The organism is Luteimonas granuli, assembly GCF_007795095.1.
GTDB classification, from domain to species: Bacteria; Pseudomonadota; Gammaproteobacteria; order Xanthomonadales; family Xanthomonadaceae; genus Luteimonas; species Luteimonas granuli.
Map to the genome: position 1 here is coordinate 1,640,270 of NZ_CP042218.1, position 56,266 is coordinate 1,696,535.

A 56,266-nucleotide genomic window follows, 5' to 3' on the forward strand; every position below is an offset into this window, starting at 1 on the left:
TGGCTGCAGGGCGTGCAGCGGGGCGACGCCGGGAAATGGCTGCAGGCCGGCGTGGCCCTCGGTGCGGCGCGCACCGGCATGCGCGCCGCAGGCAGGACGGCGCGGCGCCACCCGGTGGCGCTGACCGCGGCCGCGATCGGCATCGGCGTCGCGGTGTACGCGGTCGTGCGCTACCGTCGCAAAAAGGCCGAAGAGGCCGCGATGGAAGGCCGTTCCCAGCGGATCAGGGACGCCCTCGACAGCGTCGATGTCGACCCGCACGCCGCCGACCTCGGAGTCGGCGCCGATCACTGAGCCGGCTGGGCCTGCGCGGGGGCTTCCGGAAGTTCGACGACGAAGCAGGCGCCGCCGCCCTCGCGGTCCTCGTACCAGAGCTGGCCACCGGCGTTGCTGACGATCTGCTTCGCCAGCGACAGGCCGAGGCCGCTCGACGCGCCGGCCTGCGCCGGGCTGGTCTCGGCGATCCGGCTGAAGGGTGTGAACAGCTGGTGCTGGCGGTCGTGTGGAACGCCCGGACCGCGATCGGCCACCCAGAGCTGCCAGTAGCCCGGCAGGCCGGCTAGCGCGTAGATGTCCACGTCGCTTCCCGGAGCGTACTTCATCGCGTTGCTGATCAGGTTGCCCGCCACCTGCCGCAGCACCCGGCTGTCCATCGCCACCACGGCAGCTCCGATCGCACCCACGCGCAGCCTGCAACCGCTGTCCTCGAACTGGAGGCCGTAGCGTCCCACGATCCATTCCACCACGTCGGCCAGCGCGACCCGCGCATCGCGCGCGCTGGCGGCGCCGCGGGCGTTGGCCTGCGTTTCAAGGTAGCGGCGGATATAGCCCAGTCCATCTTCCGCGCTCTCGCGGATCACCTGCAGGTAGCGGGGCACCCGCTCCTCGCGCAGCGTGCCCGAGGCCAGGATGTCGCTGGCGAAGACCACGCTGGTCAGCGGGTTCTTGAGGTCGTGGGCGACCAGGTTGACCAGCTCCTGGCGTTCGCGTGCGACCTGCTCCAGGCGGTCGCGGGCGAGCTTCAGGCCGACATGGGCGTTCACCCGCGCCAGCAGTTCCTCGGGAATGAAGGGCTTGACCACGTAGTCGACCGCGCCGGCCTCGAAGGCGCGCAGCAGCAGGCTGCGTTCCTGGGCCGCGGTGAGGAAGACCACCGGAACCCGCGGCAGCAGGCGCAGGCGGATCTCCTCCATCACCCCGAAGCCGTCCATGCCCGGCATCATCATGTCCAGCAGCATCAGGTCCGGTGGCATGGCGTCCAGGGCCGCCAGGGCGGCTTCGCCATCGCCCGCGACGGCCACCTCGAAACCTTCGCGCTCGAGCAGCGCGCTGACCACGCGCAGATTGGCCGGCTGGTCGTCGACGACGAGCACCCTGCCCCGGATGTTGCCTGCCTTCATGGCGTTGTTCCGCGTCGGTACATGACTTGGGTCAGCCCGGTGAAGGTAACAGAAAGGCCAGGGACAGGACCGGGTCCGCCTTCCGCCTTCCGCGCTCCGGCGCGCATCGTGGCGGGGCCGTTCAGGAGAACGGCGCGCCGTGTGCGAGTGGGCACCACTGCCCCGGTGCCAGCGTTCCGAGCCCGGCGGCGCCGATCCCGATCCGCACCAGGCGCAGGGTCGGCAGGCCGACCGCGGCGGTCATCCGCCGCACCTGGCGGTTGCGGCCTTCGCGGATCACGAGTTCGAGCCAGGCATCGGGCACAGTCCTGCGAACGCGTACGGGCGGCTCGCGCGGCCACAGCGGCGGCGGTGCGTCGAGCATGCGGGCCTGCGCCGGGCGCGTCCGTCCATCGCGCAGGTCGACGCCGGTGCGCAACCGCGCCAGCTGCTCGTCCGAAGGTTCGCCCTCCACCTGCACCAGGTAGGTCTTGGCCAGCTTGTGCCGCGGATCGGTGATGCGGTGCGCGAGCGCGCCGTCATCGGTCAGCAGCAGCAGGCCTTCGCTGTCGTGGTCGAGCCTGCCGGCCGGATACACGCCCGGCGGCAGGCCGAAACCCGCCAGCGTGGCCCGAGGAGGCGTGCTCCGGTCGGTGAACTGGCAGAGCACGCCGTGCGGTTTGTTGAACGCGACCAGCACTCAGGGTTTGACGAAGCGCAGGGTCATCCGGTCGCTTTCGCCGATCGCCTGGTACTTCGCACGGTCCGCCTCGTCGTGGCGGTTGGTGGGAGGCAGCGTCCAGACGCCGTTGGGGTGGTCGCGGGTGTCGCGCGGGTTGGCGTTGATCTCGCTGGCTTCGTCCAGGCGGAAGCCGGCGGCGGTGGCCAGCGCGATCACCTGGTCCTGGCCCACGTAGCCGCTCCCGTCGTCGTCGGCCACCGCGGCGGCGGCCCGGTGCTCGACCACGCCCAGCACGCCGCCGGGCTTCAGCACGTCGAAGAAGCCCTTGAACATGCCCTCGGCCTGTCCCGACGAGCGCCAGTTGTGGACGTTGCGGAAGGTGAGCACGGCGTCGGCCGAGCCGGGCGGACCGAACACCGGCGCCGCAGGGTCGTAGGCGACCACGCGGGCCTGGCCGTAACGCTCCGGCGACGAGGCGAACAGCGTTTCCAGCGTCGCCTTCGAGCGCGCGTAGTAGTCGCGGCGGCCCTCGGGCAGCGCCTGCGGATCGACGATCGCGGCGACGTAGCCGGCGCCCAGCCACGGCACCAGTATTTCGGCATACCAGCCGCCACCGGGGGTGATCTCGACCACGGTCCGGCCGGGCGCGATGCCGAAGAAGGCGAGCGTCTCGCGCGGATGGCGGTACGGGTCCCGGGCCATGTTCTCCGGCGTGCGCCAGGCACCGGCCAGGACCTGGTCGAGCGACGGGTCGGGAGTGTCCGCGGCGGTGGCGGACGCGGGGGCGGACTGTGCTCCGGCCGCCGCCGCCGCCGCGGAATCGGCGCCGCCGCCGGCGGGTGCGGCGCCGCAGGCGCAGAGCAGCAGCGGGAACAGGGCGAGCGGCAGGCATCGGGTCATGGCGGCGTTTCCTGTTGGCGGGGCCGTCAGCCTAACGGCAAACCGTTCAGGCCGCGTCGTCCGTGCGACCGGTGGCCGCGACGTGGGCCACGTGCTCGGCCGCCTGCTCACGAAGCCAGTCGCGGAAGGCGACGAAGCTGTGCAGGCCCTCGCTGCGCGGCGGGTGCACCAGGTAGTGCGCGTATCCCGCCTTGAGCCGCCGGGGTGACAGGGTCACCAGTTGGCCGGCATCGAGCAGCAGGCGCGCCCGCGTGATCCGACCGAGCGCCACGCCCACGCCGGCGAGCGCGGCACGGTGGTGCGATTCCGACTCGTCGAACACCGCCACGTACTGCGCCGGGGGCGCCATGCCCGCGAGCTCGAACCAGCGCAGCCATTCGCCGTCGGGATCGCCAAGCAGCGGCCACTGCGCCAGCGGCGGGTCGCCCTGCGCGCGCATCCGGTCCACCAGCGCCGGACTGGCCATCGGCACCAGCCATTCGTCGAACAGGTGCTCGGCGGTGACGCCGGGCCAGTGGCCACGGCCGATGCGCAGCGCGACGTCGGCCGCGTCGTGCGCGCCGAAGTCGACCAGGCGCTGGTCCGACTGCAGGTTGATCTCCAGCGCCGGATGCCCGGCCAGGAACGCACCCAGCCGCGGCACCAGCCAGGCCGACGCCATCGACGGCGTGGCGCTGATGGTCAGCACGTTGTCGCGGCGGGCCGCGAACGGCTGCAGCGCCTCGGTGATGGCGTCCAGGTGGGGGGCGATGCGGTCCAGCAGCTGGCGGCCCTCGGCGGTCGGCTGCACGCCGCGCGCGCCGCGCACCAGCAACGGATATCCCATCCGCTCCTCCAGCGCGCGCATCTGGTGGCTGAGTGCGCTGACGGTGAGGTGCAGTGATTCGGCGGCCCGCGAAAGATTGCCGTGGCGGGCCGCGGCGACGAAGCCGGGAAGGGCGTGGAGGGGCGCGCGGGATGCCATTGGGTTTGAATCTGATTCAAGACTGGCTTGCAGTATGCTCGCTTTTCACGACCGAGAATCGGGAATATTTTCGATTCCACTCAAGACAACGGAGTGGAACCATGCGTATCTTCCATGATCTCCTCACGCTGCATGGCTACGTGACCGAGCCACGCCTGCTTCGCGAGCTGGCCGGCGCGCCCGGGACCCACGCGCCCGGGACCGGAGCACCCGCCGCGACCGGCACCGACGTCGGCCCGGCGGAGCTTCGGCCTTTGGCCGCGCCCTCCGCGCAGGCCGGACAGCCTGGCGAAACCCGGCCCGCGGTCGCGGTCGCGGGCTTCGGCCGCGGCGTGGTCACGCTGTGCGCGACCGCGCTCTCGCTGTTCCGCTGAGGCCCGGCGCGCCCAGGCGCGCCGACTCGGGATAGGGTGGAACGTCCAGGTACCCGTCGTTGCGCAGGCGGGCCTGGATGCCGCGCCACCATCGCGCCTGGAAGACTCCCGGATGCGCGTCCAGCAGCGCCTGTCGCAGCGCCGGCGACAGGCCGAGGAAGTGCGTGAACAGCTCCGGGAAGACGTCTGCGGGGTGCGCGTACAGCCAGTCCTGCAGTGGTCGCGTTTCGTCCTCCCCATGCGCTTCGGGCACCTCGCGGAAGTTCACCTCCTCGAGCAGGCACAGTTCGTCGAAGTCGTAGAACAGCGCGCGCCCGTTGCGCGACACGCCGAAGTTCTTCAGCAGCAGGTCGCCGGGAAAGATGCCGCTGCGCGCGAGGTCGGTGACCGCCTGCCCATAGTCGATCACCGCGTGCCGCGCCGGTGCCTCCGGCATCTCGCGCGCGTACAGGTCCAGCGGCCGCAGCCGACGCTCGACGTAGCAGTGGCGGACGAGGACCATGTCGCGCTCGGCGGAGACGGTCTCGGCGCACTCGCCCAGCAGCTCGTCGAGCATGTCCGGCGCGAAGGCCGCGCGCGGGAAGCGCAGGCGGCGGAATTCCTGCGCCTCCACCAGCCGGCCGACGCGGTCGCGGCGTGCGACCAGCCGGTACTTGGCCTCGATGTCGGCGCGCACGCTGTCCTTGGGCTCGGCGAAACGGTCGCGGATGACCTTGAACACCACCGGCAGCGCGCGCGGGGTGAACACCGCCATCACCATGCCGCGCACGCCGTCCGCGCGCACCAGGCGTTCTTCCGGATGGGTGGCGAAGTGGCGCTGGATCTCGCGGTAGCGCTCGGTCTTGCCCTGCTTGCCGCGGCCGAGCACCGAGTACAGCTCCGACACCGGCTTGGCCGGCAGCAGCGCCTTCAGGAAGGCGACCGCGTCGCCCACGCGCCGCAGGTCGGCGTGGAACCAGCTGCGGGCATGGCCGAACAGCATCGATACCTGCGCGTGCTCGGTCAGCAGCGCGTCGGCGCGCACGCCGTCGGCGTCGTTCACCAGCGCGACCACCAGCGGTCGCGGTCCGTCGGCGGCGTCGATGCGCCCGACCAGGTAGGCGCGGCGCTCGCGGTAGAAGACCGTGTCGAGCAGGCCGACGCCCGGGTCGCGGCCGCCGACCCGGGCGGCGATCGCCTCGGCGATGGCGCGCGCATCGGCGTCCAGGTCGCGATGCGCGAACCCGCGCGCGCCCAGCGCGGCTCGCCAGCGGGTGAAGGCCTCGGCTCCGTCAGGCAGCGGTCGCAGTTCGCCCGGGCACTCCGGATCGCCCGCCGCGCCCTCGCCCGGGTCGTGGAATTCCAGCGACGGAGCGACGCCCTCGGTGAGGAAGAACCGCCGCGACATCGAATTGAACAGCGTCCGCGCCAGCGCGGCATCGGGCCGCCCCCCGGTGAGGGCACCGTAGGCATCGCGCACCGCCGCCCAGAACGACCGCGACCGCATCCGCTCGCCGGCCAGCGCCTCGAAGCGCCCCAGCGCCTCGCCCAGGAAGGCGTCGGCCAGGTCGATGCGCGCCACCGCGTCGCGCTGCGCCCCCACCCAGTCGCGGCGCACGAACCGTCGCCGTGCGCGCCGCGTCAGGTCTCCGAAGCGCGCCTCGTAGTCCTCGAACGCATCCAGCACCAGCGCGGCCGCGCGCGCGACAAGCGGATCGTCCGACAGGCCGGGCATCGCCCGAGTATTCATGGCGCGGGTGGTGGCCGGATGAAGGGATGCCGAGTGGAAGGCGGAAAACGACAATGCCCGCGATTCGCATCGCGGGCATTGCGGTCACTGCGGTCGAACGGCCGGAGCCGCGGCGGGATCAGAGGTGCTTGATGATGCCGTCCGCGAACTCGCTGCACTTCACCTCGGTCGCGCCGTCCATCAGGCGGGCGAAGTCGTAGGTGACGCGCTTGCTGCCGATCGCGCCGTCCATCGCCTTGATGATGGCGTCGGCGGCCTCGGTCCAGCCCATGTAGCGCAGCATCATCTCGCCCGACAGGATCACCGAACCCGGGTTCACCTTGTCCTGGCCCGCGTACTTCGGCGCCGTGCCGTGCGTGGCCTCGAACACGGCGTGGCCGGTGACGTAGTTGATGTTGGCGCCCGGCGCGATGCCGATGCCGCCGACCTGCGCGGCCAGGGCGTCGGACAGGTAGTCGCCGTTGAGGTTGAGCGTGGCCGAGACGTCGTACTCGCGCGGACGCAGCAGGATCTGCTGCAGGAAGGCGTCGGCGATCGCGTCCTTGATGATGATGCCGGCGCCGGGCCTGCCCTCGGGGATGACGTGCCATGGGCCGCCATCGAGCTCGACCGCGCCGAACTGCTCGCGCGCGACCCTGTAGCCGAAGTCGCGGAACGCGCCTTCGGTGAACTTCATGATGTTGCCCTTGTGCACCAGGGTCACCGACTTGCGGCGGTTGGCGATCGCGTACTCGATCGCCGACTTCACCAGGCGCTCGGTGCCCTGCCAGCTGACCGGCTTGATGCCGATGCCGACGTTGACGGTGGCATCGGTGGCCGGCTGGCCGACGGCGGACAGCTGGTCGTTCCAGCCCTTCGCCTTTTCGGCGGTGCCGAAGCGGATCTTGTCGAAGCCCTTCGGGAACTCCTTCTGCAGGAAGTCGAGCACCTTCTGCGCGTCGGCCGAGCCCGGCTCGAACTCGATGCCGGCGTAGATGTCCTCGGTGTTCTCGCGGAAGATCACCATGTCGACGTCGCCGGGCTTCTTCACCGGCGAGGGCACGCCCTCGAACCAGCGCACCGGGCGCAGGCAGACGTAGAGGTCGAGCATCTGGCGCAGGGCGACGTTGAGCGAGCGGATGCCGCCCCCGACCGGCGTGGTCAGCGGGCCCTTGATGCTCACCAGGTAGTCGCGACAGGCCTGGACGGTGGATTCCGGCAGCCATTCGCCGGTCTGGTTGAAGGCCTTCTCGCCGGCCAGGACTTCCATCCACTCCAGCTTGCGCTTGCCGCCATAGGCCTTCTCGACCGCGGCGTCGAGCACGCGCACGCTGGCGCGCCAGATGTCGGGACCGGTGCCATCGCCCTCGATGAAGGGGATGATCGGGCGGTCGGGGACGCTGAGTCCCTGCGCGGTCTTGGTGATCGGGCTGCCGCCAGCGGGCACGGCCGGGGTGAAGTCTGCCATCGGGTTCCTCCAGGGGTGCCGCGGCGCCGTGGCGCGCGGCGGATGTGGACCGCCATTGTCGCGCTTCGCGCCGGCGCGGGCAAAGGCGGAAGCCGTGTCGGGACCATGGACACGCAAAGGCGCGGCCCCGGACGGGACCGCGCCTTCGGACATGCCGCGCGGGTCAGCGCACTTCGAAATCGCGGGTCTGCACCACCTCGCCGTCGTGGAGGATCTCCACCCGGTACCTGCCGGTGGGCCAGCCGTCCGGCTTGCTGACCTGGAAGGCCGTGGTACCCGTGCCGGTGAAGGCGAAGTCGCGGCTGGTCTCGTCCACCAGCTGGCCGTCCTCGTAGGTCCAGCGCGCGGTGAGGCGGCCGGTCTGCGGCGCGGGGTCGGACGAGGACGTGGTCACCGAGGCGTGGATGGTGTCGGTGCTGGCGAACGTGGTGCTGGGCATGGTGACGCGGTTGCCGGCATCGACGGCGTTGCCGAGGTCCACCGAGGTCACGGTCACCGCGGGCGCGGGCGTCGCTGCCGGGGGCGCCGGCGCGGGAGCAGGAGCGGGAGCAGCGGCGGGCGGCGGCGGTGCGGGTTCTTCCTTCCTGCAACCCGCGAGGGCGAGCGTGCCCAGCAGCGCCGCGGTCAATGCGGGAGTGATGGCGTTGCGCGTCATGGCCTGTCTCCGTGGGGGCTGGTCTTGGTGCGGTCGTCTTCTCGGGGGGCGGCAGGGATCTTCAGGACCTGGCCGGGCCGGATCCGGTCGGGATCGTCCAGCTGGTCGCGGTTGGCGTCGAAGATGCGCCGCCACTGGCTGGCCCTGCCGTAGTGGGCCTGGGCGATGTGCGAGAGAGTGTCGCCCTGCTTCACCGTGTACTCGCTGGCGCCGGCGATCTCCTCGGTCGAGGTCACCGAGGACTGCACGTTGCCGAAGTCGGACCCGGGTCCGGGTGCACCCTCGGTGCTGCGGACCCCGCTGCGGACGTTGCCGAAGTCCGGCTTTCCGCCCTTGGCCACGGATGCCTTGGTGGGCTCGAGGGAGAGCGAGCCGGGGTCGTCGGGGTTCTGGGGTCTGGTCATTCCGGCCTCCTGCGGGACGCGTGACGGCCACAGGAAAGCACCGGCTCCGTTAAGGGAGCATCGCGGCGGCGGGCGCTCGCCCGGCGCCGACGCGGGCGGGACTACTGCCGGGGATCGCGCGCCGGGGTCGGCGCGGCCAGCCCTGGCGTGGCCCGCCAGGGGTTGATGTCGAGCCCGCCTCGACGGGTGTAGCGTGCCTCGACCGACAGCTCCTCCGGCCGGCAGCACGCGAGCAGGTCGACGAAGATCCGCTCCACGCACTGCTCGTGGAACTCCGCGTGCTCGCGGAACGACACCAGGTAGCGCAGCAGGCCTGCGCGGTCGATGCGCGGGCCGCGGTAGGCGATGCGCACGCTGGCCCAGTCGGGCTGGCCGGTGACCGGGCAGTTGGACTTGAGCAGGTCCGAGTGCAGCAGTTCGTGCGCCCGGTCGTGGGCGTCCGCGGACAGCAGCGAGGGGTTGGGTGCGTCATATTCGTCGCAGGCCACGTCGAGTCCGTCGATGGAGATGGGCGCAGGGCTGGCGTCGCCCTCGAGTTCCCGCGTCACGCAGGGATTGCGCTCGGCGCCGCGGCGGTCGCCGCCTTCGACCGGCGGCAGGCCGAACACGACCGCGACCGCGCCGCCGGCGGCCGCCGACAGGTCGGCCGCGATCCGGGCCCGGACGTCGTCCACGCCGGCGAAGCGCTCGGAATTCAGTGAGTTGAGGTAGAGCTTGAGCGACTTGGACTCGACCAGCCGCGGCGAATCGGCCGGCACGGTGAAGGTCGCGGTCGCGACCACCGGCTTGCCGCGGCGGTCCAGCCAGGACAGTTCGTAGGCGTGCCAGCGGTCGTGGCCGGTGAAGGGAAGCGCGTCGCCGGCGATGCCGAGTGCATCGCGGCCCGCGTCGCGCGCGATCGGGAACAGCAGCGCCGGATCGTAGGCGCGCGGATAGGCGACGTCGCGGCCGAGGGGGAGTTCGCTGGTCATGCCGGCATTATCGCCCCTCCACACCGCGCTACCCCCTCCACCCGCGCCACACACATTGCCCGCGGGGGCTCAGGGCGCGGCGCCGTGCAGGTAGTCCAGGGACAGCTGCAGCATCGCCCGCAGGCCGACGTCGAGGGCGGACTCGTCGAGGAAGAACTCCGGCGAGTGGTTGCTCGGCGCCTTCGCCGGATCCTGGCCCGCGGGCGTGGCACCAACGAAGAAGAACAGCCCCGGCACCTCGCGCGCGTAATACGAGAAGTCCTCGGCGCCCATCGTCAGCGGCATGTCGATGAGCCCGCCCTCGCCCACCACCTTCTGCAGGCTCGGACGCATGCGTGCGGTCAGCGCCGGGTCGTTGGCGGTGACCGGCGTTCCCACGGTGTCGGGCACGTTCGCCACCACGGTGGCGCCGTGCGCGGCGGCGACCTTCTCGGCGACGTTCTTCAGGTCGGCGAACACCGCCTCGCGCATGCCTTCGTCGAAGGTGCGGATGGTGCCGACCAGTTCGACCTGGTCGGGGATGATGTTGAAGCGCACGCCGCCCTTGATCGCGCCGAAGCTCAGCACCACCGGCAGCCGGGAGATGTCCTGGCGGCGGCTGACCACGGTCTGCGCGGTGCCGATGACATCGGCCGCGGCCACGATCGGGTCGACCCCGCCCCAGGGCCGCGAGCCGTGCGTCTGCCGGCCCTTGACCACGATGTTGAAACGGTCCGAGGCCGCCATCGTGGGCCCGCTCCGCACGCCGATCCGGCCGGCGTTGAGGGTCGAGAACACGTGCAGGCCGAACACCGCCTCGGGCCGGAAGTCGTCGAAGACGCCCTGCGCCAGCATCACCTCGGCGCCGCCCTCCTCGCCGTCCGGCGGGCCTTCTTCGGCCGGCTGGAAGATGAAGAGCACTTCGCCCGGCAGCTCGTCGCGCATCTTCACCAGCGCCTCGGCCACGCCCATGAGGATGCTGGTGTGGGCGTCGTGGCCGCAGGCGTGCATCACGCCCACGGTCTCGCCGCGGAAGGTGCTGGTGGCCTTCGAGGCGAAGGGCAGCCCGGTGGCCTCGGTCACCGGCAGCGCGTCCATGTCGGCGCGCAGCGCGATGCGCGGACCCGGCTTCCCGCCCTTCAGCACGGCCGTCACGCCGGTGGTGGCGATCCCGGTCTTCGGCTCCAGTCCCAGCGCCCGCAGGTGGTCGGCGACCAGGGCGGCGGTCCGGGTCTCGCGGTTGCCGAGCTCGGGATGCCGGTGGATGTCGCGGCGCCAGGCCAGGACCTTGTCCTGCAAGGCCGCGCCCGCTGCGGCGACCTCAGGGCGCTGGGCGTCCTGTGCGTGCAGCGCGGCTGGCGCCAGCGCCGCGAGGGCAAGGGCGATGGACAGGACGCTGGTGCGTGCGGCGACGCTGGGCATGGATCGGCTCTCCCCGGGACGATCGGCCGAGCTTACCCCGCGCGCACTCCCGCAGGGAGCTGCGGGAGGCGGCGTCAGAGGTGGTGGCGGGCGAGGTAGTCCTTCGACTGCATCTCGATCAGCCGGGATGCGGTGCGCTCGAAGGCGCCCACCAGCCGCTCGCCGGTGTACAGCCCGTGCGCCGGCGCCTCGGCCGTGCAGACCAGCTTGACGTTGCGGTCGTAGGCCTCGTCGATGAAGGTGACGAAGCGGCGCGCGGCGTCGTCGCGCAACGCGTCCATCACCGGGATGCCGCCCAGCAGCACGGTGTGGAACTCGGTGGCGATCTCGATGTAATCCGACGACCCGCGCGGGCCTTCGCACAGCGCCGCGAAATCGAACCAGACCATGCCCGGGCAGCGCGCGCGGGTCGCGATGCGCCGGCCCTCGAGCTCGATGCTGCCGTCGCGGTGGGCGTCACCGCCGCCCAGCGCATGCCAGCGCGCCTCCAGCCAGGCGTCCGACCCGGCGTCCAGCGGCGCGCGGTACACCGGCGACCGGGTCAGCTCGCGCAGCCGGTAGTCGGTGTCGCTGATGATCTCCAGCACCTGGCAGTGCCGTTCCAGCAGCGAGATCGCCGGCAGGAAGCGCGCGCGTTGCAGGCCGTCGGCGTAAAGCCCCGAGGGCTGGATGTTGGACGTGGTCACCAGCACGATGCCTTCGGCGAACATGCGCTCCAGCAGCCGCGCCAGCAGCATCGCATCGCCGATATCGCTGACGAAGAACTCGTCGAGCACCAGCAGGCGCAGCGAACGCCGCCACTCGGCCACGATCGCGGCCAGCGGATCGCGCTCGCCGGCATGCGCGCGCAGGCGCTCGTGGACCACGCGCATGAAGCGGTGGAAGTGGGTGCGCCGCTTGCCGTTGCCGTCGCCGCCCTTTGCCTCCGGCTTCGCCACCGGCAGCGGCAGCCCGGCGTAGAACAGGTCGACCATGAAGGTCTTGCCGCGGCCGACGCCGCCCCAGAGGTAGAGGCCCTGGGGAGCGTCCATGCCGCTGCTGCCGCCGAAGCTGCGCGCAAGCCAGCCGCGGCGCGGCGGGGCCGCGAGCAGGGCATCGTGCACGCGGTCGAGCGCCGCCAGCGGCGCATGCTGGGCCGGGTCGTCGCTCCAGTCCCCTCGCGCCACGCCCTCGCGGTAGGCCTGCGACGGACGCGCTGCGTCCGTGGCTTCAGCCATGGGCGGCGGGCAGGTGGCGCCGCACGCCGCTCTTGATCGCGCCGCGCAGGTCGATGAGCTTGCGGTGGAAGAAGTGGCTGGTGTCGGGCATGCGCACCAGTTCCGGCTCTGCCTTGAGTCCGTCGAGCCAGTGATAGACCGCCTGCGGGTCGACGATCTCGTCGGCGTCCCCCTGCACGACCAGCCAGGGCATGGTCGGAGCGGTGATCGCGTCGAAGTCCCAGCCGCGGCCGGCCGGCGGTGCGATCGAAATGAGCAGGGAAGGCTGCAGCTCGGCCGCCATCGCCAGGCTGACCCAGGCGCCGAAGCTGAAACCGGCCAGCCAGAGCTGGTCATCGGGCCGCGTGCCGCGCACCCATTCGGCGACGGCCCGCAGGTCGCCGCGCTCGCCGTCGCCCGAGTCGAATTCGCCCTCGGAGGCGCCGGTGCCGCGGAAGTTGAAGCGCACCGTGGCCACGCCCAGCTCGCGCAGCGCGCGCGCGGCCATGGTCACGACCTTGTTGTGCATGGTGCCGCCCTCGGTGGGCAGCGGGTGGCAGACGACGGCGACCACGGGGACGCGGGCGACCTCGCCCCCCGGCAGGTCGACGGCGACTTCCAGCCGGCCGGCGGGGCCGGGCAGCTCGAGCGTGCCGGAAGCGTCGGGGAAGGGGGGGGCGGCTGGTCATGGCGCTCATGATAATCGGTGCACCTGCGGGGCACCCCCGGCCTTACAGCGGAGTGCGCAGGCGGAGGCCGACGATGACCGGGTCGTGGTCGGACGCGCGCCACGGGCCGGTGGCCGGTTGGCCGTCGTTGCCGGGTTGATCGACGACGTTCGGGGCTTCATCGGCGTTGCTGTGCCAGATGCCCGCGTCCTGCAGCCGGCCGCCCAGGGCCGGGCTCAGCAGCACGTGGTCGAGGCGGCCGGCCTGGGCGTCGTAGACGTAGGTGTAGGGTCGACCGCCGTCGACTCCGGCCAGGGCATCGCGCCAGCCGGCGTCGATGAAGCCGCGCACCGGGTCCTCCATGGCGTACGCGTTGAGGTCGCCAAGCACCGCGACCAGGTCGCTGCCGCTGCGGGTCGGATCGCCGGCCAGCCACTCGCGCAAGGCATGGCTCGAGGTGCGTCGGGTGGCGTTGAAGCAGGCCTGGCCGTCGCCCTGGTCGAGGTCGGGCCCGGTCGCGTCACGGCAGCCCTTGGACTTGAAGTGGTTGGCCACCACCACGAAGGCCGGGCCGTTGCCGGCGCGGAAGGCCTGGGCCAGCGGGACGCGACTGAGCGGGCCGAAAGGGCCTGTCTCGAGCATGGCCGGCGCGCCCAGGGGCGTGACGCGGTCGGCGCGGTAGAGCAGGCCGACCCGGATCGGGTTGTCGCCCGGCCCGCGGCCGGCGTCGACGAAGCGCCAGCGCAGGCCCTCGGGATCGAGCGCCGCCACCAGCTGCGCGATGCTGGAGCGCGGGCCATAGCCGTCGTTCTCCAGTTCCAGGACGGCGACCACGTCGGCGTCGAGCGAGGACAGCGTGGCCACCAGGCGCGCGAGCTGCGCGGCGTACTCCTCCGGAGTGCGGGCGCCGCGCGCGGTCGGGAAGCCGCCACCCCGGCCATCGCCGTTGAACAGGTTCTGCAGGTTGAGCGCGGCCAGCCGGACTTCGCCGGACACCGTCGGTGCGGCCGGGCGCTGGGCCGGCTGCAGGGTTTCCACGTCGCGCAGCAGCAGGCGCGGCCCGTGTTCGCCGAGCTCCAGGTCGCCCTCCGCCGCTTCGAGCACGCCGCCGGCGCGCCAGGTCCGCGGGTTCGGGGCGGCCTGGTCCGGAAGCACCAGGGCGAGGCTGCGCGCGTGGTTGCCGGCGGCGACCGCGGCCGCGTCGGCACCCGGCCGCGCGGCTTCGGTCGGCGCCTGCGGGCGACTTCCAAACGCCACCACCACGCTGCCGTCGCGCTCGAGGCGATGGTTCCCCGACACCACCAGCGGCGCGGTGATCCGCACGCGCTTCCCGGCATACGCGCTCCAGTCGGCCGGCGGCGCCGCGAGCTCCACCGTGGATGGCGGTGGGGCGACCCCGCGCTCCGGGAACGCCGCACAGCCGGCCAGCGCCAGGGCCGCGGCGACGGCGAGTGCCGGCAGCGGAAATCGGACGGACGGGAAGGATGCGGAGCGGTTCATCGTGGCCTCGGGTGCGGGCGGAGGGCGAAAACGAAGACGCCGCCCGGTGGGCGGCGTCTGCGGGCCGGGCGGATCGCCAGCTTACTGGAGGTTTTCGACCATCCAGTCCACCGTGGCGATCACCTGCTCGTCGCTGAGCGCGGGGTTGCCGCCCTTGGCCGGCATGAAGCCGGTGGAGCCGGTATAGCCATCGATCGCATGCCGGTGCAGCGTGTCGGCGCCCTGCGCCAGGCGCGCGGTCCAGGCCGCGCGCTCGAGCTTCGGGGCGCCGGCCACGCCGGCGGTGTGGCAGCCGGCGCAGAGGTTGCCGTAGATCACCGAGCCGTCGAGCGTGCCGCCGTAGGCGACCTGGGACGCGGCCGATGCCGCGGCGGCCGCGGCGGCTGCGGCCTGGGCGGCGGCGCCCGTGTCGCCCGCATAGACCGCGCCCACCGGCGCGATGCGCTCGGCCACGCGTCTGGCGGCCGACGGATCGACCTCCGTGGGCAGCGCCCTGTGCACGAACCAGGACAGCGCGATGAGCCCGAGGGTCACCACGGTCAGGAAGCCGATCACCAGCGAGAAGCGCTTGAGGAAGTCGAGGTCGTAGTTGCGCACGGAACACCATTGGCGTGCGTGGCGGGCGGCCACAGCTGCGCCGGATTATAGAACATAGGAAGCGCGCCGAAGCATCGTCTGGGCGCGGGGCAGGATCGGACCCCGCGGGCGGCGGGGCGCCGAATCCAACCATCGTTCTCCGGTTGGATCGCAAGGGTGCGCGGCGCGGCTGGGCGGCGAAAAAATCGGCGTGTCCGACCGGGGTCATCGCGGGAGCTGTCTCGTTCATCGTCGCTCATCGGCAGAGTGTTGCCTCAGTAACGAACGAGCGAGGTGGATGTGACCGGGTCTCTTCCGGGCCAGTCGGGGGCGCGAGCTGCTTCCAGCCACCGGCACGCGCCTCAGGCGCTGATCGCGTCGTGGAAGCTTGTGCCCGGCGGCAAGGAGAGGACGAACAGGAGTCGTCCCGAAAGAATCCCGCGTGTGTCGGGCCGGCGGGCCAACCAGCCGCAGGCGGAGAGCGCTGCCGCCGCAAGTCCTTGAATCGAATGGCGCGCCTGGAGGGATTCGAACCCCCGACCAATGGCTTCGGAAGCCACTACTCTATCCGGCTGAGCTACAGGCGCGTGGCCGGACATTGTCCATGATCCCGGGACGGCCCGCTACATCACCTGCGAGAACCGGCGCATGCGCAGCGCCACCGCGACCTGCAGCACGCCGTAGAGCAGCGCGCCGATCGCGATCCACACCGCCATCGTCATCAGGCCGAGGTCCGGCCGGGCGAAGAACAGCACGCCCAGGGCGATCGCCAGCACGCCGCTGAGCGCCAGCAGCCACTCGCCCCGCACCAGCTTGCGCACCTGGATGGCGAACACGATGCGGGCCACCCCGGCGACCAGCAGCCAGGCCGCGAGCAGCCAGAGCATGGCGGTGGCCATCTCGGCCGGCCGCAGCAGGGCGAGCGCGCCGAAGCCCAGCGACGCGAGCGCGTACAGGACGAGCAGCCAGCGCGGCAGCGCCAGGTCGCGGCGCACCGCGCTGAGCAGGCTGACGATGCCGTCGGCCACGGCCAGCACGCCGAAGGCGAGCACCATCGCCATCACCGACAGGTCGGGCCGGAACAGGGTCGCCACCCCGAACACGATGGCCAGGATCCCGAACATCAGGAAGATCCACCAGCTGCGCTGGATGCCGAAATGCGGTGCCATGACGGTCCCCTCCCCTCGCTGTCCGGCCGATGGTACTCCGGTGGGGCGGCGTTACCATGCCGCCATGTCCTACGAACGTTTCGCGGCGCGGCCGCCCGTCGAGCCCGCCTGGCGCGAGCGCGCCGGCCTCTACTGGAAGCTGATGCGCGCCGACCGGCCGATCGGCTGGCTGCTCCTGCTGTGGCCGACCTGGTGGGCCCTGTGGATCGCCGCCGGAGGCGTGCCGCCGCTCTGGATCCTGTTCGTCTTCAGCGCCGGCGTCTGGCTCACCCGCGCCGCCGGCTGCGTGATCAACGATTACGCCGACCGCTGGCTGGACCCGCACGTCAAGCGCACCCGCGAGCGCCCGCTGGCCACCGGCGCGGTGTCCGGGCGCGAGGCGCTGCTGCTGTTCGCGGTGCTGATGCTGGCCGCCTTCGCCCTCGTCCTCACGCTCGACCGGCTCACCGTGCTGATGAGCTTCGTCGGCGTGTTCCTGGCGGCGACCTATCCCTACCTGAAGCGCTACACGCACCTGCCGCAGGTCTACCTCGGCATGTCCTTCGGCTGGGGCATTCCCATGGCCTTCGCCGCGGTACAGGGCGAGGTGCCGCCGGTGGCCTGGGTGCTGTACGCGGCCAACATACTGTGGTCCACCGCCTACGACACCTGGTACGCCATGGTCGACCGCGACGACGACCTGCGCGTGGGCTCGAAGTCCACCGCCATCCTGTTCGGCGACATGGACCTGGTGGCGCAGGGCGTGCTGTACACGCTGGTGTTCCTGGGCCTGGGCCTGGTCGGACGGCAGGCCGGGCTGGGCACCTGGTACTGGGCCGGGCTGGGCGTGGCGCTTGTCCTGGTGGTGCGCCAGTTCTGGATCTGCCGCCGTCGCGAGCGCGGCCCCTGTTTCCGAGCCTTCCTCGACAATCACTGGGTGGGGATGGTGGTGTTCGCGGGCATCGCCGCCCACTACGCCCTGGCGCAGGGCTAGCGGCCCGCTCACCGCGCTGCGCGTGCGCAGACCCAGGCGTCCACGCGTTCGGCGCCGGCATCCAGCAGCGCGTCCGCGGCGGCGTCGAGGGTGGCTCCGGTGGTCATGACGTCGTCGACCAGGGTGACATGGGCCGGAACCGCGACGCGGGACGGCACCTCGAAGGCATCGCGCAGGTTCCCGGCGCGGGCGTCCGCGTCCAGGCGCGACTGTGGCGCGGTATGGCGGATGCGGCGCAGCAGTCCGGGCCTCACCGGCACGCCCAGCAGTCGACCCAGCGGGCGGGCCAGCTCGAGCGCCTGGTTGTAGCCGCGCCCGCTCATGCGCGCACGGTGCAGGGGCACCGGTACGAGGGCGCAGGGGCGCGGGCAGCCGGAGAGGCTGGCCGCCATGGCCTGCGCGAGCAGGCGCCCGGCGGCCAGGTCGCGGTGGAACTTGAGCCGGGGCAGCAGCCGGTCGAGCGGAAAGCCGTAGAGGAAGGCGGCGCGGGTTTCCGACAGTGGCGGAGGCGCGTGCTGGCAGGCGCTGCAGAGGCGGGGCAGCGGTGCGGGATCTGCGCCGGAGCCGGCCACGACCGCGGGCCATGGATCCGGCTCCGGCGACCGCAGCGCGCGCGCCAACAGCGGCATCGCACAGGACAGGCACGCCGGCGGCATCCAGGGCAGTTCCGCCTCGCAGGCCGGGCACAGGTCCAGCGGCCCGGGGGCCGGCTCGCCGCAGACCAGGCAGCGTGGCGGCCACAGCCCGCGGCCGATCCGTGCGAGCCAGCCGTCAACCGCGGGTCCATGCGCCAGGTTGACAGGCCCGGACATGGTCAACAGACTGCCCGACCAGCCACGCAGCCGCCCTCAGGATCCCGCCATGCCCGCCGTCAGCGAATTCCGCGCCAGCGACGCCGCCACGCCGCGCCACGACTGGACCCGCAGCGAGGTCGAGGCCCTGTTCGAGCTGCCCTTCCCGGAGCTGCTGTTCCGCGCCGCCGGCGTGCACCGGCAGAACTTCGACCCGGCCGAAGTCCAGGTCAGCACCCTGCTGTCGGTGAAGACCGGCGGCTGCCCCGAGGACTGCGCCTACTGCCCGCAGGCCCAGCGCTACGACACCGGCGTCGACGCGCAGAAGCTGATGGAGACCGAGGCGGTGCTGGAGAAGGCCCGCCAGGCCAAGGCCGCCGGTGCCTCGCGCTTCTGCATGGGCGCCGCCTGGCGTTCGCCGAAGGACCGCGACATTCCGAAGGTCGCCGCCATGATCGCCGGCGTGAAGTCGCTGGGACTGGAGACCTGCGCCACGCTGGGCATGCTCACCGCGCCGCAGGCACAGGCGCTCAAGGACGCCGGCCTGGACTACTACAACCACAACATCGACACCGATCCCGAGCACTACGGGCAGATCATCCACACCCGCGAACTGCAGGACCGCTTCGACACCCTGGAGCACGTTCGCGACGCCGGCCTCAAGACCTGCTGCGGCGGCATCGTCGGCATGGGCGAGACCCGCCGCCAGCGCGCCGGCTTCCTGCAGACCCTGGCGACGATGCCGGCACATCCGGACTCGGTGCCGATCAACCGCCTGGTGCAGGTCGAGGGCACGCCGCTGCATGGCACCGCCGAACTCGATCCCTTCGAGTTCGTGCGCACGATCGCGGTCGCCCGCATCCTGATGCCGAAGTCGATGGTGCGGCTGTCGGCGGGGCGCGAGCAGATGTCCGACGAACTGCAGGCGCTGTGCTTCAGCGCGGGCGCCAACTCGATCTTCCACGGCGAGAAACTGCTGACCACCGGCAACCCGGACGTTGCCGACGACCAGGCCTTGTTCGAACGGCTTGGCCTGCGTGTGATGGCCGTCACGGTCGATGCCGACGGCCACGACCACGGGGGCACCGTGCACGCGGATATCATCGATCCGAAGCCGCGGACGTGCGCGGCCTGAGGGAGATTCCGCGATGACCGGCAAGCGCCCCGACCTGCGACACCGCGTCCAGGCCCGGCGGGCCGAGGCGATGGCGCACGACCTGGCTCGCAGCCGGCGCGCGGTCGGCCGGCGGGACGGCGTGCGCATGGAGATCGATGGCCGCTGGCTGATCAACTTCTGCGGCAACGACTACCTCGGCCTGGCCCAGCAGTTCCAGGTGGTCGACGCGGTGCAGGGCGCGGCCGCGCGCGACGGCGTGGGTGGCATCGGTTCGCACCTGGTCTGCGGCCACCATGTCGCCCACGAGGCGCTCGAGCGCGAGGTCGCCGACTGGCTGCAGTTGCCGCGGGCGCTGGTCTTCGGCAGCGGCTACATGGCCAACCTCGCCGTGCAGCAGGCGCTGCTGGGCGAGGGCGACACGAGCGTGCAGGACCGGCTCAACCACGCCAGCCTGATCGACGGCGCGCGCCTGGCCGGCTGCCGCCTGCGCCGCTATCCGCATGGCGACGCCGAGGGCGCGCTGCGCCAGCTGCGCACCGTGCCCGACGGCGCGGCCATGATCGCGACCGACGGTGTCTTCAGCATGGACGGTGACGTCGCGCCGCTGCGCCAGCTGGCGCTGGTGGCGCGCATGCAGTCGGCCCTGCTCTACGTCGATGATGCCCATGGCGTGGGCGTGCTTGGCCCCGACGGTCGCGGCAGCGTCGCCGACGCGCGCCTGGGCGTGGCCGAGGTGCCGCTGCAGCTGGTCACGCTGGGCAAGGCCCTGGGTGGCTATGGCGCGGTGGTGGCCGGCGACGCCGACCTCATCGACCATCTGGCCGGCACCGCGCGGCCGTACCTCTACACCACCGCCCTGCCGCCGCCGCAGGCCGCGGCGGCACTGGCCTCGGTGAAGCTCGCGCGGCGCGAACACTGGCGGCGCGAGAAGCTGGGCGCGCTGGTGCAGCGTTTCCGCGCCGGCATGCAGGAGCGGGGCTCTGAGCTGCCGCCGTCGGAGACCCCGATCCAGCCCGTGCCCTGCGGTGACAACGCCCGCGCGCTCGACATGGCCGCGCGCCTGGAGGCCGACGGCTTCCGCGTGGCCGCGATCCGTCCGCCGACCGTGCCCGAGGGCCGCGCACGCCTGCGCGTGACGCTCTGCGCCGCGCACGCCGAGGACCAGGTCGACGCACTGGTGGCCGCGCTGGGCCGCGCCCGCGACCACGTCGACGCCGCGCGCGCGGCCTGAGCCCCGTGTCCGCCGGGATGCCCGCCACCAGCCGCGCGCTGGCCGCCGTCGGCCTCGGCCTGTGCTCGGCGCTGTTCTTCACCATGACCTACGTGCTCAACCGCGTGAGCGCGAGCGCCGGCGGCGACTGGGCCTGGACGGCCACGCTGCGCTACCTGATCACGCTCCCTCTGCTGCTGCCGCTGCTGCCCTGGCAGGGCGGCGCGATGCCGGTGTGGCGCGCGATCCGCCGCCACCCCTGGGCCTGGCTGCGCTGCAGCGCGATCGGCTTCGGCGCGTTCTACCTGCTGCTGTCGTTCGCGGCCGCGAGCGGTCCGTCGTGGCTGGTCGCCGGAAGTTTCCAGTTCACCGTGGTCGCCGGGATCCTGTGCGCGCCGCTGCTGTACCGCGACGCGCGCCGGCGCATCCCGCGGGCGGCGCTGATGGTGGCGGCGCTGATCCTGGCCGGCGTGCTGCTGCTGCAGGCCGGGCACGGCGGCGGTGCGATCGACCGCGCGGGATGGATCGCCCTGGCCTGCGTGCTCGGTGCCGCGGTCGCCTATCCGCTGGGCAACCGCCTGCTGCTGCTGCACCTGGAGCGCAGCGGCGAGAACCTCAACGCCACCCAGCGCGTGTTCGGCATGACCCTCGCCAGCCAGCCGCTGTGGTGGGCGGTCGCGGCCTGGGCGTGGACGCGCAGCGGTGCGCCGCCGGCCGAGCAGGTGTGGCTGGCCGCGGGCGTGGCGCTGAGCGCCGGCGTGGTGGCCAGCATCCTGTTCTTCCAGGCCACCGGCATGGTCCGCGACAACCCGACCGCGCTCGGAGGCGTCGAGGCGATGCAGGGTTCCGAGCTGCTGTTCGCGATCCTGATCGGCGTGCTGTTCCTGGGCGAACCGCTGCCCGGCGCCACCGGCATGGCCGGCGCGGCCCTGATCGTGTTCGGCATCCTCGGCTTCGCCTGGCTGGTGGCGCGCCACGCCGCCGGCAGCCCTGCGCGCCAGCGTGCGCTGCGTACGGACAAGGGCGCATGAGCATGGACCTGCACGTCGAGGTCCGCGGCAGCGGCGCGCCGCTGGTGCTGCTGCACGGCTGGGCGATGCACGGCGGCGTGTTCGCGCCGCTGGTCGAACGCCTGTCGGACCGGTTCGAACTGCATCTCGTCGATCTCCCGGGCCATGGGCGCAGCCGCGACAGCGCGGTGCCGCTGGAGCCGGACGCGGTGGTCGAAGCGGTGGCCGCGCGCGTGCCGGCCGCGCCCTGGCTGGGCTGGTCGCTGGGCGGCATGTTCGCGCTCCGCGCCGCCGCGACGCGGTCGACGGAGGTTCCGGCGCTGGTGATGATCTGCTCGGCGCCGCGCTTCGTGCGCGATGCCGGAGGCGACGACGGTGCGCGCCATGGCATGTCGCCGGAGATCTTCGCCGGCTTCGCGGAGGGACTCCGCGGCGACTACCACGGCACGCTCGAGCGCTTCATCGCGCTGGAGGCCTTCGGCTCCGACGATGCCCGCGGCGAACTGCGCGCGCTGCGCGACCAGGTCTTCGCGCGCGGAGAACCGCCGGCCGCCGCACTCGCGCAGGGGCTGGACCTGCTGCGCACGGTCGACCAGCGCCCGCTGCTGCCCGCGCTCGCCGTCCCGAGCCTCTGGATCGCCGGACGCCGCGACCGCGTGGTCGACCCGCGCGCCGTGCGCGCCGCCGCCGACCGCGCGCCCGGCGCCGGCTTCGTCCGGATCGAACACGGTGGCCACGCTCCCTTTCTCACCCACGCCGACGAGGTGGCCGCGGCCATCGACGGCTTCCTCGCGCAGGCGCGCGCGGGCACGACGCTGCCAGGCGCCACGGAACCGACATGAACGACGTCTTCGACCATCGCCAGGTGCGCCGCGCCTTCTCGCGCGCCGCCGGGAGCTATTCCGCGGCCGCCGAGCTGCAGCGCGAGATCGAGTCGCGGCTGTTCGAATCGCTGGACTATCTCGGCGACACGGTGCCGGCGGACATCCTCGACCTCGGCAGCGGCCCCGGGACGGGAGCGCTCGAACTGCGCCGGCGCTGGCCGAAGGCGCGCGTGCTCGCGATCGACCTGGCGCTGCCGATGCTGCGCCAGCTCTCGCCGAAACGCGGCTGGAACCCGCTGCAGCGACCGATCGACCGCGTCTGCGCCGACGCGCGCGCGCTGCCACTGGCCGACGAGAGCATCGACCTCATCTTCAGCAACCTCTGCCTGCAGTGGGTCGAGGACCTGGACGCGCTGTTCGCCGGCTTCCGTCGCGTGCTGCGGCCCGGCGGCCTGCTGCTGGTCTCGACCTTCGGCCCGGACACGCTGCACGAGCTGCGCGCCGCGTTCGCCGAAGCCGACGAAGCGGCGCATGTCTCGCCGTTCGCGACCATCGCCGAGTTCGGCGATGCCCTGATGCGCGCCGGTTTCCGCGATCCGGTGCTCGACCGCGACGTCGACGTGCACCGGCACCGGGACATGGCCGGGCTGATGCGCGGGCTGCGCCAGCTGGGCGCGACCAATGCACTGTCCTCGCGGCGGCGCGCCCTGACCGGGCGCGGCCGCTTCGCGGCCGCCGAAGCGGCGTACGGACAATGGCGCGACGGGGACGGCCTGCTTCCGGCCACCTGGGAGATCATCACCGCCATGGCCTGGGCGCCCGCCCATGGACAACCCATCCGCGAGGGCGGCGAGGACGTGGCGCGCTTCCCGGCCTCGGGCATCCCGGTGCGGCGCCGGCGCGGCTGAGCGGTCAGTCCGGCCGCACCACCAGGTCACGGTGGAAGAAGTAGACCTCGCGTGCGAGGAAGCGCCACTGGGTACGGAAGCTGCGGAAGCGCGTGCTCGGCGTCGGCGAGCCGATCGCGTCGATGCCGAGCCGGCGCGCCAGGCGCAGTGCGCGCGCCATGTGCAGCGGGTCGCTGACCACGATCACCCGCTGCAGCCCGTGCGCGGACAGCAGGTCGCGGCTGCGCGACAGGTTCTGGTAGGTGGTGCGCGACAGGGTTTCGATCAGGATCGCGTCCGCCGGCACGCCGGCGCGGAGGGCGAAGCTGCGCGCGACCTGCGACTCGGAGAAGCGCGCGCCGTCGCCGTAGCCGCCGGTGAAGACCAGCACCGGCGCCAGCCCCCGCTCGTAGAGGTCGATGCCATGGCGGATGCGCTCGGTGAACACCGGCGAGGGCCGGGTGTCATAGGCGGCCGCGCCCAGCACCACGATCGCGTCGGCGGGTGCGGCCTGGTCGCGGTTGCCGACGTAGACGATCCAGGCGGCGACGCCGCCGAGCCAGAGCGCGACCAGCAGGGCGAGCTGCAGCAGCCGCCGCGGCCAGCGGCGCGGCGGCCGTCCGCGCACGCGCCGGCGCTTCAGGCGGCCCACGGGAGTGCGTCGAGGTCGACGTTGCCACCCGACAGCAGCAGGCCCACGCGCTGGCCGGCGAAGCGTGCGCGGTTCCCGAGCACGGCCGCGAGCGTGATCGCCGAGGAGGGTTCCACCACCTGCTTCATCCGCTGCCAGACCAGGCGCATCGCGGCCACGGTGTCGGCGTCGTCGACCACCAGGACCTCGGCGCCGTGGGCCCGCAGGATGTCGAAGCCCGGCTGGCCGAGGGTGCCGCGCAGGCCGTCGCAGATCGTGTCGGGAGTGAAGTCGGTGACCCGCTCGCCGCGGGCCAGCGAATCGCGGGTCTCGGCCGCACCGGCGGGCTCGGCGAGATAAAGCCGGCAGTCCGGTGCGCAGGCGGCCAGGGTCAGGGCCGTCCCCGCGGCCAGGCCGCCGCCGCCGACCGGCACCACCATGGCATCCAGCGGGCCGGCCGCCGCCAGCAGCTCGAGGGCCGCCGTGCCCTGGCCGGCGATCACCGCCGGGTCGGCATAGGGATGGACCAGCCGCGCTCCGGTCGTCCCGACCACCTCCGCGCAGGCGGCCTCGCGCGCGGCGATGCCGGATGCGCAGCGGTGCATGACCGCGCCATAGGCGGTGATCGCGTCGAGCTTGCTGCGGACCGCGTCGGCCGGCGCCACCACGTGGCAGGGGATACCCCGGCCCGCGGCGGCCAATGCCAGCGCGGCGCCATGGTTGCCGGAGGAGTGCGTGGCGACGCCGCGGGCGGCCTCATCCGCGGAAAGCCGCCAGACCGCGTTGCAGGCCCCCCGGAACTTGAACGCGCCAGTGCGCTGCAGCTGCTCGGCCTTGAAGGCCAGGCTGCAGCCCGCGAGCGCATCGAGGCCGCGCGAGCGCAGCACCGGCGTGGTGTGCGCGTGTGGCGCGATCCGCGCCGCGGCCGCCATCACATCGTCGAAATTGGCCACGCCCGGGGACATGCGTCCAGACTAGCGGACTTGAACCCGCGGTTCAGCAGCGGGCGCGGACCGCGGATTAAGCGGCAATTCAATGGCGCGGGCCGAGTCTGTGGCAGACGACCCCGGGGGGGTGCACCATGCGCAAGATCCTCATCGCCCTCGTCGCGGCCCTCCTCGCCGGCTGCGCGACGGGCTACGGCTACAGCGGATACGACGGCCGCGGCTACGGCGACTACTACTACGGCAGTCCCTCGTATCGCGCGTACGAGGACTACTACTACGCACCCTATGGCGGGTACGGGCGTCCCTGGTACCGGGGGTACTACGGCGGCCTGTACGGATCCTGGGGCTACCCCTGGTACGGCGGATATCCCGGCTGGTACGGCTGGCCGGACTACCGCTACCGGCCGCACTACCGGCAACCGCATCGCCCGCCGGCGGATGATCATCGTCCGCCGCGCGGGGAGCTCCGGGCGCCGCCGATGAGCCGCCCCCTGCCCGCGCAGCCGATGCCTCGAGCCGGCAGCGTGGGGCAGCCGCGACAGCGGTTGCCGGCTCCGCCATCCACGCCGCGCATGTCCACGCCGATGCCCGCACCCCGGGTGGCGCCGCCCTCCACCCTGGAACCCTCCGCTCCGGCCCCGAGGCGCAGCGCGCCGCCGCGGCCGGTGTCGCCGCGCGCCGCGCCGCCGCGCTCGACCCCGGCGCCACCCTCGGTGATCCGCGACCGCGAGGTGCAGCAGGAGCCGTGACACGAACGGCGTCGCGGTCCGGGCAGGCTGGCGCTTGCGTGCGGGCCGCAGTCGTCGCAAGCTGGGCCCGGCTGACCGGTTGCGTCGCTTCCTGACGTATCCCGGGGTGACCAATGTCGACACCCGGCGGGGAATCCCGGATCCCCCCTGTTCCGCCCCGCCGGGCGTCGGCGCCATATCGGGCGATGCGGCCGCTCGCGGCCGCCGGAAGAAAAAACGGGGCCGAACGTCCCCCGACGTTCGGCCCCTTCGCTTCCCCGGAATGCGCTTGGCCAGCCCTGTTCCAATCTCCGGCCACGCCCCCCTTGGCGTTTGCCATCCCGGGTGCGCCAGCATCGGATGCAGGATGCATGCCAACTCCGGCTCCGGCAGGCGCGCGACACCTCTCACGCGGGATAATTGCTGCATGCATCACGACTTCCATCGCCACGACGTCATCGTGATCGGCGGCGGCCACGCCGGAACCGAGGCCGCGCTCGCCGCCGCTCGTGCGGGCGCGCGCACGCTGCTGCTCACCCACAGCATCGAGACCATCGGCGCGATGAGCTGCAATCCCGCGATCGGCGGCATCGGCAAGGGCCACCTGGTGCGCGAGATCGATGCGCTGGGCGGAATCATGGCGCGCGCGGCCGACGCCGCCGGCATCCAGTGGCGCCGGCTCAATGCCTCCAAGGGCCCGGCGGTGCGCGCCACCCGCTGCCAGGCCGACCGCGCGCTGTACCGCGCCTTCATCCGCCGCGCGGTGGAGGCGCAGCCGGGCCTCACCGTGTTCCAGGCCGCCGTCGACGACCTGGTGATCGAAGGCGGCGCGGTGCGCGGCGCGATCACCAACACCGGCCTGCGCTTCGATGCGCCGGCGGTGGTGCTGACCGCCGGCACCTTCCTCGCCGGCCGCATCCACGTCGGCGAGGCGCAGCACGCCGGCGGACGCATGGGCGATCCGCCGTCGGTGCGCCTGGCCGAACGCCTGCGCGAAGGTCCCTTCGTGGTCGATCGCCTGAAGACCGGCACGCCGCCGCGCATCGACGGGCGCACGCTCGATTACTCGGTGATGGTGGCGCAGCCCGGCGACGAGCCGCGCCCCGTGTTCTCCTTCATGGGCACGCGCGACGACCATCCCCGGCAGGTGTCGTGCTGGATCACGCAGACGACGGAGCGCACGCACGACATCATCCGCGGCGCGCTGCACCGCTCGCCACTGTATTCGGGGCAGATCGAGGGTACGGGTCCGCGCTACTGCCCGAGCATCGAGGACAAGGTGGTGCGCTTCGCGGAGAAGGACAGCCACCAGGTCTTCGTCGAGCCCGAAGGACTCGATGTCGCGGAGATCTATCCGAACGGCATCTCCACCTCGCTGCCCTTCGACGTGCAGCTGGAGCTGGTGCGTTCGGTGCGCGGCTTCGAGCGCGCGCACATCACCCGGCCGGGCTATGCGATCGAGTACGACTTCTTCGACCCGCGCGGACTGAAGGCGACCCTGGAGACCAAGGCCGTCTCCGGTCTGTACTTCGCCGGCCAGATCAACGGCACCACCGGCTACGAGGAGGCCGCGGCCCAGGGCCTGCTCGCCGGCGCCAACGCCGCACGCACAGTGCAGGGACGCGAAGGCTTCGCGCCGCGCCGCGACCAGGCCTACATCGGCGTGCTGGTCGACGATCTGGTGACGCACGGAACCAGCGAGCCGTACCGCATGTTCACCTCGCGCGCCGAGTACCGCCTGCAGCTGCGCGAGGACAACGCCGACCTGCGGCTGACGCCGGTGGGTCGCGAGCTGGGCCTGGTCGACGACGCGCGCTGGGAGGCGTTCGCGCGCAAGCGCGACGCCGTGGCCGCGGAAACGCAGCGCCTGGGCGCGCTGTGGGCCTCGCCGAACAACGCCATCGGGCGCGACGCGGCGACGACGCTCGGCATCGACATCAGCCGCGAATGCAGCGGACTGGACCTGCTGCGGCGGCCGGAGCTGGACTACTCGAAGCTGGCCGCGGTGCCGTCGTTCGGCCCGGCGGTGGAAGACGCCGCGGTGGCCGAGCAGGTCGAGATCGAGGCCAAGTACTCCGGCTACCTCGAACGCCAGCGCGAGGAGATCGCGCGCCAGCGGAGCAGCGAGGAGGCCGCGATCGCGGAGGGCTTCGACTACGCCGCCGTGCACGGCCTGTCGGCCGAGCTGCGCCAGAAGCTGGAACAGGTGCGGCCGCAGACCATCGGCCAGGCCCGGCGCATCCCGGGCATGACCCCGGCGGCGATCTCGCTGCTGCTGGTGCACCTGGAGCGCGCGCGGCGCAGCGCTGCATGAGTCCGGTCGTACCGGTCAGGGTGTGAACGGCCCCTGCGCCCGGGCCGCTTCGTCGTGGGTCCCCAGCCGGTCCACCAGCGACCGGCTGGCCCGGTTCAGGCCGATCACCTCCACCTCCGCGCCGTGCCGGCGCAGCTTCAGCACCACCCGGTCCAGGGCGGCGACGGCGGTGGTGTCCCGGAAGTGCGCTTCGCTCAGGTCGATCACCACGCGCCCGGGTGCGTGCAGGTAGTCGAAGCTGTTGGCGAACTGGACGGTGCGGGTGCCGTCGGCGGCGTCCTCATGCTCGACGTCGAGCACGGCGCTCACCCGACGGGTGAACGGGAGCGCGGTCAGCAGCACGCCGATCAGCAGCTCTTGATCTTCCCTCCCGAAGCCGCAGAACGCCGGAGCCCGTCCCGCGCACAGGGGGTGTGCGGCCATGGATGGCCGGCGGCCGGCAGTGGCAGCAGGACGCGGAGACTGCCGGGGGAGCACACCCCCTGTGTGCGGGACGGGCAGCGCGTACCACAACGAAGCGGCTTCAAGGCGCGACTGCGTGCCAAGTGCACGCCATCGCCCCGGAGTCTGGAGATGAACCGGAAACAAAGCGGGGCGGGAGACCAGCTCCCGCCCCGCCCGTTCTTGCGCGCGGACCTCAGTAGACGTCTTTCATCGTGTTGTAGACGTTGAACTTGCCGGTCGGAGTGATCAGGCGCGGATCGTCCAGCACCGCCTTCAGCTTGCGGGTCTTGTCGTCCACTACCACCAGGGCCGAGCGCTGGTCCTTGCCGTTCCAGACCGAGAACCAGACCTCGTCGCCGGCCTTGTTGTACTCCGGCTGCACCACCCGCTTCGGGCCTTCGCCGAGGTTCGCCCATTCGGCGATCGGCAGCACTTCATAGCCCTTGTCGAGGTTGTTGATGTCGAACACCGCGATCGACTGGCTGGCCTCGGCCGTGGGGTTGAGGGTGGTGTCGACCCACAGGTTCGTCGACTCGGGATGGGTCTTGACGAACAGCGAACCGCCGCCCTGGCCCTTGAGCACCTCGACCGCCTTCCACGCGTACTGCGGATGGTTGACCGGATCGGTGGCGATCAGGGTGATGTTCTCGTTGCCCAGGGCCGAGGTCGCCCACACCGGACCGTACTTGGGATGGACGAAGTTGGCGCCGCGACCCGGGTGCGGGATCTTGTCGACGTCGATCAGCGCGGTCAGCTTCTGTTCCTTCGAGTCCACCACCGCGACCTTGTCGCTGTTGTTCGCCGCGGTCAGGAAGTAGCGCTTGGTCGAGTCCCAGCCGCCGTCGTGCAGGAAGGGCGCGGCGTCGAGCGTGGTGGTCTTCAGGCTGGCGAGGTCGGAGTAGTCGACCAGCAGGATGCGGCCGGTCTCCTTGACGTTGATGATGAACTCCGGGTGCTCGTGGCTGGCGACGATCGCGGCCACGCGCGGCTCGGGATGGTACTCCTGCGTGTCGACCGTCATGCCGCGGGTGGAGACGATCTTCTTCGGCTCGAGGGTCGGGCCGTCCATGATCACGTACTGCGGCGGCCAGTAGGCACCGGCGATGGCCAGCTTGTCCTCGTAGCCCTTGAACTTCGAGGTCTCGACCGAGCGCGCCTCGAGCCCGATCTTGATCTCGGCCACGCGGTCGGGGACCTTCATCCACAGGTCGATCAGGTCGATCTTGCCGTCGCGGCCGATGGTGTAGACGTAGCGGCCGGAGTGCGAGGCGCGCGAGATGTGCACCGCGTAGCCGGTCTTGATGATGTTGATGATCTTCTTGCTGTCGCCGTCGATCAGGGCGATCTCGCCGGAGTCGCGCAGGGTGACGGAGAAGATGTTGTCCAGGTTCCAGTTGTTCATCTTCCGGGTCGGACGCTTGTCCTCCGGGATGAGCACCGTCCAGCTGTCACGCATTTCCTTCATGCCCCATTCCGGCGGGCTCGGCGGGGTGTGCTGGAGGAAGCGGGCCATCAGGTCGACCTGGGCCGCGGTCAGCTCGCCGCCGGTGCCGAAGTTGGGCATACCGCCGGGCGAACCGAAGTTGATCAGCGCCTTGAGGTACTCGGTGCCACGCGGCTGGGTCACGTCCGGCGTGAGCGGCTTGCCGGTGGCGCCCTTGCGCAGCACGCCGTGGCAGCCTGCGCAGCGCTGGAAGAAGATCTCGCTGGCCTGGGCGAACTCGGTTTCGGTCATGTCCGGAGCGCCCGGAGTGCGGACCTGGGCGACATCGGTGCCGCTGACGGTGGAGGGCGCACCCTCGTAGGCGGCCTGGGCCTGGCTGGTGCCCGGATGCACTTCGCCCTGGGCCGGATCGGTGCTCACCGCCAGCGCCGCGCGCCGCGTCCTGACCTCGGCCTCGGTGATGCTGCCGCCGGGGTTGCCCCACTGGTTCAGGACATAGGTGGTGATGGCGGCGATGTCGGCATCGCTGATGTGGCTCTGCGCCGGCATCAGGCTGTTGTAGGTGGCGCCGTTGACGACGATCTCGCCCTCGAGGCCGGACAGGACCGTCGAGGCGACCTCGGCCGCAGTCTTGCCCTGCAGCCAGTCCGAGCCCGCGAGCGGCGGGAAGGCGCCGGCCAGGCCCTTGCCGTCGGGCTGGTGGCAGGCGGCGCAGTTGTCGAGGTAGGCCTGCTGGCCGTCGGCCGTCGGGCCATCGCCGGGGGCGGCACCGGCACCCGTACCGAGTGCGAAGTACGCGCCGCCGGCAAGCAGGAAGGGGATGGTCAGGGCGAGCGTCGAACGTTTCATCAGCGGGACTCCCGGCTCGAATCGGATGGACTGTAAAGCGGAGATGAATGGTCTCCGGCTTTATGGCACGGGCGGATGCGTGGACATTGATCGAGATCAATTCCGCCACCCCGGACTTGACCCAGGTCATGCGGGACACATCGACGGCGGAGACAATACGGGTACCGTTCCGTCCGGATGCAGAAGCACACTGGAGCATCGATTGGCTGGATCCTTTCCGCTGTTTTCGCTGCTCCCCCCGCTGCTCCCCCTGCTGCTCGCCTCGGGCGCGGGAGCGGCACCGCAATCCCCGGGACCCGACGTCGCCGACAGGGTGACCACGCTGGACACCGTGGTGGTGGTTTCCAGCCGCGTGGCCGAGCCGATCAGCCAGGTGGTGGCGAGCGTCGCCCAGGTGGAGCGCGATGAGCTCGATCGGCGCCTGGTCCGCGACCCGGAAAGCCTGGTGCGCTACGTGCCCGGCGTAGAGGTGGTGTCCGAGGGCAACCGCTTCGGTACCCGCGGCTTCTCGATCCGCGGACTCGAGGGCAATCGCGTGCGCATCGTCGTCGACGGCATCCCGCTGGCCGACGCCTACAGCATCGGCCAGTTCGCCTCCGCGGGTCGCGACCTGGTCGACCTCGAGGCGGTGGAGCGGGTGGAAATCCAGCGCGGCCCGGCTTCGACCCTGTATGGCAGCGACGCGCTGGCCGGCGTGGTCGCCTTCCGCACGCTCGATCCCGGAGCCCTGCTGCTGCGCGGCGAGGGCGGCGACCGCCACTTCGGGCTGCGCCTGGGCCATGACGGACTCGACGACAGCCGGCTGCTGTCGGCGAGCTGGGCCGCGGGCCGTGTCGACGGCTGGCAGGCGATGGTGATGGCCGCGCAGCGCCGCGGGCACGAGGCCGGCAATCGCGCCTGGCGCGACGAGGACGGCCCCAACCCGCTCGACTTCACCCGCGAGAGCGTGCTCGCGAAGCTGGTCCGTGACACCGGCGACGCCGGCCGCTACGTGCTGGCCTTGGACGGCTCGCGCGAGCGGCGGGAAACCGCGGTCGATTCGCTGCGCTTCGGCAGCGGACGCTTCGCCACCACGTACCGCCTCGACGCCGACGACCGCCAGCAGCGCATGCGCGCCAGCCTCGCGGCGGAGTGGGCGCCGGGTCTGCCCTGGCTGCAGTCGCTGGAGGCGCAGGCCTGGGTACAGGACACCGAGGTCCGCCAGGAAAGCGACCAGTACCGGCTGCCGGATGCGGCCACGCCCTTCGAATCGCTGCGCTGGCGCCGCTTCGACTATGAAAGCCGCGCGGCCGGCGCGGGCCTGCTCGGCCAGGCCCGGCACGAGGGATGGCGCGGCAGCCATTGGCACGTCTTCGGCGTCGACCTGGCGCGCCAGCGCTACGAAGGACTGCGCGACGGCCTGGAGACCAACCTCGCCACCGGCGCGTCGAGCAACGTGGTGCTGGGCGAAGTCATGCCGGTGCGCGACTTCCCGGACTCGGTCCAGACCAGCCTGGCGTTCTTCTGGCAGGACGAGATCACGTTCGGCGAGCGCTTCGCGGTGATCCCGGGCCTGCGCGCGGAATGGAGCCGGCTGCGCGCGCACCCCGACGCGATCTTCCGCGAAGACTTCCCGGATACGGTGCCGGTCGACGTCGACACCGACCAGGCGACCCCGCGACTGGCGCTGCGCTGGTCGCCGGGCGGCGGACACAGCCTGTTCGTGCAGTACGCCCGTGGCTTCCGCTCGCCGCCCTTCGGCGACGTGAACATCGGCCTGGTGCTGCCGGTCTTCAACTACGAGGTGCGCGCCAACCCCGACCTGCGGCCGGAGCGCAGCGAAGGGCTGGAGCTGGGCTGGCGCCACGTCGGCGACACGCTCCGCGCCAGTGTGTCGGCCTACGAGAACCGCTACCGCGACCTGATCGAATCGCGCGCCAACCTCGGGATCGATCCGGTGACCCGCGCGCTGGTGTTCCAGTCGGTCAATCGCGATCGCGCCCGCATCCGCGGCATCGAGGGCGACCTGCTCTGGCACCTGCCGTGGAGCGATCCGGCGCAGCCCGGCGGCTGGCAGCTGCGCGGGGCGATGGCCTGGGCGCAGGGCGACGACACCCGCCGGGACGTGCCTCTCAACAGCGTCGATCCGCCAAAGGCCACGCTCGGCCTGCGCTACGACGCCGGCAGCGGCCTCTGGGGCGCGGAAGGCGCGATGGTGGCGGTGCGCGGCATGGATCGCGTCGACCACGGCACGGGGCGCCTGTTCGAGCCGCCCGGCCACGCGCGCTTCGACCTGTACGCATGGCTCGAACCGCGGCCCGGCATCCGCATCAACGCCGGCGTGATGAACCTCGGCGACCGCCGCTACTGGAGCTGGGGCGGGGTGCGCGGCCTGGCCGCCGGCGAGGACAACCTCGGCTTCCACACGCGCCCTGGACGCAGCGCGGCGGTCAACGTGTCCTTCGACTGGTAGCGCGGTCTCCGTAGCGAAACATTCCCGGCGCAGACTGGACGCAGGTCCCTGCTGCAACGAACGGATGCATAACCGTGGTCCGGGTCCCCCTCCGGGCGTGAGCGCAGCGCTCCGTCCGCGTCGTAGTCGTCCCTGCAAGGAGTAGAAACCATGGGCCACCACTCGTGCCGGACCCTGTTCGCCGCCGCGCTTTCCGCGGCGCTGTTTGTCGCCCCGCCCGCCTTCGCCGATGACGGCCAGGCGCCGCGGGCGAAGAACGTCATCGTCTTCCTCGCCGACGCCGCCGGCGTGGCGACCCTCAACGCCGCCAGCCTCCACGGCCACGGCGAGCCGCTGAAGCTGCACATCCAGCAGTGGCCGCACCTGGGCCTGAGCGACACGTCCCCGGTCGACCGCTTCGTGTCCGACTCGGCCAACGGCATGTCCTCGATCATGACCGGCGTGCGCACCCGCAACGGCGTCATCAGCCAGGGCCCCGACGCGGTGCGCGGCGAGAAGGACGGCACCCCGGCCAAGACCCTGCTCGAGTACGCCGAGGAGCGCGGCCTGCGCACCGGCGTGGTCAGCTCGCAGTCGATCGCCGACGCCACGCCGGCGGCGACCTATGCGCACGCCAACGACCGCCGGAATTTCGGCGCGATCTTCCCGCAGGCCTTCACGCCCCGCTACGGCGACGGCGTCGACGTGCTGCTGGGTGCCGGCCGCGAGCGCATCGGCACCGCGCTGGCCGCGGCCGGCACCGGTTTCGACGCTTTGGCCGACGCGCACAAGCGACCCATCTACGCCTCGCTGGATTCCGTGCCCGCGTCCGATGCGCGCCCGGTCGTGGTTGCCGACGGCATCGACGTGCGCGCGGCCACGCTGAAGGCGCTCGACCTGCTGGAGGATTCGCCGCAGGGCTATCTGCTGGTGGTCGAGTGGGACGCGCACACCGACGACGTGCGCAAGGGCCTGCAGAACGTGGTCGACTTCGACCGCCTGGTGGCCGAGGTGGAGCAGCGCGTGGACCTCGACGACACCCTGATGCTGTTCACCGCCGACCATTCCTTCGGCCTGCAGGTCGACGGCGGCCAGCGCGGCACGCCGCTGCTCGAGGGCTACGAGTCCTGGAAGGCGTCCGGCAGCGACGACGACGACCTGGTGCGCCTTGATCACGTGCTGGTCAACCGCACCCACACCGCCGAGGAAGTGGTGGCGCTGGCCACCGGCGCCGGTGCGCACCGTGTCCGCGGCTACTTCCCGGCCACGTACCTGTTCCAGGTCGTGCTCGACGCGTGGGGCTGGAAGGCGGACTGAGCTCCGGCTTTCCTCCAGGGCGCCGGACACGCCGGTCCGGCGCGCGGGTCGTCTCCGGGGGTGGTCCGGGGCGCCCCGGAGGGCTTGACCGGGCTTGCGGAGACTCCAGGGATGGGCGTAAGGTAGTGACCACTCACTTACTTTGCCCCCAGGCAGGTCCCCATGACCCAGCGGCCATCCCGGCTTTCGGCTGAAGAACGGCGCGAGACCACGGTCGAGGCGATGATCGACCTCGCCGCCGAACAGAACCCCAGCGAGATCACCACCAGCGCCATCGCCGAGCGCATGGGGCTGACCCAGGGCGCGCTGTTCCGGCACTTCCCGAACAAGGATGCGATCGTCCAGGCCGTGCTCTCCCGGGTCGCCGAGCGCCTGCTGTCGCGGGTGGACAGGGCCGCGGCCGGCACGGCGTCGCCGCTGGCGGCGCTGGAGGCGGTGTTCATGGCCCACGTCGACTTCGTCGCCGACCACCCGGGCGTGCCGCGGATGCTGTTCGGCGAGCTGCAGCGGCCGGCGGACACCCTGCCGCGCAAGATGGTGCAGGCCCTGATCGGGCGCTACGGCGAGCGGCTGCGCGACCTGCTCGGGCGCGGCATCACCGCCGGCGAGCTTGATCCGGCGCTGGACGTCGAAGCGGCTGTGCAGCTGTTCATCGGCACCGTCCAGGGCCTGGTGATCCAGGCCATGGTGGCTGGCGACGTCGCCCGGATCCGCCGCGACGCGCCGGGCGTGTTCGCCATCTACCGTCGCGGCATCGGGGGAGGTGGGGCATGAGCACCGGAGCCAAGCGCTTCGGGCGCAAACGGGTCATCGTCACCGCCGCCATCGTCGCGGCCGCGGTTCTGGTCGCGGTGATCTGGGCACGGCGCGCGGGCACCGACGACGGCGCGCTGGTCCTGTACGGCAACGTCGACATCCGCGAGGTGCAGCTGGCCTTCCGGCAGCCGGGACGGGTCGCGGAAATGATCTTCGAGGAAGGTGACGCGGTCGCCGCCGATGACCGCGTGGCCTTGCTCGATGCCCGGCCCTACGAGGACGCGCTGGCGGGCGCGGAGGCGGCGGTCCGGGTGGCACGGGCCGAGGTCGACAAGCTGCACGGCGGCCTCCGTCCGCAGGAGGTCGCGCAGGCCCGCGAGGCGCTGAACCGCGCGCGGGCCGTCGCCACGGACGCCGGACGCAACTACGAACGCCAGGCCGGCCTCCTGCCTTCGGGCGCGAGCAGCCGGAGCACGGTCGACGCCGCGCGCGCTGCCCGCGATCAGGCGGTTGCAGCCGTCCGGGCGGCCGAGGCGGCGCTGTCGCAGGCCGTGGAGGGCTTCCGCAGCGAGGACATCGCCGCGGGGGAGGCGCGGCTGGCCGCTGCCGAGGCGGCCCGTGACCAGGCGCTGACGGCACTCGCCGATACCCGGCTGCTGGCGCCCGCTGCCGGCACGATCATCGCCCGGATCCGCGAGCCGGGCAGCATGGTCGCGAGCCAGAGCGCGGTCTACAGCCTCAGCCTCGATCGGCCGGTGTATGTACGGGCCTACGTCGGCGAACCTGATCTGGGCCGTGTCGCTCCGGGAACCCCGGTCCGTGTCCGCAGCGACTCCTCCGACAGGGTCTACCGGGGCCAGGTCGGCTTCGTCTCGCCACGCGCGGAGTTCACGCCGAAAACCGTCGAGACGCCCGACCTGCGTACCGACCTGGTCTACCGCCTGCGCGTGGTCATCGATGACGACCAGGTCGATGGCGGACTGCGCCAGGGAATGCCGGTGACCGTCGAGCTCGACGCCGCGTCCGGCTCGGGCGCGGCCGGCGACGGCGTCCGCTGACATGGTCGGCGCCACGCCGCCGCGGGTCGAGGCGCGCGGTCGCCACGAGGGCGTGGCCGTGGCGATCGAAGGCGTCGACAAGCATTTCGGCCGGGTCCGGGCGCTGCTCGGGCTGGAGGCACGCATCGACTATGGCCGGCTCACCGGCCTGGTCGGCCCGGATGGTGCCGGCAAGACGACGCTGATGCGGATCATGACCGGCCTGCTCCGGCCCGATGCTGGTCGCGTGACCGTGGCCGGATTCGATGTGGTCGACGACAACGACGCCATCCACGTGGCCACCGGCTACATGCCGCAGCGCTTCGGCCTGTACGAAGACCTGACGGTGATGGAGAACATGCGCCTGTACGCACGCTTGCGCGGCATGGACGCGGATCGACACGGCGAGCTCTTCGCCGGACTGCTCGACTTCACCCGGCTGGCGCCGTTCACCGAACGCCTGGCCGGCAAGCTGTCCGGCGGCATGAAGCAGAAGCTCGGCCTGGCCTGCGCGCTGATGGCGCGGCCGAGGGTGCTGCTGCTGGACGAGCCCAGCGTCGGCGTGGACCCGGTCAGTCGCCAGGACCTTTGGCGGATGGTGCAGGCCTTGACCGACGATGGCATGGCGGTGGTGTGGTCGACCGCCTACCTGGACGAGGCCGAGCGCTGCGACTCGGTGCTGCTGCTCGACGAGGGCGAGCTGGCCTTCGACGGCCCGCCGGCCGAGCTGACCGGGCGTCTCCAGGGACGCAGCTTCCGCCTGGAGGAGGTGGGCGAGGAGCGTCGCGCGGTGCTGTCCGAGGCGCTGGAGCTGGCGGGTGTGGGCGACGGCGTGATCCAGGGCGCTGGCGTGCGGGTGGTCCTGCGCGAGGGCGCCGGTACCGACGAGGTCCAGGCGCTGGCCGACCGGGCCGGTGCGCGCCTGGCCGCGGTGCCGGCTCGCTTCGAGGATGCCTTCATCGACCTGCTCGGCGGCGGTCCCGGCGGCATCTCGGCGCTGGCCGGCCGCATGCCGCCGGTGGAACTCGACTCCGACATCGCCGTCTCCTGTCGCGAACTGACCAGGCGCTTCGGCGACTTCACCGCCACCGACCGTGTCAGCTTCCAGGTACGCAAGGGCGAGGTGTTCGGTCTGCTCGGTCCCAACGGCGCGGGCAAGTCCACCACGTTCAAGATGCTGTGCGGCCTGCTCGCGCCGACCTCGGGCGAGGCCCACGTGGCGGGCATGGACCTGCGCCGCGCGACCGGCGCCGCCAAGGCCCGCCTCGGCTACATGGCGCAGAAGTTCTCGCTGTACGGGCTGCTGTCGGTGCGCCAGAACCTGGAGTTCTCGGCCGGCGTCTACGGGCTGCAGGGCGCCACGAAGCGCGCGCGCATCGACGACATGATCGAGACCTTCGACCTCGGGCGCTGGCTGTCGGCGGCGCCCGAGTCGCTGCCGCTCGGCTACCGCCAGCGGCTGGCACTCGCCTGCGCGCTGATGCACCGGCCGCCGGTGCTGTTCCTGGACGAACCGACCTCGGGCGTGGACCCGATCACCCGCCGCGAGTTCTGGACCCACATCAACGGCCTCGCCCGCAAGGGCGTGACGATCATGGTCACCACCCATTTCATGGACGAGGCCGAGTACTGCGACCGGGTGGCGATGCTGTACCGCGCCAGGCTGATCGCGCTGGACACGCCGGACGCGCTCAAGCGCGGCGCGGCCGGTGGCGACACGCCGGATCCGACCATGGAGGACGCCTTCATCCACCTGGTGGAATCGGCCGACCTGGTCGACGAGGCCGCGGCGGGAGAGGCGGCATGAACCTGCGTGGAGGCGGGCGGTCGAGTGCCGGCGTGCCGGCCGGCGCGGCCGCGCCCCGCTTCGACGCCCGCCGCCTCGCGGCGCTGGTGCGCAAGGAGAGCCTGCAGGCGCTGCGCGATCCGTCCACGCTGCTGATCGCCTTCGTGTTGCCGGCGGTGCTGCTGTTCCTGTTCGCCTATGCGGTGTCGCTCGACATACGCAAGGTACGGATCGGGGTGGTGGTGGAATCGCCCGGCATCTCCGCCCAGCAGCTTGCGGCTGCATTCGCGGCTACACGTTTCCTCGACGTGACCTTCGCCCACGACCGGCGGGAAGTCGGCGACCGGGTGGTGGCCGGTGAGCTGCGGGGCTACGTGGTGATCCCGCAGGACTTCGAGCAGCGCCTGGCCGCGGGCGGCAACCAGCCGCTGGTGCAGGTGGTCACCGACGGTTCGCAGCCCAACACCGCCAATTTCGTCGCGAACTACGCCCAGGGCGTGGTCCAGACCTGGCGTCTGGGGATGGCCGGCGACATGCCATCGACGGCGATCACCCTGGAGCCCCGCTACTGGTTCAACCCGGAGCTGGAAAGCCGGCGATCCCTGGTGCCGGGCGCGATCGCCATCGTCATGACCATCATCGGCACGATGCTGACCGCACTGGTGGTCGCACGCGAGTGGGAACGCGGGACCATGGAGGCGGTGATGTCCACGCCGGCCTCGGTGGTCGAGATCCTGGTCGGCAAGCTGTTGCCTTACTTCGCGCTGGGCATGGTGTCCACGCTGGGCGCGGCCGCGTTGGCCGTGTTCGTGTTCGACGTGCCGCTGCGCGGGTCGCTGGCGGCGCTGATGCTGCTGTCGGCGGTGTTCATGGTGCCGGCGCTGGGGCAGGGCTTGCTCATTTCGTCGCTGGCGCGCAACCAGTTCCTGGCCGCCCAGATCGCGCTGTTCTCCGGCTTCCTGCCGGCCTTCATGCTGTCGGGCTTCCTGTTCGAGATCGACTCGATGCCGGCGCCGATCCGCGCCATCACCTGGCTGGTGCCGGCACGGTACTTCGTGTCCTCGCTCAAGACGGTGTTCCTGGCCGGCGACATCCGGGCGGTGTTCGTGCCCGACCTGCTGGCGATGGCGGCCATCGGCGGGGTCTTTTTGCTCTGGCCAAGCGGGCCACGCGAAAGAACCTGGAGCCCTGAGCGATGGCGCGACGCAGTCCTCCGCTGGTACTCGCCCGCCTGCGCGCCCAGGTGATCAAGGAGGTGCTCAGCATCCTGCGTGACCCGCGGAGCCGGATGGTGGTGTTCGCGCCGCCGCTGATCCAGCTCCTCGTCTTCGCCTTTGCGGCGACGCTCGAGGTCAGCAACGTCGGCCTCGCCGTGCACGACCAGGACGCGGGGCGCTGGTCGCACGAGCTGGTCGCGCGACTGGACGGCGCGGGATTCGTTTCCGAGGTGCATACGGTCCGCAGCAGCGGCGAGCTGCAGCGGCTGATCGACCGCGGCGAGGTGATCGCCGGACTGGACATCCCGGCGGATTTCTCCCGCACCATCGCCGCCGGCGACAGCGGGCGGATACAGGTGCTGGTCGATGGCCGACGCAGCAACGCGGGACAGATCGTCGTGGGCTACCTGTCCTCGATCGCCACCGGGATCGGGGCCGAGGTCGATCCCGCGGTCGGAGCGCCGCTCGCGGTACGCCACTGGTTCAACCCCAACCTGGTCTACCGCTGGTTCATCGTGCCGGGCCTCGTCGGCATCCTGGCGTTCTTCAGTGCGCTCATGCTCACTTCGCTGTCGATCGCCCGGGAACGGGAGCTCGGCACCTTCGACCAGCTCCTGGTATCACCCACCTCCACGCTCGAGATCATCGTTTCGAAGTCGCTTCCGCCATTGGCGATCGGCACCGTGCTCGGCCTGGTGATGATCGCAGCCGGTGCATTCGCGTTCCGGATCCCGTTCACCGGCTCGTTCCTGCTGCTGCTGCTCAGCCTGGTGCTGTTCATCCTTTCGGTGGTCGGCATCGGACTGATGATCTCCGCGGTCAGCAAGACCCAGCAGCAGGCCATCCTGGGCGCCTTCGCCATCGGCGTGCCCGCGGTGCTGATGTCCGGCTTTGCAACGCCCGTGGAGAACATGCCGCTGGCGCTGCAGTGGCTGGCCCAGGCCATCCCGCTCACCCACTTCCTGGTGATCGTGCACGGCAGCGTGCTCAAGGCGATGCCGCCGGCGGACATCCTGTCCAACATGTGGCCGCTGGCGGCAATCGCGCTGGTGACCTTGACCGCGGCGACCTTCTTCGTCCGGGGACGATTGCAATGACGCTCGAAGAATCCTCCGCTTCCGCCGGTCCCGTGGGCACCACGCCCGGGCCTGCCTTGCGGCCGGGGCCGCTGGTGTCCGGGGTGCTCTGCGCCCTGCTGGCCGCCTGCACCGTCGGCCCCGACTATCGCGAGCCACCTCCGGTGCACACGGGAACCGGCTGGAGCCTGCCCGTCGTGGCGGAACGCGGTTCGGAAGACTACGCGTACTGGTGGACCACTCTCGGCGATCCGATGCTCGACCGCCTGGTCGAGGCCGCGCTGGCCGAAAACCTCGACCTCTACCAGGCGGCCGCGCGGATCGATGAAGCGCGCGCTCTGCGAGATCGGATTGCCGGCGGCCTGGCTCCTGCCGTCGACGTCGGGGGCAGTGTCAACCGGCGCCGGCAAAGTGCGGACGGCTCCCTGCCGGTCGCCTCGATTCCCGGCATGGATGCCATCCAGACGATCCATGACGTCGGCTTCGACGCCGCCTGGGAACTGGACCTGTTCGGCGGAAAGCGGCGCGCGCTCCAGGGTGCGAACGCGCGACTTCATGAGGCCGGAATCGAGGCGGAGGGCGTGCGCATGCGCATCGTCGCCGAAGTCGCCCGCACATGGTTCACGGCGGTGGGTGCCGGGCACGAGATGCGCATGTCGCAGGCGGCGGTTGAGGCGCAGCGTCATTCGCTTGGGCTCCTGGAGTTGCGCCATGCCGCGGGTGTCGCGTCGCTCGCCGACGTGGACGCCGCGCAGTCCACGCTGGCGACTGCGGAGGCTTCGCTTCCCGGCATCCGCGCCCGCGAGCGTGCGGCCCTCCTGGCGCTCTCGGTGCTGCTGGGCGAACCACCCGAGCGCGGATTGCTGCTGCTGGAAGAAGCGGCAGCAGGCCTGCCGCCGCTGGCCGAGATCCCGGTCGGCGAGCGCGCCGACCTCCTGCGTCGTCGGCCTGACGTGCTTGCGGCCGAGCGCCGCCTCGCGGCCAGCACGACCGACATCGGCGTGGCGACGGCAGAGCTTTTTCCGAAGCTGTCGATTGGCGTTGGCGGCGGCTTCCAGGCGCTCGATGCCGATGGCCTGTTCGATTCCGGCAGCGCCCGATACGGGATCCTGCCCCTGATTTCCTGGCGCATGTTCGACGGTGGCCGCGTGCGCGCGGAAATACGCGCCCGCGAGGCGGCCCAGTGGCGGGCAGCGTTGGCCTACGAGCAGGCGGTGCTGGCTGCGCTGGGCGACGCCGAGACGGCAATGGCCGAATACCGGGCCGGGCTGATCGCACTTCAGCGCCACCAGGCCGCGCTGGAGGCCAGCCAGCGCAGCCATGATCATGCCGCCCGCCGGCATGCCATGGGCACCATCGCACTGGTCGAGCTTCTCACCGCGCAGCGCCAGCTGCAGGAGGCGAAGGCCGCCGTCACGCGCGCCCACACGGCCGCCGCGGTGCAACTGGTGGCCTTGTACAAGGCGCTCGGAGGCGGCTGGCAGGCGGCATGAAGTCCGGTTTCTGGTCGACTGCACGATCAGCGCCACGTGGTGGATTGCCTGGCGCCATGCAGGCCACTTTTCCGCAAAGGAGAACGTGATGAACAGAGAGAAGTTTTTCCCCATCCTGATCGCGGTGGCCGTCGCGGTTGTTGTCCTGCCGGTATTCGCCGACGCGCGGGCCGGAGACGGGGAGTCCATGGGCCTGCGAACCGTGATGAAGCGCCTCGGGCAGGACATGCAGGCCGTGACCGGCGCGATTTCCCGGGAGGACTGGGCCATGGTCGAGGAACTGGCGCCGGGGATCGCCCGTCATGCGGAGCCGCCAATGGCGGAGAAGGTCCGCATCCTCAGGTGGCTGGGAGTCGATGCCGGCACGTTCCGGGAGTTCGATGCCCAGGTCGAGCGCGCGGCGGACGGCATGGCCGGCGCCGCGGCACGTGGCGATGGCCCCCAGGTCATTCACGCGTTTGCCGAGGTGCAGCAGGCCTGCCTCGGCTGTCATCAGCAGTACCGCAAGCCGTTCGCGAAACACTTCTACGGCCGGCGATGAGTGACCCGGCCTAGAAGCGCAGCGTGGCGCGCACGTAGAGGTCGTCGTCGCGCCGCGCGCGGGGAGCGGTGGCGGGCAGGTCGATCTCCTCGCGGCGACGGAAGCGCGCGTCGATCTGCCATGCCGGCGTGGCCTGCCAGACCCAGCGCACTTCGGCCAGCGTGTCGTTGGGCCGGAAGTCGCTCGAGATCAGCCAGCCGTCGGCGACCCGGCCGTAGACGATGCCGAGGTCGTGGTCGGGCAGGATGTCCATGAAGTTGAGCGAGGCCTGCCAGGACAGCGAATCGGCGCTGCCGGTGCCGGAGTTCATCGCTTCGCGGCGGGGCGTGTCGGGGGCGTAGCCGAGCTCGCCGCCGAGCCGCAGCTTCGTTCCACCCTGGCCCAGCGGCCACTGCGCGGTGGCCTTGGCGGTGACGGCGAGATAGTCCTCGGTCCGCGGATCGGCGACGCCGTACGGGTGCAATGCCGACGGCAGCCAGTTGAGCGTGACCACCCGCTGGACCAGCGGGCCGATCACGGTCTTCGATTCGGCGACCGCCAGCACGCCCACGCGCGAGTCGCTGTCGCTGAACCCGAGTGGCCGGCGAAGGGTTCCGGTCGGGCCGCGGCGGTCGTTGTGGCGCACGATGAAGTGGGTGGTCCAGTCTTCGCTGGCGCGCCACTGCAGCCAGGCGCCGTCGGTCCAGGTGATGTCGAAGTTGGTGCTGTCGTTCTGGTCGAGCGACTTCTTCATCACGTCGTCCAGGCCCCACGCCGCCTGGAAGCGGCCGAAGCGCAGGCTCCACGGCGCCTCGGCCGGGCGGTACTCCAGATACGCCTCGTCGATCGTGCCCTGGCCGTCCTCGAGGCCGGCCGGACCCGGCGCGTACGTCCGCATCCAGAATTCCTCGTTGTCCTGGTCGGTGTCGAGCCGGGCGGCGACACGGCCGCTGAACTGCCAGCCACCGCCGAGGTCGCCGCGCAGGCGGAAGCGGACGCGGGCGCGGAGGCTGTCGGCGTCGGTCTCGGCGCCGCTGCGGGCGCGGGTCTCCGAGGCGACGTGGCCGAAGCGCACGTCGCCGCTGGTCTTCCAGGCGTCGGCGGCATGGGCACCGCCGGACGCCAGCGCCAGTGCGACAGCGGCGACGAGGCCCTGGCGGGAGAACGGGACGGGCCACCGGGCAGGCTGGCGGGGACGTGTATGCATGTGGGCCTCCGGGCGACAGGGCGCCGGGGCGGACGATGGACCCGACTGCCCCGGATCTGCGTGAAACTCTGCGCGCCCGCGACGGCGCGCGCATTGACGCAGGTCAATCCCCGATCGCAACCCCGAAGCGCTTCCGCAGGGTGCCGGCCAGGGTGGCACGGGTGAGCTCGCCCATGTGGCTGTCGACCAGCCGGCCTTCGGCGTTGAAGAACAGCGTCGTCGGCAGGCCGCGGGTGCCGGTCTCCAGCATCGCCTGCGAATGCGGGTCGAGCAGGACATGGTCGAGCTCGAGTCCGGCGGCATCGAGATACTCGCGGATCGTGCCGCGGTCCTCGCCCTGGTTGACCAGCACGAAGGCGACGCCCGGCCAGCGGCGCTGCGCGTCCTCCAGCACGGGCATCTCGCGCCGGCAGGGCGGGCACCAGGTCGCCCACAGGTTCAGCACCATCGGGCGCCCGGACAGGTCGGCGAGCGTGACGGGTTCTCCGTCGAGCGTCGCCAGTTCGAACGCGGGCAGCGGCGGCGCCGAGCGCTGCATCATCATCAGCAGGCCGCCGAATGCGGCCCAGGCCAGCATGCCGGCCGCGATGCCCGCGAGCAGCGGCCGCCGCAGCGGGATGCGCTTCCGGGTCCGCCACCATGCGAAGGCCAGCGCGGCGGGCAGCCCCGCCCACCACAGGAAGCCGCCGTCGCCGATGGCGACGATCGACTTCGGCGCAGCCATGTACTCCGGCCACCAGAGCAGGATGTAGCCCAGGCGCGCGGCCAGCAGACCGACCATCACCGCGTCCACGAACAGCCCCACCGCCACCCGGTGCGGACACTCCCCGGGCGCGCACGGCAGGCGCCGTGCCCAGCCGCGCACCACCAGCCAGCCGACCACGGTCGCTGCGGCCGCCATGATCGAGTGGATCGGGAACGGACCCACGCCGGTCAACGGTAGGCCTTCAGGTAACGGGCCTCGAAGCGCTGCTTGAGCCAGTGGAAGGCGCGCAGGTTCGGCAGGGCGAGGTTCCGCCGGCCGCCGCGGTAGACCAGCATGCCGCTGTCGAGCGCGTCGACGATGCACACCAGCTCGGTGCGGAAGCCGTGGTCCGCGCGCTGGTCCCGCAGTCCGGCGGCGATGTTCCTCGCCACCGCGTCCGCCTGCAGGTCGGCCTGGTGGGCCTGCTTGGCCATCCACTCCGGGCCGGGATAGCTGCCGGCGTCGCCGGCGACGTACACGCGCTCCATCCCGAGTACGCGGCAGTGCGCGTCGGCGGCGATGAAGCCGCCTTCCGACTGCGGCAGCGCGCTGTCTTCCAGCCATGCCGGGCCGGTCAGGCCGGGCATGAACAGGATCAGGTCGGCGTCGAATCCGTCGCCCTCGGTCACGACCCTGCCGGGTTCGAAGCGCAGCGGCTTGTGGCCGAGATGGGTACGGATGCCCAGCGACTCCATGCGCGCGAGCATCTTCGCCACCGCCGCGGGCCCGAGCCGCTGCCCGGGCTGCGCAGCCGGATTGAAGAACACCAGCTCGAAGCGCTCGCGCCGCCCCTGCCGGCGCAGCAGGGTGTCGATGCCGAACAGGAACTCGAACATCGGCCCGCCGCGCACCGCACCGGGCTCCTTCGGATTGCTGGAGAAACCCACCGCGATCGTCCCGCCGTCCATGGCCGCGAGCCGGTCGCGGATCGACTCCGCGGCCGCGATGCCTTCGCAGGGAATGATCGCGTGCTCGATGCCCGGGAGCTTGCGCAGATAGCGTCCGCCGGTGGCGATGACCAGCACATCGTTGCCAAGCTCGCCCTGGTCGGTGACCACGCGGCGCCCACCGTCGAGCACACGGGTCACGCTGCCCTGGTGCCAGCGCACGTCGTTGCGTTCGAAGAAGCGTGCGAGCGGAATGCGCAAGTCGTCGCCGCTGCGCTTGCCCGACGGAAGCCAGATCAGGCTCGGCAGGTAGACCAGCTCCTTGCGCGGCGAGACCACGGTGATCGCGTCGCGCACGCCGAGCGCGCGCAGCCGGCGGATGGTGGTGAGCGCGGCGAAGCCGCTGCCGAGGATGACGATCTGCTTCATGGCGCGTGCTCGCGTGCCCAGCGCACGATCCCGTCTTCCGGCAGCGCGCCCGACACGCGCGCCAGCTCGCGGCCACCGTGGAACAGCGCCAGCGTCGGGATGCTGCGGATGCCGAAGCGCGTGCCCAGCGCGGGCTCGGCCTGGGTGTCGAGCTTGCCCAGCCGCATGCGGGGTTCCAGCTGCGCGGCGGCGGCCTCGAAGTGTGGCGCCATCATCCGGCAAGGCCCGCACCAGGGCGCCCAGAAATCGACCAGCAGCGGCAGCTCCGAGCGCGCGGCGTGCAGGTCGAAGCTGGCGGCATCCAGTACGACCGGCTGCGCGGTGAACAGGGCCTTGCCGCAGCGGCCGCATGCGGGCGCATCGCCGAGGCGTTCGCCCGGCACCCGGTTGAGCGCCCCGCAGTGCGGGCAGGCGACCTTGAGCGGGCTGTTCACGACCCGGCCTCGAAGCTCTTGTCGCCCATCAGCACCCGGCCCTCGCCATCGAGCACGGTGACGTCGACATCGATGCCCTGGCGAACGCTCTGGGTGACCACGCAGAAGTCCTCGAACTGCGCCAGCACCCGGTCCAGCGCCTGGTAGTCGGCGTTGTGGCCCGGCAGGTGCAGGGTGACCGAGGCGGTCGGGATCCGCCAGCGGCCTTCGGCGTTGCGCTGCGCGGCCGCGGTGACCTCGGCCCGCAGCGGCCCCGGCGAGTTGCGCTGCTTGCGCAGTGCGAACAGCAGGCTGGCCACCAGGCAGTTGGCGACCGCCGCCAGCAGCATCCGGGTGGGGTTGGGACCGCGGTCCTGGCCCAGCGGCGGCGACTCGTCCGTCAGCAGCGGCTCCAGGCCGGTGTCGTGGAAGTGGACGCGGAACGCATAGTCCCCGTCCTGTTCGAGGGTGATGCGGATCGGGGTGTCGATGCTCATGCCGTTCTCCTCTGGAGCAGCGCGTAGTACAGCAGCGGGATCACGACCAGGGTCAGCACGGTCGAGACCAGGATGCCGAACAGCAGTGATATGCCAAGGCCGTTGAAGATCGGGTCGTCGATGATGAACACCGCGCCTGCCATCGCCGCCAGGGCGGTCAGCGCGATCGGCTGCGCGCGCACCGCGCAGGCGTCGACCACCGCCTGCGCCGGCGTGCGCCCCTGTTCCAGCAGATGGTTGATGAAGTCCACCAGCAGGATCGAGTTGCGCACGATGATGCCGGCCAGCGCGATCATGCCGATCATGCTGGTGGCGGTGAACTGCATGCCCATCAGCGCGTGCCCGGGCATCACCCCGATCACGGTCAGCGGGATCGGCGCCATGATCACCAGCGGCACCACGTAGTTGCGGAAGTAGGCCACCACCAGCAGGTAGATCAGCACCAGGCCGGCCGCATAGGCGATGCCCATGTCGCGGAAGGTCTCGTAGGTGATCTGCCACTCGCCGTCCCACTTGATCGCGAAGCCGGCGGTTTCTTCCGGCTGGGCGATGTAGTGCTGCGACAGCCGCTGGCCGTCGATGGCGTTGTCGGCGACCTGGCCGACGAGGTCGAACATGCCGTACAGCGGGCTGTCGGCGACGATGTTCTCGTCGCCCGTCACGTACACCACCGGCAGCAGGTCCTTGTGGTGGATGGCGCCGTCCCAGCCGGCCTCGCGCACCTGCACCAGCGCCGACAGCGGCACCAGCCGGCCGTCGCCGCCGCGCACGCGCAGCGAAAGCACGCCGTCGAGCGAGGCCTGGTCGGACGCCGGCAGGCGCAGGCGGATCGGCCGCGGGTACTTCGAGCTGCCGTCGATCACGTACGTGGCATCGTGGCCCGACAGTCCGGCGGCGATGGTCTCGGCGATCGCCGCCTGCGACACGCCCAGCCGCGCGGCGCGCTCGCGGTCGATGACCAGGACCTCGCGCGCGGCGTCGGCCTCGACGCTGGTGTCGACGTCGACGATGCCCTCGGTGTCGAGGAAGCGCTGCTCCAGCGCGAGCCCGATGCGGCGCTGGCGGTCGTAGTCGGGGCCATAGACCTCGGCCACGATCGGCGACAGCACCGGCGGCCCCGGCGGCACTTCGACCACCTTCACCGAGGCGCCGTGGCGGCGGCCGATCGCCGCCAGCTCCGGGCGCAGCGCGACCGCGATGTCGTGGCTCTTGCGGCTGCGTTCGTGGCGGTCGACCAGGTTGACCTGCAGGTCGCCGACGTTGGCGCCGGCGCGCAGGTCGTACTGGCGCACCAGGCCGTTGAAGTTGATCGGCGCGGCGGTGCCGGCGTAGCCCTGGTAGTCCAGCACTTCGGGCACCTCATCGAGGACCCGGGCCAGCTCGGTGAGCAGGGCGCCGGTGTCCTCGAGCGTGCGGCCCTCGGGCAGGTCGACCACCACCTGCAGCTCCGACTTGTTGTCGAAGGGCATCATCTTCATCACCACCAACCTGAATCCGGCCAGGCTCACGGCCAGCAGCACCAGCCCCGCCATCGAAGCGAACAGCAGGTGGCGTCGGCGCGCGCCGCGCGCGGGATCGAGGAACGGCGTCATCAGCCGCTCGAAGAAACGGTGCAGGCGCGCGGCGATCGTGCCGGGTGCCTGGCCCGGGCCGCCGGCGTGGCCACCATCCGCGCCATCCGCGCCTTTGGAGCCGACGTGCCGCTTCAGCAGCTTCAGCGACAGCCACGGCGTCACGATCAGCGCGATCAGCAGCGACAGCAGCATGCCGACCGAGGCGTTGATCGGGATCGGGCGCATGTACGGCCCCATCAGCCCGCTGACGAAGGCCATCGGCAGCAGTGCCGCGATCACGGTGAAGGTGGCGAGGATGGTCGGTCCGCCGACCTCGTCGACCGCCGGCGGGATCGCCTCGCGCAGGCTCTTTCCGCCGAGCGCCATGTGCCGGTGGATGTTCTCCACCACCACGATCGCGTCGTCCACCAGGATGCCGATCGAGAAGATCAGCGCGAACAGCGACACCCGGTTGAGGGTGAAGCCCATCGCCCAGGACGCGAACAGGGTCAGCGACAGGGTCAGCACCACCGCGGTGCCGATCACCAGCGCCTCGCGGCGGCCGAGCGCGAACAGCACCAGCAGCACCACCGCCGAGGTGGCGAAGAACAGCTTCTTGATCAGCGTCTTCGCCTTGTCGCTGGCGGTCAGGCCGTAGTCGCGGGTCACCTCGACCTGGATGCCCTCCGGGATGACCTGGCCGCGCAGCGCGTCGACGCGTTCGAGCACGCTGGTGGTGATGTCGGAGGCGTTGCTGCCCGGCTTCTTCGCGATCGCCAGCGTCACCGCGGGCGCGGTGCCGGCTTCGGGGCCCGCGCGCCCGGCCGGCGCGCCGTGCCAGACGTAGCTCGACGGCGTGTCGGTGGTGTCGGTGATCCGGGCCACGTCGCCCAGCCGTACCGGCTGGCCATCGTCCACGCCCAGCACCAGCGCCTCCACGTCCTCGCGCCCGGCGAGGAAGCTTCCGGAGGTGACCTGGACCACGCCGTCGGCGCCGACGCGCTCACCGGCCTGGCGCGCGAGGTTGGCGGCCTGCAGCGCCCCGGCCAGGTCCTCGACCGCGAGGCCGTGGCTGGCCAGGCGGCTGGCGTCGAGCTCGACCATCACCGCACGCTCCGGGGCGCCGATGGTGAACACGTCGCGGGTGCCGGGGATGCGCTTGAGCTCGGTCTCCAGCGTGTGCGCGACCTCGGCCAGCTCGCGGGGGCCGCGATCCGGGTCGTCGGTCCACAGCGTCAGCGCCATCACCGGCACGTCGTCGATGCCCTTGGGCTTGATGAGCGGCTGGCCGACGCCCAGGCCCTGCGGGATCCAGTCCTGGTTGGAGAAGACCTTGTCGTACAGACGCACCAGCGCCGGCTGGCGCTTCACGCCGACCTCGAATTCGACGGTGGCCACCACCATGCCGGGGCGGCTGACCGAATAGGTGTGCTTGACGTCCTCGATTTCCGACAGCACCTGCTCCAGCGGATACGCCAGCATCTGCTCCACCTGGCGCGCATCCGCGCCCGGGAAGGGGACGATCACGTTGGCCATGGTGACGTCGATCTGCGGCTCTTCCTCCTGCGGCGTGACCATGACCGCGACCACGCCCAGCAGCAGGCCGAGCAGGGCCAGCACCGGCGTCAGCGGATTGGACTGGAAGGTGCGCGCAAGGCGGCCGGAGATGCCCAGCCGCCTGCTTTCCGGGGCGGCCATCTCATTCGCTCCCGCGGGCCGCGACCAGGGCCTGGCGCGCCGCCACCGGGTCGAGGGCGATGGTCTCGCCGGGCTGGAGGCCCGCGATCACCTCCACGCCGTCCGGCGTGGCCTCGCCCAGCCGCAGCTGGCGCAGCGACAGCCGGCCGTCGGCGAGCACGTAGGCCGCGCTGACCTCGCCGCGACGCACGATCGCGCGGGCCGGGATACGCGGCTGCGACGTCCCGGCCACCGCCGGGAACACGACCTTGGCGGTGCTGCCCGGCACCGGCGCCGGGTCCAGCGCCGGCAGCAGCACGCGCACGCGGACGGTGTGCGTGGCCGCGTCGGCGGCGGGGAAGACGATGACTTCGCCGGCGTCGACCGTGCGCCGGTCATGCAGCCGCAGGCTGGCGCGCGGGTCGGCGCGCACCTGCTCGGCCACGGCCTGCGGCAGGTCGACCTCGATCCGCAGCGCGTCCGGCGAGAATACCGTCGCCAGGGGCTGGCCCATCGCCACCGATTCGCCGGGTTCGACGTGGCGGCGGGCGACGATGCCGTCGTAGGGAGCGCGCACGACGGTGTAGCCGACGGTCTGGCCGGCGCTGGCCAGGCGGGCGCTGGCGGCGTCGCGCGCGGCCACGGCGGCGTCGCGCGCGGCCTGCATCCGTTCGAGCTGCGAGCGCGACACGTACTGGTCGCCGGCCAGCTCCCGGTAGCGCCGGTAGTCGGCCTCGGCCTCGCGCGCGGCGGCCTCGCCGGCATGCAGCTGGGCGCGGGCGGCGTCGACCTCGGACTGCTGCTCGACCGCACTCAGGCGCACCAGCACGGTGCCGGCGGAAACGCGGTCATCGACGTCGTGTGCGACCTCGGCCACGCGGCCGCTGGTCTGCGCGGTCAGCGTGGCCTGGCGCACCGCCTCGACCACGCCGTCCCAGGCGCGGCCCTGTCCGGTGGCGGGCTCGGCGACGGTGACGGTCTCCAGGCCTTCGATCGGGCCCGGGCCGCGGCGGTCGTCGTCCGCGCCGCCGCAGGCCGCGAGCGTGGCCGTCAGCAGGGTGAGGCCGGCGATCCGGGCCAGCGCCCGCGTCGATGCCGCCATGGAGCCGTTTCGCACGTCGCGCTCCTTACTTGAACGCGCAGCCGCTGCGCACGCCCAGCTTCGCGAACAGCTTCGCGGCCGGGCAGAAGCCGGTGAAGGCCGACTGCAGCAGGTTCAGCCCGACGAAGGCGGTCAGCAGCAGCCACCAGGGCGAGACGAAATGGCCCAGCGCGAGGCTGGCGAGGATCATCACGCCGGCGAAGGCGAAGATGGCGCGGTCGAGGTTCATGGTGGGTTCTCCTTCGAGGTTGGTTCGGGGTTGGTTGGGGAACAGGTTCAGCGGGTGCGCGCGACGCCCAGCAGCCTCAGCACGTACTTCTCGTACACGGGCTCGGTGTTGCCGGACTTCATCTTCATCAGGAAGTACTTTTCGAAGGCGACCTTGGCCAGGTGCACCCACTTTCCGGCCTTCGCCCAGGTGACGTTGCGCGGCGGCATCTGCGGCAGCGCCACGAAGGCCACGCCGGTGTCGCCCATGTCGGCCAGGCAGATCGCGTTCCAGGTGGCCTCGGCCGTCGCCGGCCGCCCCTCGATGTCGGCGCGGATGTTCTCGACGATCGCGCCGACCATCGACTCGATCATGAAGCCGGTCTTGGGCGCTCCGGTCGGGACCGGCGTGGCTTCCACGGGCGGAATCGCGACGCATACCCCGAGCGAGAACACATTGGGCCAGGCCGCGTTCCGCTGGTGCCGGTCGATCTGGACGAAGCCGCGCGGGTTGCACAGCCCCTCGATGCCGCGGACGGCGTCCACGCCGGTGAAGGCGGGCAGCACCATGGAGTACCGGAAGGGCAGCACGTGGTCCTTCTTCGGCTGGCCGTCTCCGTCCATCTCGACCACGGCCATTTCGCCGTCACGGACCGCGGCGATCTTCGCGTTGGTGATCCAGCTGATGTGGCGCTGGCGGAACTCGGACTCCATCAGCCCCTTCGAGTCGCCGACGCCGCCCAGGCCCATGTGGCCGATGTAGGGCTCCGGGGTCACGTAGGTCATCGGGACACGGTCGCGCAGCCTGCGCTTGCGCAGGTCGCGGTCGAGGATCATCGCGAACTCGTAGGCCGGGCCGAAACAGCTTGCGCCGGGAGCGGCGCCGACGACGACCGGGCCCGGGTCCGCGAGGAAGCGCTGGTACGCGTCCCACGCGGCGCTGGCATGCGGAGTGGTGCAGACCGACTGGGTGAAACCGTCGTCCGGGCCGAGGCCAGGGACCTCGTCGAAGGCCAGCCGCGGGCCGGTGGCGATGACGAGATGGTCGTAACCGAGCGCGCGGCCGTCGCGCAGCAGCACGCGGTTGGCGCCGGGGTCGACGCGTTCGGCGCCCACGGCCTCGAAGGCGATCTTCTTCTTCGCCAGGTGTTCGCGCACGGGGATCTGGATGTCACCCGGTTCGCGCCAGCCCACCCCGACCCATGGGTTGGACGGGGTGAACGAAAACAGCTCGCCTTCCCCGATCACGGTGATGGCGGGATCGGCACCCAGCGCGCTGCGGAGTTCGTACGCGACGCTCATGCCGCCGATGCCGGCACCAAGAACCACGATATGTGTCATGTCCGTACCTCCCCGGGGGTTGCCCGGCCTGTTCCGGGCGAATGGCCCGGCGGAGCTAAATTAGCACTGGCTTATATTAGAGTCAACTGATATTATTCCGGCATGCCTCGACCCCCGGGCCGCGGCACATCCTGGCAACACGGGTGGAATGACGATGGGAAAAACCAAGCGCATGTCCGGCTTCGATCTGGAAGACATGCAGGCCCATGCCGGCGAGGCGGCGAAGCTGCTCAAGGCGCTCGCCAACGAGCGCCGGCTGCAGGTGCTGTGCCTGCTCGCCGGCGGCGAGCGTTCGGTCGGCGAGATCAACGAACTGCTCGACCTGAGCCAGTCGGCGCTCTCCCAGCACCTGGCGGTGCTGCGCGAAGAAGGCCTGGTGCAGACCCGCCGCGACGCGCAGCTCGTGTACTACTCGCTGGCGCCGGGCCCGGCGGCCGCGGTGATGGAAACGCTGCACGGCATCTACTGCGGCGCCGCAGAGCCGTCACCCCGCCGCAGGACCGCGGCATGAGCGTGGTCGGGGACGACCGCACCCACCAACAGGAGGAAACACGGACATGTCCGCGATTGATTCGTACGCCGAGCTCACCCGCAGGGTCTCGAAGAACCTGACCCCGCTGCGCACCCACAACGCCGATGTCATGCAGGGCTTCGGCGCGCTGAGCAAGGCCGCGCTGGCGCCGGGGGTGCTCGACGAGAAGACCAAGGAACTGATCGCGATGGCGATCGGCGTGGCCAGTCGCTGCGACGCCTGCCTGGGTTTCCACGCCAAGGCGCTGGTGCGCCTCGGGGCGACGCCGGAAGAGTTCCGCGAGATGCTGGGCGTGGCGGTGTACATGGGCGGCGGCCCGTCGCTGATGTACGCGGCCAACGCCATGGCGGCGTTCGAAGAGTTCAGCGGCGACGCCCGGCGCGACTGAGCCTCACGCCGGGCGGTGGTCCTGCCCGGCCGCCTCCGGATGCCGCTCCAGCCACCTGGCGAGCCGTTCCCGGTAGTCCAGCAGTTCCTCGGTGTAGGTGTCGTTGACGCAAGGATCGCAGCCGCTGTCGCAGCAGTCGCCCGGGAGGGGCGGCTCCGGCGGGGCGGGGCGCGGATCGTTGTCGATCGTGTGAAGGACCTTGTTCATACGAGGCCATTGTCCCACTCCGGGCGCGCGCATGGTCTGGCCGACCATCGACTTCACCGCCGACCGGGGATGGGCGGAGGCCGACGGTCCCGCGGGTCGCTATGGTGTGGCGATCCAGGGGAGAGACATCATGCGAAACGACTTGGTCCTCATGCGGGCGATCCACCGATCTCCGGCCGCGAGGCGCATATGCTTCACCGCCGCCTTGATGCTTGGTCTCGCCGGGGCGGCGGTCGCGCATGCGTCGGACCTGGCCGGCGCGCAGGCGCGGGTGCGTGCGGACGTGGAGGCGTGGGCCGCGCCGCAGGCGGCGCTGGCGCAGGCCATCTGGGAGAAGCCGGAGCTGGGCTACCAGGAATTCGCGGCCTCGTCGCTGCTGCAGGACCGCCTGCGCGCCGCGGGTTTCCGCATCGAACACGGGGTCGCGGGCATGCCCACCGCCTTCGTCGCGCGCGCGGGACGGCGCGGGAGCGGCCCGGTGATCGCCCTGCTCGCGGAAATGGACGCGCTTCCGGGAGCTTCGCAGCAGGCCGTGGCGGAGCCTTCGCCGCTCCCCGGGCATGATGCCGGGCACGCCTGCGGGCACAACCTGTTCGGCGCAGCGGCCGTGGGCGCGGCGCGCGCGCTGGCCCGCTGGCTGGCGGAGAGCGGTACGGACGGCGAGATCCGGGTATACGGGACCCCGGCCGAGGAAGGCGGCTCGGGCAAGGTGTTCATGGTGCGCGCCGGCCTGTTCGACGATGTCGACGCCGTGCTGCACTGGCACCCGTCGGACGCCAACTCCGCCGCCCAGTCCACCAGCCTGGCGAACGTCAGCGGCAAGTTCCGCTTCAGTGGCACGGCGTCGCACGCGGCGATCGCGCCCGAGCGCGGCCGGTCGGCGCTCGACGGGGTCGAGGCCCTGAACCACATGGCCAACCTGTTGCGCGAGCACGTGCCCGACGGCACCCGCATCCACTACGCGATCACCGACGGCGGCCGGGCACCCAACGTGGTGCCGGCGCGCGCCGAGGTCTATTACTACGTGCGCCATGTGGACGGCGGGGTCGTGCGCGACGTGTTCGACCGGCTGCAGGCGGCGGCGCAGGGCGCCGCGATGGGCACCGGCACCCGCGTCGAGTTCGAGCCGCTGGGCGGAGTGCACGCACTGTTGCCCAACGACACCCTCGGACGGGTGCTGGACCGCGCGCTGCGCGCCGTCGGCGGCGTGGACTACGATGCGGTCGAACTGGACTTCGCGATGCGGTTGCAGGAGTCGCTCGAACGCCGCCCCGCGCTGGAGTCCGCGCGCGGGATCGCGCCCTACCGCGACGACGTCGCGGGCCTGGCCTCGACCGACGTCGGGGACGTCAGTCGAGTGGTGCCCACCGCGGGCGTGTCCACGGCCACGTGGATTGCGGGCACTCCGGCGCACAGCTGGCAGGCGGTCTCCGCCTCGGGGTCGTCGATCGGCCACCGGGGTGCCCTGAACGCCGCATCGACGCTGGCCATGGCCACGGTCGAACTCTTCCTCTCACCCGATCTGCTGCGGGAGGCGCGCGCCGAATTCCAGCGGCGCCGGGGTCCTGAGCCCTACCGACCGCTGCTTCGCCGGGACGACCCTCCGCTCGACTATCGGCGTCCCTGAGGCAGGGCGCGCAAGGCTTCAGGGTTTGCGTGCGCGGGCGAACGCTTCGGCCAGGGCGCTGTTCGGCGGGGGTGAGGCGGGACGCGCTGCGCCGCCGCCTGCTCGAGCCTCGCCGCCGCGGCGACCACCGCCCCCTCCGGGGCGGCCGCGACCCCGCTCATCCCGCCCATCGCGCGCCCCGGCGTCGCGGCGCGCGCCGGGCTGCCGTTCTTCGCGCGGCGCGGGCGTGTCGTCCAGCCGGCGCGTCAATGCGATGCGCTTGCGCGCGACGTCCACCTCCAGGACCTTCACCTTGACGATGTCGCCGGCCTTCACCACGTCGCGGGGGTCCTTCACGTAGCGGTCGGACAGCGCGGAAATGTGGACCAGGCCGTCCTGGTGCACGCCGATGTCGACGAAGGCCCCGAAGGCGGCGACGTTGCTGACCACGCCCTCCAGGATCATCCCCTCGCGCAGATCCTTGATGTCCTCCACGCCCTCGGCGAACTTCGCCGCCTTGAACTCGGGGCGCGGGTCGCGGCCGGGCTTCTCGAGTTCGGCCAGGATGTCGCGCACGGTGGGTTCGCCGAAGCGCTCGTCGACGTAGTCGCCGGCCTTCAGCGTGCGCACGAAGGACGCATCGCCGACCAGGGCGCGCACGTCGCGCCCGCAGGCCTTCACGATGCGCTCGACCACCGGATAGGCCTCGGGATGCACGGCGGAGGCGTCCAGCGGTTCGTCGCCGTCGGCGATGCGCAGGAAGCCGGCGCACTGCTCGAAGGTCTTCCCGCCCAGCCGCGGCACCTTCAGCAGGTCCTGCCTGCGCCGGAACGGCCCGTTGGCGTCGCGGTGGGCGACGATGTTCGCCGCCACCGTCGCCGACAGCCCCGACACGCGCGACAGCAGCGCGCCGGAGGCGGTGTTCACGTGCACGCCCACGGCGTTCACGCAGTCCTCCACCCGGGCGTCGAGCGCGCGGGCGAGCCGGGACTGGTCGACGTCGTGCTGGTACTGGCCGACGCCGATCGCCTTCGGTTCGATCTTCACCAGCTCGGCGAGCGGATCCTGCAGGCGGCGTGCGATCGACACCGCGCCGCGCAGCGAGACGTCGAGGTCAGGGAATTCCCTGGCCGCCGTCTCCGAAGCCGAGTACACCGAGGCGCCGGCCTCGCTGACCACGATCTTCTGCATGGCCAGCTCCGGCGCGAGCCTGAGCAGGTCGGCGGCGAGCCGGTCGGTCTCGCGGCTCGCGGTGCCGTTGCCGATCGCGACCAGCTGCACGCCGTGCGCGGTGCAGAGCTTCCTCAAGGTGGCCAGCGACTGGTCCCACTGCCGGCGCGGCTCGTGCGGGTAGATGGTGTCGGTGGCGACCAGCTTGCCGGTGGCGTCGACCACGGCCACCTTCACGCCGGTGCGCAGTCCGGGATCGAGGCCGAGCACCGCCTTCGGGCCCGCGGGCGCGGCCAGCATCAGGTCCTCGAGGTTGTCGCCGAACACCGCGATGGCCTCGGTCTCGGCCTTCTCGCGCGCCTGCGCGAACAGGTCGAGCATGAGGTGAAGCTGCAGCTTGGCGCGCCAGGCCAGCCGGCAGGCGTTGAGCAGCCAGGCATCGGCGGCGCGGCCCACGTTGCGGATGCCGGCCTTGAGCGCGACGCGGC

General features: G+C 71.7%; 51 protein-coding genes, 1 tRNA gene and 2 pseudogenes (2 of these 54 cut by a window edge). 22 read left to right on the top strand and 32 right to left on the bottom strand.

Annotation, left to right across the window (positions count from 1 at the left end; genetic code table 11):
• A protein-coding gene (locus tag FPZ22_RS07530) for a hypothetical protein (protein WP_144891814.1) crosses the window boundary here: on the top strand, positions 1-294 show its 3' portion. The gene continues 138 nt to the left of window position 1, outside the view; the window shows 294 of its 432 coding nt (coding positions 139-432); the start codon falls outside the window, past its left edge; its stop codon occupies positions 292-294.
• On the opposite strand, the gene FPZ22_RS07535 is transcribed toward FPZ22_RS07530, so the two are convergent.
• The 4 genes from FPZ22_RS07535 to FPZ22_RS07550 all read right to left on the bottom strand — a co-directional run bounded on the left by FPZ22_RS07535 (position 288) and on the right by FPZ22_RS07550 (position 3,925).
• A complete protein-coding gene (locus FPZ22_RS07535; RefSeq protein ID WP_144891816.1) occupies positions 288-1,400 on the bottom strand; it encodes a hybrid sensor histidine kinase/response regulator in 1,113 nt (370 codons plus the stop codon). The genes FPZ22_RS07530 and FPZ22_RS07535 overlap by 7 nt on opposite strands.
• Positions 1,401-1,521: 121 nt before the next feature.
• Complete coding sequence (locus tag FPZ22_RS07540; protein ID WP_144891818.1) at positions 1,522-2,079, bottom strand: pseudouridine synthase; 558 nt, start codon at positions 2,077-2,079, stop codon at positions 1,522-1,524.
• Positions 2,080-2,961 (bottom strand): class I SAM-dependent methyltransferase, encoded by an 882-nt coding sequence (locus tag FPZ22_RS07545; RefSeq protein ID WP_246120667.1) that lies wholly within the window; start codon positions 2,959-2,961, stop codon positions 2,080-2,082. It lies immediately after the preceding gene.
• A 46-nt stretch (positions 2,962-3,007) separates the two neighbouring features.
• Positions 3,008-3,925, bottom strand: a complete 918-nt coding sequence (locus FPZ22_RS07550) for a LysR substrate-binding domain-containing protein (protein ID WP_144891820.1) — start codon at positions 3,923-3,925, stop codon at positions 3,008-3,010.
• A gap of 101 nt (positions 3,926-4,026) precedes the next feature.
• Between FPZ22_RS07550 and FPZ22_RS07555 the strand changes: the two genes are divergently transcribed.
• Complete coding sequence (locus FPZ22_RS07555; RefSeq protein ID WP_144891822.1) at positions 4,027-4,299, top strand: hypothetical protein; 273 nt, start codon at positions 4,027-4,029, stop codon at positions 4,297-4,299.
• On the opposite strand, the gene aceK is transcribed toward FPZ22_RS07555, so the two are convergent.
• From aceK to FPZ22_RS07615, 12 genes are all read right to left on the bottom strand, one after another.
• Positions 4,262-6,028 carry a bifunctional isocitrate dehydrogenase kinase/phosphatase gene (gene aceK / locus FPZ22_RS07560; RefSeq protein ID WP_144891824.1) on the bottom strand — a complete coding sequence of 589 codons (1,767 nt, stop codon included), beginning with the start codon at positions 6,026-6,028 and terminating at the stop codon, positions 4,262-4,264. The two genes, FPZ22_RS07555 and aceK, sit on opposite strands and share 38 nt — an antisense overlap.
• 118 nt (positions 6,029-6,146) lie before the next feature.
• Positions 6,147-7,475, bottom strand: a complete 1,329-nt coding sequence (icd, locus tag FPZ22_RS07565) for an isocitrate dehydrogenase (NADP(+)) (protein WP_144891826.1) — start codon at positions 7,473-7,475, stop codon at positions 6,147-6,149.
• Between the two features lie 163 nt (positions 7,476-7,638).
• Positions 7,639-8,130, bottom strand: a complete 492-nt coding sequence (locus FPZ22_RS07570) for a hypothetical protein (RefSeq protein ID WP_144891828.1) — start codon at positions 8,128-8,130, stop codon at positions 7,639-7,641.
• The gene (locus FPZ22_RS07575; RefSeq protein ID WP_144891830.1) at positions 8,127-8,534 is read right to left on the bottom strand and encodes a LysM peptidoglycan-binding domain-containing protein; all 408 of its coding nucleotides are present in this window, start codon (positions 8,532-8,534) and stop codon (positions 8,127-8,129) included. Before FPZ22_RS07575 ends, FPZ22_RS07570 begins: the two co-directional genes overlap by 4 nt.
• Positions 8,535-8,635: 101 nt before the next feature.
• Entirely contained in the window at positions 8,636-9,505 is an 870-nt protein-coding gene (gene queF / locus FPZ22_RS07580; protein ID WP_144891832.1) for an NADPH-dependent 7-cyano-7-deazaguanine reductase QueF, read from the bottom strand.
• A 69-nt stretch (positions 9,506-9,574) separates the two neighbouring features.
• Positions 9,575-10,906 carry a M20 family metallopeptidase gene (locus FPZ22_RS07585; protein WP_144891835.1) on the bottom strand — a complete coding sequence of 444 codons (1,332 nt, stop codon included), beginning with the start codon at positions 10,904-10,906 and terminating at the stop codon, positions 9,575-9,577.
• A 74-nt stretch (positions 10,907-10,980) separates the two neighbouring features.
• On the bottom strand, positions 10,981-12,123 hold the full coding sequence (gene zapE / locus FPZ22_RS07590; RefSeq protein ID WP_144891837.1) for a cell division protein ZapE: 1,143 nt from the start codon (positions 12,121-12,123) through the stop codon (positions 10,981-10,983).
• Entirely contained in the window at positions 12,116-12,745 is a 630-nt protein-coding gene (locus tag FPZ22_RS07595; protein WP_144891839.1) for an alpha/beta hydrolase, read from the bottom strand. The genes zapE and FPZ22_RS07595 overlap by 8 nt, the downstream gene beginning before the upstream one ends.
• A gap of 88 nt (positions 12,746-12,833) precedes the next feature.
• Positions 12,834-14,270 (bottom strand): ExeM/NucH family extracellular endonuclease, encoded by a 1,437-nt coding sequence (locus tag FPZ22_RS07600; RefSeq protein WP_144891841.1) that lies wholly within the window; start codon positions 14,268-14,270, stop codon positions 12,834-12,836.
• A gap of 81 nt (positions 14,271-14,351) precedes the next feature.
• Positions 14,352-14,867: a c-type cytochrome gene (locus FPZ22_RS07605; RefSeq protein ID WP_144891843.1), complete on the bottom strand. Its 516-nt coding sequence runs from the start codon at positions 14,865-14,867 to the stop codon at positions 14,352-14,354.
• Between the two features lie 489 nt (positions 14,868-15,356).
• Positions 15,357-15,433 (bottom strand) — tRNA-Arg (locus tag FPZ22_RS07610).
• A 36-nt stretch (positions 15,434-15,469) separates the two neighbouring features.
• Positions 15,470-16,015: an HdeD family acid-resistance protein gene (locus tag FPZ22_RS07615; RefSeq protein ID WP_144891845.1), complete on the bottom strand. Its 546-nt coding sequence runs from the start codon at positions 16,013-16,015 to the stop codon at positions 15,470-15,472.
• Positions 16,016-16,079: 64 nt separating this feature from the next.
• Here FPZ22_RS07615 and ubiA point away from each other — a divergent pair, with 64 nt between their 5' ends.
• Positions 16,080-16,988 carry a 4-hydroxybenzoate octaprenyltransferase gene (gene ubiA, locus FPZ22_RS07620; RefSeq protein WP_144891847.1) on the top strand — a complete coding sequence of 303 codons (909 nt, stop codon included), beginning with the start codon at positions 16,080-16,082 and terminating at the stop codon, positions 16,986-16,988.
• 8 nt (positions 16,989-16,996) lie between these two features.
• Here ubiA and FPZ22_RS07625 read toward each other — a convergent pair whose 3' ends face one another.
• Positions 16,997-17,800, bottom strand: coding sequence for a ComFC family protein (locus FPZ22_RS07625; protein WP_144891849.1), 804 nt, complete (start codon positions 17,798-17,800; stop codon positions 16,997-16,999).
• A 49-nt stretch (positions 17,801-17,849) separates the two neighbouring features.
• Here FPZ22_RS07625 and bioB point away from each other — a divergent pair, with 49 nt between their 5' ends.
• Genes bioB through bioC form a run of 5 tightly spaced genes read left to right on the top strand, consistent with a single transcriptional unit; the run spans position 17,850 to position 22,848 of the window.
• Positions 17,850-18,914, top strand: coding sequence for a biotin synthase BioB (gene bioB / locus FPZ22_RS07630; RefSeq protein WP_144891851.1), 1,065 nt, complete (start codon positions 17,850-17,852; stop codon positions 18,912-18,914).
• A 13-nt stretch (positions 18,915-18,927) separates the two neighbouring features.
• Positions 18,928-20,127, top strand: coding sequence for an 8-amino-7-oxononanoate synthase (bioF, locus tag FPZ22_RS07635; protein ID WP_144891852.1), 1,200 nt, complete (start codon positions 18,928-18,930; stop codon positions 20,125-20,127).
• A 17-nt stretch (positions 20,128-20,144) separates the two neighbouring features.
• A complete protein-coding gene (locus FPZ22_RS07640; RefSeq protein WP_144894029.1) occupies positions 20,145-21,137 on the top strand; it encodes a multidrug resistance efflux transporter family protein in 993 nt (330 codons plus the stop codon).
• Positions 21,138-21,145: 8 nt separating this feature from the next.
• Positions 21,146-21,958 (top strand): pimeloyl-ACP methyl ester esterase BioH, encoded by an 813-nt coding sequence (gene bioH, locus FPZ22_RS07645; protein WP_144894031.1) that lies wholly within the window; start codon positions 21,146-21,148, stop codon positions 21,956-21,958.
• The gene (gene bioC, locus FPZ22_RS07650; RefSeq protein ID WP_144891854.1) at positions 21,955-22,848 is read left to right on the top strand and encodes a malonyl-ACP O-methyltransferase BioC; all 894 of its coding nucleotides are present in this window, start codon (positions 21,955-21,957) and stop codon (positions 22,846-22,848) included. The genes bioH and bioC overlap by 4 nt, the downstream gene beginning before the upstream one ends.
• Positions 22,849-22,852: 4 nt before the next feature.
• Here the strand turns inward: bioC and FPZ22_RS07655 are convergent, their stop codons facing one another.
• Both FPZ22_RS07655 and FPZ22_RS07660 read right to left on the bottom strand, forming a co-directional pair.
• The gene (locus FPZ22_RS07655) at positions 22,853-23,479 is read right to left on the bottom strand and encodes a YdcF family protein (protein WP_144891856.1); all 627 of its coding nucleotides are present in this window, start codon (positions 23,477-23,479) and stop codon (positions 22,853-22,855) included.
• Positions 23,467-24,423 (bottom strand): pyridoxal-phosphate dependent enzyme, encoded by a 957-nt coding sequence (locus FPZ22_RS07660; RefSeq protein WP_144891858.1) that lies wholly within the window; start codon positions 24,421-24,423, stop codon positions 23,467-23,469. Before FPZ22_RS07660 ends, FPZ22_RS07655 begins: the two co-directional genes overlap by 13 nt.
• Before the next feature lie 116 nt (positions 24,424-24,539).
• Here FPZ22_RS07660 and FPZ22_RS14195 point away from each other — a divergent pair, with 116 nt between their 5' ends.
• Complete coding sequence (locus tag FPZ22_RS14195) at positions 24,540-25,154, top strand: hypothetical protein (protein ID WP_144891860.1); 615 nt, start codon at positions 24,540-24,542, stop codon at positions 25,152-25,154.
• A gap of 406 nt (positions 25,155-25,560) precedes the next feature.
• Positions 25,561-27,447 (top strand): tRNA uridine-5-carboxymethylaminomethyl(34) synthesis enzyme MnmG, encoded by a 1,887-nt coding sequence (mnmG, locus tag FPZ22_RS07670; protein WP_144891862.1) that lies wholly within the window; start codon positions 25,561-25,563, stop codon positions 27,445-27,447.
• Positions 27,448-27,462: 15 nt separating this feature from the next.
• On the opposite strand, the pseudogene FPZ22_RS07675 reads toward mnmG, so the two are convergent.
• Together FPZ22_RS07675 and FPZ22_RS07680 are read right to left on the bottom strand one after the other, a co-directional pair.
• A pseudogene (locus FPZ22_RS07675) lies at positions 27,463-27,801 on the bottom strand (STAS domain-containing protein); the annotation flags it as partial.
• 283 nt (positions 27,802-28,084) lie between these two features.
• Entirely contained in the window at positions 28,085-30,184 is a 2,100-nt protein-coding gene (locus FPZ22_RS07680) for a cytochrome D1 domain-containing protein (protein ID WP_144891866.1), read from the bottom strand.
• Between the two features lie 202 nt (positions 30,185-30,386).
• Here FPZ22_RS07680 and FPZ22_RS07685 point away from each other — a divergent pair, with 202 nt between their 5' ends.
• From FPZ22_RS07685 to FPZ22_RS07725, 9 genes and pseudogenes are all read left to right on the top strand, one after another.
• Positions 30,387-32,636 carry a TonB-dependent hemoglobin/transferrin/lactoferrin family receptor gene (locus FPZ22_RS07685; protein ID WP_168198967.1) on the top strand — a complete coding sequence of 750 codons (2,250 nt, stop codon included), beginning with the start codon at positions 30,387-30,389 and terminating at the stop codon, positions 32,634-32,636.
• A gap of 150 nt (positions 32,637-32,786) precedes the next feature.
• Entirely contained in the window at positions 32,787-33,932 is a 1,146-nt protein-coding gene (locus FPZ22_RS07690; protein WP_144891870.1) for an alkaline phosphatase, read from the top strand.
• 162 nt (positions 33,933-34,094) lie between these two features.
• Positions 34,095-34,706, top strand: coding sequence for a TetR/AcrR family transcriptional regulator (locus FPZ22_RS07695; protein ID WP_144891872.1), 612 nt, complete (start codon positions 34,095-34,097; stop codon positions 34,704-34,706).
• Positions 34,703-35,746, top strand: a complete 1,044-nt coding sequence (gene hlyD / locus FPZ22_RS07700; protein WP_144891874.1) for a secretion protein HlyD — start codon at positions 34,703-34,705, stop codon at positions 35,744-35,746. The genes FPZ22_RS07695 and hlyD overlap by 4 nt, the downstream gene beginning before the upstream one ends.
• Before the next feature lies 1 nt (position 35,747).
• Entirely contained in the window at positions 35,748-37,532 is a 1,785-nt protein-coding gene (locus FPZ22_RS07705; protein WP_144891877.1) for an ATP-binding cassette domain-containing protein, read from the top strand.
• Positions 37,529-38,703, top strand: a pseudogene (locus FPZ22_RS07710) (ABC transporter permease). Before FPZ22_RS07705 ends, FPZ22_RS07710 begins: the two are co-directional and overlap by 4 nt.
• A 3-nt stretch (positions 38,704-38,706) precedes the next feature.
• A complete protein-coding gene (locus tag FPZ22_RS07715; protein ID WP_144891879.1) occupies positions 38,707-39,825 on the top strand; it encodes an ABC transporter permease in 1,119 nt (372 codons plus the stop codon).
• Positions 39,753-41,297, top strand: coding sequence for an efflux transporter outer membrane subunit (locus FPZ22_RS07720; protein WP_246120669.1), 1,545 nt, complete (start codon positions 39,753-39,755; stop codon positions 41,295-41,297). Before FPZ22_RS07715 ends, FPZ22_RS07720 begins: the two co-directional genes overlap by 73 nt.
• Before the next feature lie 88 nt (positions 41,298-41,385).
• The gene (locus FPZ22_RS07725; RefSeq protein WP_210412653.1) at positions 41,386-41,838 is read left to right on the top strand and encodes a cytochrome c; all 453 of its coding nucleotides are present in this window, start codon (positions 41,386-41,388) and stop codon (positions 41,836-41,838) included.
• Positions 41,839-41,848: 10 nt separating this feature from the next.
• Here the strand turns inward: FPZ22_RS07725 and FPZ22_RS07730 are convergent, their stop codons facing one another.
• From FPZ22_RS07730 to FPZ22_RS07770, 9 genes are all read right to left on the bottom strand, one after another.
• Entirely contained in the window at positions 41,849-43,024 is a 1,176-nt protein-coding gene (locus FPZ22_RS07730; protein ID WP_144891883.1) for a porin, read from the bottom strand.
• A gap of 103 nt (positions 43,025-43,127) precedes the next feature.
• Positions 43,128-43,952, bottom strand: coding sequence for a prolipoprotein diacylglyceryl transferase family protein (locus tag FPZ22_RS07735; protein ID WP_281287449.1), 825 nt, complete (start codon positions 43,950-43,952; stop codon positions 43,128-43,130).
• 5 nt (positions 43,953-43,957) lie between these two features.
• A complete protein-coding gene (locus FPZ22_RS07740; RefSeq protein WP_144891886.1) occupies positions 43,958-45,085 on the bottom strand; it encodes an NAD(P)/FAD-dependent oxidoreductase in 1,128 nt (375 codons plus the stop codon).
• Positions 45,082-45,519, bottom strand: a complete 438-nt coding sequence (gene trxC / locus FPZ22_RS07745) for a thioredoxin TrxC (RefSeq protein ID WP_144891888.1) — start codon at positions 45,517-45,519, stop codon at positions 45,082-45,084. The genes FPZ22_RS07740 and trxC overlap by 4 nt, the downstream gene beginning before the upstream one ends.
• Positions 45,516-45,995, bottom strand: coding sequence for an OsmC family protein (locus FPZ22_RS07750; RefSeq protein WP_144891890.1), 480 nt, complete (start codon positions 45,993-45,995; stop codon positions 45,516-45,518). The genes trxC and FPZ22_RS07750 overlap by 4 nt, the downstream gene beginning before the upstream one ends.
• Complete coding sequence (locus tag FPZ22_RS07755) at positions 45,992-49,246, bottom strand: efflux RND transporter permease subunit (protein WP_144891892.1); 3,255 nt, start codon at positions 49,244-49,246, stop codon at positions 45,992-45,994. Before FPZ22_RS07755 ends, FPZ22_RS07750 begins: the two co-directional genes overlap by 4 nt.
• 1 nt (position 49,247) lies before the next feature.
• A complete protein-coding gene (locus FPZ22_RS07760; RefSeq protein WP_144891894.1) occupies positions 49,248-50,342 on the bottom strand; it encodes an efflux RND transporter periplasmic adaptor subunit in 1,095 nt (364 codons plus the stop codon).
• A gap of 10 nt (positions 50,343-50,352) precedes the next feature.
• Complete coding sequence (locus FPZ22_RS07765; protein ID WP_144891896.1) at positions 50,353-50,556, bottom strand: YgaP family membrane protein; 204 nt, start codon at positions 50,554-50,556, stop codon at positions 50,353-50,355.
• Between the two features lie 47 nt (positions 50,557-50,603).
• Complete coding sequence (locus FPZ22_RS07770; RefSeq protein ID WP_144891897.1) at positions 50,604-51,875, bottom strand: NAD(P)/FAD-dependent oxidoreductase; 1,272 nt, start codon at positions 51,873-51,875, stop codon at positions 50,604-50,606.
• Positions 51,876-52,047: 172 nt separating this feature from the next.
• On the opposite strand from FPZ22_RS07770, the gene FPZ22_RS07775 reads away from it, so the two are divergent.
• Complete coding sequence (locus tag FPZ22_RS07775) at positions 52,048-52,386, top strand: ArsR/SmtB family transcription factor (RefSeq protein ID WP_144891899.1); 339 nt, start codon at positions 52,048-52,050, stop codon at positions 52,384-52,386.
• A 46-nt stretch (positions 52,387-52,432) separates the two neighbouring features.
• Positions 52,433-52,795 carry a carboxymuconolactone decarboxylase family protein gene (locus FPZ22_RS07780; protein ID WP_144891901.1) on the top strand — a complete coding sequence of 121 codons (363 nt, stop codon included), beginning with the start codon at positions 52,433-52,435 and terminating at the stop codon, positions 52,793-52,795.
• Positions 52,796-52,798: 3 nt separating this feature from the next.
• Here FPZ22_RS07780 and FPZ22_RS07785 read toward each other — a convergent pair whose 3' ends face one another.
• Positions 52,799-53,002 (bottom strand): oxidoreductase-like domain-containing protein, encoded by a 204-nt coding sequence (locus tag FPZ22_RS07785; protein ID WP_144891903.1) that lies wholly within the window; start codon positions 53,000-53,002, stop codon positions 52,799-52,801.
• Positions 53,003-53,210: 208 nt separating this feature from the next.
• Between FPZ22_RS07785 and FPZ22_RS07790 the strand changes: the two genes are divergently transcribed.
• The gene (locus FPZ22_RS07790) at positions 53,211-54,629 is read left to right on the top strand and encodes an amidohydrolase (RefSeq protein ID WP_144894035.1); all 1,419 of its coding nucleotides are present in this window, start codon (positions 53,211-53,213) and stop codon (positions 54,627-54,629) included.
• A gap of 18 nt (positions 54,630-54,647) precedes the next feature.
• On the opposite strand, the gene FPZ22_RS07795 is transcribed toward FPZ22_RS07790, so the two are convergent.
• Positions 54,648-56,266, bottom strand: the 3' portion of a protein-coding gene (locus FPZ22_RS07795; protein WP_144891904.1) for a Tex family protein. It continues 778 nt past the right edge of the window; 1,619 of the gene's 2,397 nt are visible here — the last part of the coding sequence; its start codon lies off the right edge, out of view; it ends in the stop codon at positions 54,648-54,650.

Coding starts and splice junctions, on each gene's coding strand:
- FPZ22_RS07535 (WP_144891816.1), bottom strand. CDS start 1,400: ATGAAGGCAGGCAACATCCGGGGCAGGGTGCTCGTCGTCGACGACCAG.
- FPZ22_RS07545 (WP_246120667.1), bottom strand. CDS start 2,961: ATGACCCGATGCCTGCCGCTCGCCCTGTTCCCGCTGCTGCTCTGCGCC.
- FPZ22_RS07550 (WP_144891820.1), bottom strand. CDS start 3,925: ATGGCATCCCGCGCGCCCCTCCACGCCCTTCCCGGCTTCGTCGCCGCG.
- FPZ22_RS07555 (WP_144891822.1), top strand. CDS start 4,027: ATGCGTATCTTCCATGATCTCCTCACGCTGCATGGCTACGTGACCGAG.
- aceK (WP_144891824.1), bottom strand. CDS start 6,028: ATGAATACTCGGGCGATGCCCGGCCTGTCGGACGATCCGCTTGTCGCG.
- icd (WP_144891826.1), bottom strand. CDS start 7,475: ATGGCAGACTTCACCCCGGCCGTGCCCGCTGGCGGCAGCCCGATCACC.
- FPZ22_RS07570 (WP_144891828.1), bottom strand. CDS start 8,130: ATGACGCGCAACGCCATCACTCCCGCATTGACCGCGGCGCTGCTGGGC.
- FPZ22_RS07575 (WP_144891830.1), bottom strand. CDS start 8,534: ATGACCAGACCCCAGAACCCCGACGACCCCGGCTCGCTCTCCCTCGAG.
- queF (WP_144891832.1), bottom strand. CDS start 9,505: ATGACCAGCGAACTCCCCCTCGGCCGCGACGTCGCCTATCCGCGCGCC.
- FPZ22_RS07585 (WP_144891835.1), bottom strand. CDS start 10,906: ATGCCCAGCGTCGCCGCACGCACCAGCGTCCTGTCCATCGCCCTTGCC.
- zapE (WP_144891837.1), bottom strand. CDS start 12,123: ATGGCTGAAGCCACGGACGCAGCGCGTCCGTCGCAGGCCTACCGCGAG.
- FPZ22_RS07600 (WP_144891841.1), bottom strand. CDS start 14,270: ATGAACCGCTCCGCATCCTTCCCGTCCGTCCGATTTCCGCTGCCGGCA.
- FPZ22_RS07615 (WP_144891845.1), bottom strand. CDS start 16,015: ATGGCACCGCATTTCGGCATCCAGCGCAGCTGGTGGATCTTCCTGATG.
- ubiA (WP_144891847.1), top strand. CDS start 16,080: ATGTCCTACGAACGTTTCGCGGCGCGGCCGCCCGTCGAGCCCGCCTGG.
- FPZ22_RS07625 (WP_144891849.1), bottom strand. CDS start 17,800: ATGTCCGGGCCTGTCAACCTGGCGCATGGACCCGCGGTTGACGGCTGG.
- bioB (WP_144891851.1), top strand. CDS start 17,850: ATGCCCGCCGTCAGCGAATTCCGCGCCAGCGACGCCGCCACGCCGCGC.
- bioF (WP_144891852.1), top strand. CDS start 18,928: ATGACCGGCAAGCGCCCCGACCTGCGACACCGCGTCCAGGCCCGGCGG.
- FPZ22_RS07640 (WP_144894029.1), top strand. CDS start 20,145: ATGCCCGCCACCAGCCGCGCGCTGGCCGCCGTCGGCCTCGGCCTGTGC.
- bioC (WP_144891854.1), top strand. CDS start 21,955: ATGAACGACGTCTTCGACCATCGCCAGGTGCGCCGCGCCTTCTCGCGC.
- FPZ22_RS07660 (WP_144891858.1), bottom strand. CDS start 24,423: ATGTCCCCGGGCGTGGCCAATTTCGACGATGTGATGGCGGCCGCGGCG.
- FPZ22_RS14195 (WP_144891860.1), top strand. CDS start 24,540: ATGCGCAAGATCCTCATCGCCCTCGTCGCGGCCCTCCTCGCCGGCTGC.
- mnmG (WP_144891862.1), top strand. CDS start 25,561: ATGCATCACGACTTCCATCGCCACGACGTCATCGTGATCGGCGGCGGC.
- FPZ22_RS07680 (WP_144891866.1), bottom strand. CDS start 30,184: ATGAAACGTTCGACGCTCGCCCTGACCATCCCCTTCCTGCTTGCCGGC.
- FPZ22_RS07690 (WP_144891870.1), top strand. CDS start 32,787: ATGGGCCACCACTCGTGCCGGACCCTGTTCGCCGCCGCGCTTTCCGCG.
- FPZ22_RS07695 (WP_144891872.1), top strand. CDS start 34,095: ATGACCCAGCGGCCATCCCGGCTTTCGGCTGAAGAACGGCGCGAGACC.
- hlyD (WP_144891874.1), top strand. CDS start 34,703: ATGAGCACCGGAGCCAAGCGCTTCGGGCGCAAACGGGTCATCGTCACC.
- FPZ22_RS07705 (WP_144891877.1), top strand. CDS start 35,748: ATGGTCGGCGCCACGCCGCCGCGGGTCGAGGCGCGCGGTCGCCACGAG.
- FPZ22_RS07715 (WP_144891879.1), top strand. CDS start 38,707: ATGGCGCGACGCAGTCCTCCGCTGGTACTCGCCCGCCTGCGCGCCCAG.
- FPZ22_RS07725 (WP_210412653.1), top strand. CDS start 41,386: ATGAACAGAGAGAAGTTTTTCCCCATCCTGATCGCGGTGGCCGTCGCG.
- FPZ22_RS07730 (WP_144891883.1), bottom strand. CDS start 43,024: ATGCATACACGTCCCCGCCAGCCTGCCCGGTGGCCCGTCCCGTTCTCC.
- FPZ22_RS07740 (WP_144891886.1), bottom strand. CDS start 45,085: ATGAAGCAGATCGTCATCCTCGGCAGCGGCTTCGCCGCGCTCACCACC.
- FPZ22_RS07750 (WP_144891890.1), bottom strand. CDS start 45,995: ATGAGCATCGACACCCCGATCCGCATCACCCTCGAACAGGACGGGGAC.
- FPZ22_RS07755 (WP_144891892.1), bottom strand. CDS start 49,246: ATGGCCGCCCCGGAAAGCAGGCGGCTGGGCATCTCCGGCCGCCTTGCG.
- FPZ22_RS07765 (WP_144891896.1), bottom strand. CDS start 50,556: ATGAACCTCGACCGCGCCATCTTCGCCTTCGCCGGCGTGATGATCCTC.
- FPZ22_RS07770 (WP_144891897.1), bottom strand. CDS start 51,875: ATGACACATATCGTGGTTCTTGGTGCCGGCATCGGCGGCATGAGCGTC.
- FPZ22_RS07775 (WP_144891899.1), top strand. CDS start 52,048: ATGTCCGGCTTCGATCTGGAAGACATGCAGGCCCATGCCGGCGAGGCG.
- FPZ22_RS07780 (WP_144891901.1), top strand. CDS start 52,433: ATGTCCGCGATTGATTCGTACGCCGAGCTCACCCGCAGGGTCTCGAAG.
- FPZ22_RS07785 (WP_144891903.1), bottom strand. CDS start 53,002: ATGAACAAGGTCCTTCACACGATCGACAACGATCCGCGCCCCGCCCCG.
- FPZ22_RS07790 (WP_144894035.1), top strand. CDS start 53,211: ATGCTTGGTCTCGCCGGGGCGGCGGTCGCGCATGCGTCGGACCTGGCC.